Below are 56,386 nucleotides of genomic sequence, written 5' to 3'. Positions count from 1 at the left end.
CGGTGGTGGACCAGAACTCCACCAACGGCACCACGGTCAACGGCGGCGAGGAGCCGATCCAGCCGTACGTCCCGGTCCAGCTCCAGGACGGCGACCGGGTGCACGTCGGCGCCTGGACGACGATCACCGTCCGGCGCGGCTGAGCCCAGGAGGACCGGAGGTCCTAGACCTCCGGTCCTCCGCCGGTCCGTCTGAGACGATGGAACGGTGAACGAGCAGAGCTTCTACGAGCAGGTCGGCGGCGAGGAGACGTTTCGCCGCCTCGTCCGGCGCTTCTACGAGGGCGTCGCCGGGGACCCGCTGCTCCGCCCGATGTACCCCGAGGAGGACCTCGGCCCCGCCGAGGAGCGCTTCGCCCTCTTCCTGATGCAGTACTGGGGCGGTCCCGGCACCTACAGCGAGCGCCGCGGCCACCCGCGGCTGCGGATGCGGCACGCGCCCTTCGCGGTCGACCGGGCCGCGCACGACGCCTGGCTGCGGCACATGCGCGACGCGATCGACAGCCTGGAGCTGACGCCGGAGCACGACGCGCAGTTGTGGCGGTACATGACGTACGCGGCGGCCTCGATGGTGAACACCGACGGCTGAGCCCGCCCCGCCCCGTACCGGCCCCCGCCCCTCCGGTACAGACCACTCCATGCCACCGGATGAACACCTTCCGGGGATCGGTGACCGATTAACGGTCACGATCGCATCAAGGTCGGTGCACAAGCGGTTTCCATCGACCCGTGGCCGATGAAAGCATTCCCGGAACGTTTCGAAGCTCAAGGCTTCGGGGGTTCGAGGGCGGCCAGGGGGATGGGTGACGGGGTTCGTACTTCTGCGCGTCAGGGCTCACCGGCTGCTGCTCGGCGCGGCCCTGCTCGCCGTCGTCCTGACGACGACCGTGCTCGCCACCCTCGCCGGCTTCTCCTCCTCCATCGGGAACGCCGCGCTCCAGGCCGGCCTGCGTGACCGCTCGGCCGCCGCCGCGACCCTCCGCGTCTCCGGGCAGGTCCCGGCCGAGCGGCGTACCGCCGCCGACGCGGCCGTGGCCGACAGCGCCCGGCGCGCCTTCGACGGACTGCCCGTCACCGTGCGGCGCCTGGAGTTCTCGGGGTCGTACGCGCTGCCCCGCTCCCTCCAGGCGCCCGCGGCCCGGGCCGGCGACCCGGACCTGACCCTCTTCGCGACGCTCGACCGCGCGCGGCTCACCCTCGTCCGCGGCGCCTGGCCGTCGGCCGCCCGCCCCGGCGGCGTGATCGAGACGGCGCTGCCGGAGGAGGCGGCGAAGCGGCTGCGGACCGACCCCGGCACCGTCCTCGAACTCACCGACCGGCTCACCGGGAAGAAGGTGCGGGCCAGGATCGTCGGCGTCTACCGGGCGACCGATCCGGGCGACCCGTACTGGCTGCTCGACCAGGCCGGCGGCCGCGGCGTGCGGACCGTCTCCTTCACCACCTACGGGCCGCTGCTCGCCGACCCGGCCGTCCTCGCCTCCGGCGCCGTCGCCCCCGGCGAGACCTCCTGGCTCGCCGAGGCCGACTTCTCCCGCCTCGACACCGGCGACATCGCGCCGCTGCGCGAGGCGGCGACCCGGGAGCCGGCCCGGCTGCTCGCCGACACCACGGCCTTCGGGACGACGATCAGCGCCGCCACCGGCCTGCCGACCGTCCTGGCGGAGACCGAACGCGCCCTCGCCGTCTCCCGCTCCACCCTCCTCATCGTCGCCGTGCAGCTGGTGCTGCTCGCCGCCTACGCGCTGCTGCTCGTCGCCCGGCTGCTGAGCACCGAACGCGCCGGCGAGACCGCGCTGCTGCGGGCCCGAGGCGGCTCCCGGCGCCGCATCGCCGGACTCGCCGCCGCCGAGGCCCTCCTCCTGGCCCTGCCCGCCGCGCTCCTCGCGCCGCTGCTCACCGGCCCGCTGACCCGGCTCTTCGCCGAGCGGTCCGCGCTGTCCTCGCTCGGGGTACGGCTCGACTCCTCGCCCGGCGCGACGGTCTGGCTGGTCTCCGCCGGCGTGGCGCTCGCCTGCGCGGCGGCGGTCGTCGCCCCCGCGCTCGCCACCCGCGACGGCGACGCCGTCTCCCTCCGCAAGGCGCGCGCCGGAACGCTCCCCTGGCCGGTGCGGGCGGGCGCGGACCTCGGGCTGCTGCTCATCGCCGGCATCGCGCTCTGGCAGCTCCGGCGCACCCCGGAGGCCGCCGCCGACGGCTCCGGCATCGACCCGGTACTCGTCGCCGCGCCCGCGCTCGCCCTGCTCGCCGGCACCGTCCTGACGCTGCGTCTGCTGCCACCGGCCGCGAAGCTGGCCGAGCGGCGCGCGGCCGGCGGCCGGGGCCTGTCGGCCGCGCTGGCCGGCTGGCAGTTCAGCCGCCGCCCGCTGCGCGGCGCGGGCCCGGTGCTGCTGCTCGTCCTCGCGGTGGCGATGGGCATGCTGGCGATCGGTCAGAGCCGCTCGTGGGAACGGTCGCAGCACGACCAGGCCGACTTCCGGGCCGGCACGGCGGTACGCGTCCTCGGCGTCGGCCCGGGCGACCCGGACCGGACGGCGCGGCTCGCCCGCGTCCCCGGGGTCCGCGAGGTCGCCCCCGTCTACCGGACGGGCGTGGACGTCGCCGGCCGCAGGACGACCGTGCTCGCCGCCGCCACCGACCGGCTCTCCGGCGGCCTCCTGATGCGCGAGGACCTGGCGGGCGGCACACCGGCCGAGCTGCTCGCCCCGCTCGCACCCCGAGGGGGCGCGAGCCAGGGGTTCGCCCTGCCGGAGGACAGCCGCTCGCTCGCCGTCGATCTGCGCAGCGAGGCACCGCGCGGCACCGACGCCGCCCGGATCATCCTCACCCTGGAGGACGCGTACGGGGTGCCGTACCGGCAGCCGGTGGGCGCCCTGCCCGCCGACGGCCGGACCCACCGGCTGACCCTCGACCTCGCCCGGCTCACCTCCGGTGGTGCCCGTTTCACCCTCACCGGTATCGAGCTCACCGCCGACTTCACCGAAGGCACCCGGCGCGCCCAGACCCTCCACGTCGAACGGCTCGCCACGACGGGAGCCGACGGGACGCCGCGCGCCGTCGAGCCGGCTCGCGCACTCGCCCCCTGGAGCGCCGTCGCCGAGCAGACCGTCCGCGGCCAGCCCTCCGATCCGAAGCGGCTGACCCGCACTGCCGGAAGCCCGGCGGGCGACGGCACGGTGGCCCCGTACTCCGTCCCGTACACGCTGACCGGCTCCTTCGGCGACCCCTACGGGCCGCTGTCGGAGGACTACACGGTGCGGCTGACCGCGCCCGTGGGCGCGCGGCCCGAGCGCCTGCCGGCGATCGCGTCGGAGGCGTTCATGACGGCGTCCGAGGCGAAGCCGGGCGACACCGTCCGGCTCTCGCTCGACGGCCGGGCGGTCGACGTGGTCGTCATCCGCGTCGTGGCGCACCTGCCGACGACCGGGGTCGCGGACCGGACCACCGAGGCGGACGGCGGAGGCGTGCTCGTCGACCTGAAGGCGGTCAACCGGTTCCTGGCCACCTCCGACCCGACGGCGCCGGTGCCGCCCACCGAATGGTGGCTGACCCCCGAGCCCGGCCGGGCGGACGCCGTCGCGCGGGCGCTGCGCGTCGACCGCGACGCCACCGAGGTCGTCTCCCGCGACGCGATCGCCGACGAACTGCTCGGCGACCCGCTCGGCGCTGGTCCCCACACCGCCCTGATGGCGGTCGCGGCCGCCGCCGCGGCGCTCGCCGCCCTCGGCTTCGCCGTCGGCTCGGCCGGATCCGTACGGGAGCGGGCCGCCGAGTTCGCGATCCTGCGGGCCCTCGGCACGCCGCGCCGCCGGCTCGCCCGGCTCCTCGCCGCCGAGCAGGGCGCCCTGATCGGGATGGGCCTCCTGACGGGTGTCGCACTCGGCACCCTGCTGGCCCGGATCGTCGTCCCGCTCGTGGTCCTCACCGGCCGGGCCACCCGGCCGGTGCCGCCCGTCCTGGTCGAACTCCCCCTCGGCGAGGTGGCGCTGCTCCTCGCCGGAGTCGCCGCCCTGCCGCTCGCGGTCGTCGCGGCCGTCGCCCTGCGCCGCAACGACCCGGCGGTGTCCCTGCGCCACCATGGAGACAACTGATGTCCGACGTCCCGCGCGAGGAGTCCCACCCGGCCCACCCGGCACGGCCCGCGGGCGGGTCCCGGAAGGCAGGCGCCCGGGCCGGCGCGCCGTGGGTGCGCACCCGGCTGCGGGCCGCGCCGGGCGCCGCGGCCGGGCTCGCGCTGCTGGTGTTCGTCACCGCGCTGCTCGCCTCCGCGCTGCCGCGGGTGGTGGACGCGTACGAGACCGAGGCGCTGCGGCACGCCATCCGCACCGCCCCGGCCCGGCTCTCCCAGGTGGAGGTCACCACCCCGTTGGAGCTCGGCACCACGGTCTCGCCGGAGTCCCTGCGGGAGGATCAGGAGAAGCTGCGGGCTCTGCTGCCGGCACCGCTGCGCACCGACCCCGAACAGACGGTACGCGGCGTCCGGACCATGGCCCGGGTCCCGGGGCTCGACCCGTGGCTGCCCAAGCCGAGCAACGCACCGGTGGAGTTCACCCTCGCCACGCCCTCGGACCTCGGCGCGCACGCGGCCCTGAAGCAGGGCCGGATGCCCTCCGGCAGCGCGGCGCGACCGGAGGCCGCGGTGACGGTGGCGACCGCCGAGGCCCTCGGGATCAAGCTCGGATCCGTGCTGCACGTCCCCGGCGTCACCGCCGAGCCGGTCGCCTTCACCATCACCGGCATCGTGCGGCCGCGCGACGCCGAGCGGCCCTACTGGTCCGTGGAACCTCTGCTGGGGACCCCCGCGCTGACCACCAAGCCGAACCCGAGGGAGACCACCTACTACTGGCAGGCAGCCCTCCTCGTCTCCCCGCGGGCGGCAGGCGCCCTCGCCTCCACCAGGAGCACTCTGGAGGCCTACTGGCGTTTTCCGACGGATGCCGGCCGCCTCACCGCGCGGGACGCCGGACCGCTCGCCGACTCCGTCGACTCGCTGACCGACGGCCCCCTCTCGGTGAAGGCGCTGGAGATCACCGGCCCCACCGGCCGGGTCGCCACCGACCTCGACGGCATCATCGCAGCCCACCGCGCCTACGAAGCCGCGATCTCCCCCGTCGTCGCCGTCGCCGTCTTCGGCATCGGCGCGGTCGCCGTCGTGGTCGTGGCCATGACCGGCGGGCTCTTCCTCTCCCGCCGGGACGGCGAGCTGACCCTGCTGCGCGCCCGGGGCGCCTCCCTGCCCGGCATCGGCCTCCGGCTGCTCGGCGAGACCGCCGTGATCGCCGTCCCCGCGGCCGTGTCCGGTCTGGCGGCCGCGGTCGTCCTGGTCCGGGGCCCGGACACGCCCGGCGCCCCGGTCCTTGCCGGCTCCCCGCCGCTCCTCCCCTCCGTCCTCGGTGCGGCCCTGGTGGCACTGGTCGCCGCCCTCGTCCTGCCCGTCCGGGCCGTACTGCGGCACCGGGTGCCCCGGCTGCACGGGGCCCGCGAGGACCTGGCGGACGCCCGGCCGTCCCGGCGCCGCACCGTCGTCGAGCTGACTCTGCTCGTCCTGGCGGCCGGTGCGATCGGCTCGCTGCGGCTGCGTGGCACCTCCGACTCCGGCGACCACCTGGTGAGCGCCGCCCCGGTACTCGTCGGCGTGACCGTCGCCCTCGTCCTCGGACGGCTCCAGCCGCTGCCGCTGCGCTGGCTGGCCCGCCCGGCCCGCCGGATGCGGGGCGCCGTCGTCCCGCTGGCCATCGCCCGGGCCGGGCGCTCCTCGGCCGAGGGCGTGCTGCCTCTCCTCGCACTCGTCCTCGCGCTGACCACGGCGGCCTTCGGCGGCTCGGTCCTCGCCGGGGTCGCCGACGCCCGCGACCGGGCCGCGCTGTTCGCCACCGGCGCCGACGCCAGGATCGAGGCCGGAACCACACGCGTGACGCTGCCGACCGGGCTCACCGAGGCGGTGCGCGGCACGCGGGGCGTCCGCGAGGCGCAGCCCGTACAGATCGAATACGGGGTGGAGCTGCCCTCCAGCGTCTCCACCGACCCGCCGATGAAGGCTCCGCTCGTCGCCGTCGACCCGGCGGCCTACGCGGGGCTCGCCCGGCGGACCGACAACGGCACCTTCCCCGCGGCGCTGCTCGCCTCGACCGGTAGGGGCGGCCCGGAGGCGGCTGACGAGACCGAGCGGGTACTGCCCGCGCTCGCCTCCCCCGAGGTCGCCGCCCACCTCGGCGACGAGCCGCTGACGCTGATCGCCGACGCCGGGATCTTCCGCGTCCGGGTGGTCGCGGTACGGAGCTCCACCCCGGCGGTGAGCGGCGGGAACTTCCTCGTGGTCAACGCCGCCGACATCACCGGCCGGCGGCCGAACACCCTCCTCGTGAGCGGCACGCCCGAGGGCCCGGCGCTGCGGAAGGCCGTCGCCTCGACGTCCCGGGACTTCGAGGTCACGCTGCGCGCGGAGGCGCGCGGCACGTTCGTGGACTCGCCGCTCCAGTCCGGCGCCGAGCGGCTGTACGCGGCGGCCATCGGGGCGGGCGCGGCCTACGCCGTGGTCGCCGTGCTGCTGTCGCTGACCCGGAGCGGGCCCGAGCGGGCGACGCTCCTCGCCCGGCTGCGGACCATGGGCCTCACCCGCGCGCAGGGGCGGCGGCTGCTCGGCCTGGAGGCGCTGCCGCCCGCCGTCTTCGCCGCGCTCGGCGGGGCGCTCGCCGGATGGGCGACGGTGCCGCTGCTCGCGCCGGGCGTCGACCTGCACAGGCTGGCACTGGCCATGGCGGACGGCGGCGCGGGCCTCGGCGATACGCCGCTGCGGGCCGACCCGTGGTCGCTGGTCCTGCCGGCCGTGGCCGTGGTCCTGCTGACCGGGGCGGCGGCGGGCGTACAGGCGTGGTGGACGGGGCGCAGGAGCTCGGTGAAGGAACTCAGGGCAGGAGACGCACGATGACGACGACCGCGAACACGACCCTGGAGGAGCTGGAGCGGCGGGCCACCGCGCACCGCGACCGGCCCTCGTACGGCCACGACGCGCTGATCGCCTGCGACCGCCTGGTGCGGATCTTCACCACCGACGGGGTGGAGGTGCAGGCGCTCCAGGGGCTCGATCTCCTCGTCAAGGAGGGCGAGTTGATGGCCCTCGTCGGGGCGTCCGGCTCCGGCAAGTCGACCCTGATGAACGTCCTCGCGGGCCTGGACGTGCCCACCGCCGGCGCCGCCCGGGTCGCGGGCTGCGACCTGCTCGCGATGACCGGCAAGGATCGGCTGCGCTACCGCCGCGAGGTCGTCGGCTTCGTCTGGCAGCAGACCGCCCGCAACCTCCTCCCCTATCTGACGGCCGTCCAGAACGTGGCGCTGCCCATGCAGTTGGCGGGCAGCAGGCGGAAGCGGGCCGAGCGGGCCGAGGAGCTGCTCGCGATGATGGACATCGCGCACTGCCGGGACCGGCGGCCCCACCAGCTCTCCGGCGGCCAGCAGCAGCGGGTCGCGATCGCCGTCGCCCTCGCCAACGACCCGAAGGTCCTGCTCGCCGACGAGCCGACCGGCGAGCTGGACTCGGCCACCGGCGAGCAGGTCTTCGCCTCCTTCCGCCGGGCCAACGAGGAACTGGGCACCACGATCGTCATCGTCACCCACGACCAGGCGGTCGCCACCGAGGTGCGCCGCACGGTCGCCATCCGCGACGGCCGCACCTCCTCCGAGGTGCTGCGCCGCACCGAGGTCGACGCGGAGGGCCAGGAGTCGCTGGTGGCGCGGGAGTACGCGATGCTCGACCGGGCGGGCCGGCTCCAGCTCCCGGCGGACTACACGGCGGCGCTCGGCATGGAGCACCGGGTCGCGCTCGAACTGGAGCAGGACCACATCGGGGTGTGGCCGGACGACGCGGAGCGCTGAGGAACCGGCACCGGTCCCGGCCCGTCCCAGTCGGGGGGTGGTCGGGATGGGACGCGTTCTCGCGTACGCCGGGGCGGTGGCCGTGCCGCTCGGCGCCGGCGCGCTGCTGCACCTGTGGGGAAGCTGGTCGATGCGGTCGCCGCTGGGCACGCCGACCGCGCTCGCGGTCCTCGTCGGCCTGGTCCTCGCCGGGCTGGCGGTGGCGGCGCACAACGCCCTCTTCCGCGAGGGCGGCAGCGTCCTGGCGCTGGTCCTGCTGCTCGCGGGCCTGGGCGCGGTGTGGATCGAGGCCCGGGACTCGCGGGTGCGCGGGGCGACGGTGGAGTGCGTGGTGGTGGGGAAGGTCCGGGTCACCGACCACCCCACCTTCGGCGAGGGCGGCCCCGAGCCGAAGCGCCTGTACCACCACACGCTGGACTGCCCGGGCGGCTACCCGGATCGGTTCGCCTGGGAGGAGAAACTCGGCGAGGCGGGCAAGCGGCTCACGATCGCCTACGACCCGGCCCACCGGATGGACCCGATCCCGGCCGACGAGAACGTCGCCCGGGGGTCCCTGGTGATCCCGTCGGTGCTGCTGGTCCTCACGTCGGCCCTGTCGGTGACGGCGATCGCCCTGGAGGGCACGGGCGAACGGGTCTGGTGACGGCGGCGGGGGGGCGGGGATACGGGGGGTGCGGGGTACACCGGGGTGGGGGGTACGCCGGGTGCGGGGGTACGCCGGGGTGCGGCGCGGGGTCCATGGGGCTCACGGCGCGGACGGTGCGCGGCCTACCCGCGGGTGCCGGTGCGGGTGCCGTGCGGTCTACGGCGCCGGGGTGACCGTCAGCGACGGCGGGGCCGTGCGCAGGGCGACGGAGCCGTACGGGGTGCGCAGCCGCAGCCAGGGGCCGGCGGACATCAGGGCGACCGGTACGTCCCCCGGCGGCAGGAAGCCCAGGGACTGGGCGGCGTGCACGGCCCGCAGCGGCAGGCCGGTGGGGCCGAGGACGCGGGACCAGATCTCCCGGCCGACGCGGTCGCGCTCGGCGCGGGTGCGCCGCTCCTCGGGCAGCTCCGCGTCCCGGCGGCGGAACTCGGCGACGGCCGCCGCGACCGCCCCGCGCAGCTCGGCCGCGCCCGGCAGGCCCTCGACGGGCCGCCAGCCGGTGCGCGGCGGGAGGACTCCGGCCCACGGCGGGCCGGTGACGGCGGCGGGGACGACGGCCTTGCCGGACGACTCCTCGACGCCGTCGAGGAGCTCGCCGGCGGAGACGGTGACGTCGAGGTCGACCGCGTCCTCCAGGCGGGCCGTGCGGATCGCGAGGACCTCGAAGGACGGCGGGCGTCCGAAGACGGCGAGCGCGCCGCCGGCGGCCTGGAGGCGGACAGCGGCGGCGCGGTCGTAGTGCACCAGCCGGCCCAGGAAGGCGGCGAGGGCCGCCGCCTCCCTGGAGTCGGCGAAGTGCAACGGGGCGAGCACGGTCATGCGGCGGACGTCATCCCGTCGTCGACGTACTCCTGGAGGAAGCTGCGCTCCTCCTCGGAGATCCGGCGCGGTCGCTGTGCCTCCAGGTCGAAGGGCACGACGACCGTCGAGGCCCGTACGTAGGTGACCTCGGGGTCCTTGATCTCGTACGCGATCGTCAGCGACGCCGCGCCGATCTTCGTGACCCACGACTCGATGGTCACCGGCTCGTGCCGGTGGACCAGCGGGCGGAGGTAGTCGATCTCGTGGCGGGCCACGACGGACCCGCCGGAGAAGGACGGGCTGCCGTCCCCGGGTGCCAGCCGGAACATGAAGTCGATCCGGGCCTCCTCCAGGTAGCGGAGGAAGACCACGTTGTTGACGTGCCCGAAGGCGTCCATGTCCGACCAGCGGAGGGGGCAGCTGTAGATGTGTCTCGCCACGACGACCTCAGCCCCGGGTGAGCTTCTTGTGCGTGGCGCGGTGCGGACGGGTGGCGTCCGGGCCGAGCCGCTCGACCTTGTTCTTCTCGTACGACTCGAAGTTGCCCTCGAACCAGAACCACTTGGAGTCGCCCTCGTACGCCAGGATGTGCGTGGCCACTCGGTCGAGGAACCAGCGGTCGTGGGAGACGACCACGGCGCAGCCGGGGAAGTCGAGGAGCGCGTTCTCCAGCGAGGAGAGGGTCTCGACGTCGAGGTCGTTGGTGGGCTCGTCGAGGAGCAGCAGGTTGCCGCCCTGCTTGAGGGTGAGCGCGAGGTTGAGGCGGTTGCGCTCACCGCCGGAGAGCACGCCGGCCGGCTTCTGCTGGTCCGGGCCCTTGAAGCCGAACGCGGAGACGTAGGCGCGGGACGGCATCTCGACCTGGCCGACGTTGATGTAGTCGAGCTCGTCGGAGACGACGGCCCACAGCGTCTTCTTCGGGTCGATGTTGGCGCGGCCCTGGTCGACGTAGGAGATCTTGACCGTCTCGCCGATCTTGATCTCGCCGGCGTCGGGGGTCTCCAGGCCCTGGATCATCTTGAACAGCGTGGTCTTGCCGGCGCCGTTCGGGCCGATGATGCCGACGATGCCGTTACGGGGCAGGGTGAAGGAGAGGTCGTCGATGAGGACCTTCTCGCCGAACGCCTTCGAGAGGTTGTTGACCTCGACGACGACGGAGCCCAGGCGCGGGCCCGGCGGGATCTGGATCTCCTCGAAGTCCAGCTTCCGCATCTTGTCGGCCTCGGCGGCCATCTCCTCGTAGCGCGCGAGACGCGCCTTGGACTTGGCCTGACGCCCCTTGGCGTTCGACCGCACCCACTCGAGCTCTTCCTTGAGGCGCTTGGCGCGCTTCTCGTCCTTCTTGCCCTCGACCTTGAGGCGCTCGGCCTTCTTCTGGAGGTAGGTCGAGTAGTTGCCCTCGTACGGGATGGCACGGCCGCGGTCGAGCTCCAGGATCCACTCGGCCACGTTGTCGAGGAAGTACCGGTCGTGGGTGATGGCCACGACGGTGCCCTTGTACTTGGCGAGGTGCTGCTCCAGCCAGTTCACCGACTCGGCGTCGAGGTGGTTGGTGGGCTCGTCGAGGAGCAGCAGGTCGGGGGCCTCCAGGAGGAGCTTGCAGAGCGCCACGCGGCGCTTCTCGCCACCGGAGAGGTTGTTGACCGGCCAGTCGCCGGGCGGGCAGCCCAGGGCGTCCATGGCCTGCTCCAGCTGGGTGTCGAGGTCCCACGCCTCGGCGTGGTCCAGGTCCTCCTGGAGCTTGCCCATCTCGTCCATGAGCTCGTCCGTGTAGTTCGTGGCCATCTCCTCGGCGATGGCGTTGAACCGGTCGAGCTTGCCCTTGATCTCCGCGACGCCGTCCTCGACGTTCTCCAGGACGGTCTTGGACTCGTCGAGCTTCGGCTCCTGCATGAGGATGCCGACCGAGTAGCCCGGGGAGAGGAAGGCGTCGCCGTTGGACGGCTGCTCCAGCCCGGCCATGATCTTCAGAACGGTGGACTTACCGGCACCGTTCGGGCCGACCACACCGATCTTCGCACCGGGCAGGAAGCTCAGCGTCACGTCATCGAGGATGACCTTGTCGCCGTGCGCCTTGCGCGTCTTGCGCATCGTGTAGATGTACTCAGCCAAGAGAAACCGTCCGGCAAGAGAGTGAGTGGGCAGATACACCCATCTTGCCGCACCGGCACCCCCAGGCGGAAACCCGTACGCGCCCGGCGCCCGTCGAGGCCCCCCGCGGACGGGCGACGGCCCCGGGCGCGGGTGCGTCCGGGGCCGTCGGGGTCACGGGGTGCGGTCACCCCGTGACGTCATGCGCTGCCGTGGCTACTGACCGGCGGCGGCCTTCTTCTTGCGGAGGAAGAACACCGCGCCGCCGCCGACCAGGACGAGCGCGACGGCGATGCCGGCGATCATCGGGGTGGCGTTGGAGCTGCCGGTCTCGGCCAGGTCACCGCCGGTGGTGCCGGTGGTGCCGGTGGAGGCGTCCGTGGAGGTGCTGGGCGCCGGGGTGGACGGGCTCGCCGAGGGGGTCTCGGAGGTGCCGGTCGACGGGGTCGCCGACGGGGTGCCGGTGGACGGCTCCGGGCTCGGGGCGGTCTTGCAGTCGAGGACGCCCTGGAAGGACTTCGAGAAGCCGTTCGGACCCGTGATGGTGAAGTCGTACGCGGTGTCCTCGGCGACCGGGACCGTGACGGTCTTGGACTCGCCGGCCTTGATCGTGTAGGAGATGCCCTTCACGTCGAAGGTCCAGTCCTCGTCGCCCTCGTTGGAGGCGGTGATGTCGAGGCCGCCCTTGGCGCAGTTCTCGGTGACGGTGACGGCCGGGACCGCACCCTTCTTCGCCCAGGCGGCGGTGACCTCGGCGTTGACCGTGGACTTGCTGCTGCCGGCCAGGATCAGGGTCTGCTCGTGGCCCTCGACGCTGCCGAAGACACGGCCGATCGCGACCTCGGTCTCGGTCTGCAGACCGATCTTGGTCGTGCCGTCGGGGGTGCCGGCCGGGACGTCCAGGAAGAGCTCGGTGTTGTTGCCCGCGGAGGTGACGGCCTTGCCGTCCTTGTCCACGACCTTGACGTTCGCCGGGGCGTCGGCGGGCAGGGAGACCTTGACGGCGCCGTCGGCGGCCGTGGTGGTGACCTTGACCGGGCCGAGCTTGTCGCCGGCCTTGCCCGCGATGGACGCCGGGGCGGCGGCCAGGGAGACCTTCGGCTCCTCCTGGTCGGGCGCCTTGGCGGCCTCGGCGACCAGGTAGCCGGCGAGCGCCTTGGCCTCCGGGTCGACCGGGGTGGCCGTGACGTTGTCCGAGTACTTCCAGATCGCGGCCTGGGTCGCGGTGGCGGCCTCGTCGCCCGTGAGGGCGTCGACGCCCGCCTTGTCGGCCAGCGCGCCGAGGTCGTTCACCTCGGGGTAGGAGTTCTGCAGGATCCAGCGGATCTTGCCGGCGTTCGGGTTGTCGTGGAGGGTCGACTTGTCCCAGTCGGTCTCCTTGTACTTCGTCCCCGGGTCGGTCGGCGTCAGCAGGTCGATGCAGTACGCCTGCAGCGAGCCGCCGCCGTCCACGGTGAGCTCGAAGAGACCGCCCCGGATCGGGTCGCCCTCCTCGTCACCGATCCAGATCTTGCCGGACTCCTTGAGTCCGCCCAGCGTCGCGTCGGCGCCGCCGTCGGCCATCGCCGGTCCCGCGAGGGCTATCGCACTGGAGGCGACCAGGCCCGAGACCAGGGTCGCCGCGGCCAGGCGGGCAGCACCGCGCCCACGTACTGAAAACATTGCATTCCCCTCCGGGCGAGTCGCTCCGCGAACTTGGTCGATTCGCGTGGGGGGAGCGCCCGCCAGCAGACTCAGTGACTCCATGGGCTCACGTGCCGCATGAGTACTCGGGAATCCTAGGGAGGCGGAAGCGCCCGGTCCCCGGTCATACAGCGAGATAACCATTCCGTCTCGGAATCGTTATGTCCTCTGCGAGTTGGTCGACAAATCCCCACAACTCAAGGTCAGGGAGCGGTTACCAGCTGGTGCGCGGCCGCCGTCCAGGGGTCCTTCCCGTCCGCCGGAGCGAGCCTCGGCGCGGCCCCCGGCGCCTCCTCGTTCTCCGTCAGGTCGCCCTCCCCCGGGGCCCGGGGCTCCGCCCGCGAGGTCCTCCTGAACGCAGAGGTCCCCCGTGTCAGGTCGTGCCCGACGGCGAGCGCGTCCACGTCGACGAAGGTCTTGCGCTGCCCGTCCCGCTCGTCCTCACGGACCCTCAGCCGCCCGTGCACCACGAGCGGTTCCCCCACCGAGACGGAGGCCATCAGATTGGCCCCGAGCGCCCGCCACGCCGAGACCGTGTAGAAGCTGGTGGCGCCGTCCGTCCAGACCGCCCGCCCACGGTCCCACCGCCGGGCGGTCACCGCGAACCGGAAGCGGGTCACGGGCCCGGCCGGCGTGTCCCGGAAGTCCAGCGCCGTCGCCACGTTCCCCACCAGCGTCACCGTCGTGTCGTTCATGTCCGTCCCTCTCCCCGCGACGCCCTGTCGGCCGCCGTGAGGACCATGCTGGCGGGGCGGCGAAAAGCCCGCCGGCACCTGTGGACGACCGACGGGCTGTGGACAACTCACCCACCCGGAAGGGGGATCGACACCGAGACGACGACCGGACTCCGGACGACCGGACTTCCGGGCTTCCGGGCTTCCGGGCTTCCGGGCTTCCGGGCTTCCGGGCTTCCGGGCTCCCGGACCACCGGACCACCGGGCTTCCGGGCTCCCGGGCTCCCGGGCTCCCGGACTTCCGGACCACCGGGCTTCCGGGCTCCCGGACTTCCGGACCACCGGCCTCCCGGACCACCGGACCACCGGGCCACGGGGCTTCCGGGCTCCCGGACTTCCGGACTACCGGACTACCGGACTACCGGATGCGGGCCCCCGTCCGGGTCGCTCCCAGCCGCAGGGCGCCGCCCCCGCCGCCGCCCCGGCCGCCGCCCCGGCCGCCCGCGCGGCCGCCCGCTCCGACGATCCTCGGCGAGGGCCGGGGGCCGGCCGCCTTCGCGTACTGCTCGCGCACCTCGCGGTAGCGCAGCAGTTCGGCGGAGACGGGGTCGAGGACCCGGGCCCGGCCGCAGGCGGCGGCCGCCTCCGCGAGCTTGCGTTCGGCCTCCTGCCCGTACCGCCGGGCCGGTCCCTTCACCGCGCTCTCGCAGGCCCATTCGATCAGCGGGCCGCCGACGATCCCGCCCAGCATCACCAGGACCGGCGGCAGCAGTCCGGGTTCCACGACGCCCACGATCTGGCCGACGAGCCACAGCGCGCCGAAGAGCTGAAGGAGCGTCATCAGGGCCTGCGCGAGGACGGCGGCCGGCCACCAGGCGGGGCGCGGCGGCCGGGCGGCCGGGTCGCCGAGGGTGACGGTCAGCTCGTCGAGCGCCTCGGGCAGCCCCTCCGCTCCCCGCGCGGCGGCCTCCCGCACGGCGTGGGCCCAGGGCGCCGGCAGCCCCCGCGAGGCCTCGTCGGCGACGATCCGCACCGCCTGCTCGACGCGCTGCCGGGCGGCCAGTTCGTCCTCGACGGGCGCGGCGAGCCGGGGGTCGGTGGAACCGTGCCAGCGCTTGCGCTCGTACCAGCGGTGGAGCCGCAGCCACGGCGAGCCGCAGGCGCGGATGGCGCCGCGCCGCCAGACCCGCTCGGCGGCCTCGCCGGCCGCCTGCGCGCCGACGGCGACGGCGAGCCGGCCGGCGAACTCCTCGCGGCTGCGCTCCCCGAGGCCCGCCCGCGCGTCGGCGGCGACGTACGCGGGCCGCAGCCTGGCCGCGGCGGCGTCGATGTCGGCGGCGATGCGCCGCTCGGAGGCGGTGCGTTCCTGGACGAACCGGGCGAGGAGTTCGCGGAGTTCGGACACGCCCTCGCCGGTGAGGGCGGAGACGGGCAGCACGGTGGCGCCGGGTTCGCCGTGCTCGCCGAGGGCCATGCCGTCCTCGTCGAGGAGGCGGCGCAGGTCGTCGAGGACGAGTTCGGTGGCCTCGGCGCCGAGCCGGTCGATCTGGTTGAGCACGACGAAGGTGACCTCGGCGTGCCCGGCGAGCGGCCGCAGGTACCGCTCGTGGAGGGCGGCGTCGGCGTACTTCTCCGGGTCGACGACCCAGATGACGGCGTCGACGAGGCCGAGCGCCCGGTCGACCTGGTCGCGGTGGGCGGTGACGGCCGAGTCGTGGTCGGGCAGGTCGATGAGGACGAGCGGCTGGAGTTCGGCGTCGGCGGCGCCGCCCGCGAGGGGGCGGCGGCGCAGCCGACCGGGCACGCCGAGCCGGTCGAGGAGTCCGGCGGCCCCCTCCGACCAGGTGAGCGCGAGCGGCGCGGAGGTGGTCGGCCGGCGCAGCCCGGTCTCGGAGACGGAGACGCCGGCGAGGGCGTTGAAGAGGGTGGACTTGCCGCTGCCGGTGGCGCCGGCGAGGGCGACGACGGTGTGCCGGGAGGAGAGCCGCTGGCGGGCGGCGGCCTCGTCCAGGACCCGCCCGGCCTCGGCGAGCGCGTCGCCGTCGACGCGGGTGCGGGAGAGCCCGACGAGTTCGTGGAGGGCGTCGAGCCGCGTCCGCAGCCCGCCGCCGTACGTCCCCCCGAACCCCCGCGCGTCCTCGGCGTCGGCCTCCGCCTCGGCGTCGGGGACCTCGCCGCCGGGGGCGAGGCGCGCGGCGGCCCGCCGGGCGATCAGCCCGTCGTCCCACCGCTCGCGCTCTTCGGCCTCCGTCGCCTTCTCCGTCGCCTTCTCCGTCATTTTCTCCGTCGTTTTCTCCGTCGCCTTCTCGGCCACGTCACTTCTCCTTCTGCAGTACGGAGAGCGCGGCGATCAGCTCCGCCTGCGGCTCGGGGGTGACGTCGAGGGCGTCGAGCGGGGCGAGGCACCGGTCGCGCTCGGCGTGCAGGACGCGGTCGACGTGGGTGAGGACGAGGTCGCCGCCCTTGTCGCGCAGGCGCAGGGCGGCCTGGGCGCCGAGGAGTTCGGCGAGCCGTTCGCCGGCGGGCCGGGCGCGGCGGCCGCCGAGGAGGGAGGCGGCGAGCAGGGCGGCGACGGTCTCGGCGTCGGGGACGGCGGTGCGGGCGGCGCCGCGCCCGGCGGGCTTCTCCACGCCCCGCACCTCCTCCTCGGCCAGTTCCTCCAGGACCCGCCGCCAGCGCCGTACCTCCAGGCCGATCCGTTCGGCGACGGCCCGATCGCCGCCGCCGGAGACGGCCCCGAGGGCGCCCGCGGCGGGCTCCCGCCGGTGGGCGTCCCTGATCGACTCCTCGGCGGCGGAGACGGCGCAGTGGAGGAGGGCGGCGAGGGACTCGGTGAGGGCGTCGAGGAGTTCGTCCGCGGTGCTGTCGCGCGGGTAGGCGCGCCACCGGGCCCGCGCGTCCCCGGCGAGCACGGCCCCCTTCCCCAGCTCCTTCCTGACCTTCGCCCCCTGCTGCCGGTGGGCGCTCTCGACCGCGTCCCGGAGCCGTACGGCGGCGGCGTACTGCGCGGCGACGGCTCCGGCCAGTTCGGGGAGCCGTTGGTCGAGCGAGTCGATGACGCCGGTGGCGGTACGCGAGACGGCCTGCTGGCGCGCGGCCGGGTCCTCGGCCCGGTGCGCGAGCCAGCCGCGGAGCGCGGCGACGGCGCTCTCGGGCAGCAGCCCGCTGCCGCCGCCGGTCGACTCGGGCAGCTCGGGGATGGTGAAGCGGGGTACGTCCCCGAGCCCGGCCTTGTCGAGCAGCGCCTCGTACTGCCGGGAGACCTCGCCGATGACCTGGTGGGGCACCCGGTCGAGGACGGTGACGAGCATCGCGTCGTACTCCTTGGCGGTACGCAGCAGATGCCAGGGCACGGCGTCGGCGTACCGGGACGCGGTGGTGACCATCACCCAGATGTCGGCGGCGCACATCAACTCGGCGGCGAGCAGCCGGTTCTCGACGACGAGGGAGTCGATGTCGGGAGCGTCCAGCAGAGCGAGCCCCCGCGGCAGCCCGGCGGCGGTCTCGACCCTCAACGCGTTGTCCTCCGCGTCGGGACCCTCCCCCGGATGATCCTCATCGGCCTGCGGCAGCCACACGCGCGTGAGCTGCGGCAGCACCCGGAGCCCCGCGAACCAGTGCTGGTCCTCGGGGTGGCAGACGAGCACCGGCGTCCGCGTCGTCGGTCGCAGCACCCCCGCCTCGCTGACCCGCCGCCCGACGAGCGAGTTCACGAGCGTCGACTTCCCGGCCCCCGTCGACCCGCCCACGACGGCGAGCAGCGGCGCGTCGGGATCCTTGAGCCGCGGCACCAGGTAGTCGTCGAGCTGCGCGAGCAGCTCGGCCCGCGTCTGCCGGGCGCGCGGCACGTCGGGCAGGGGAAGGGGAAGACGCACGGCCGCGACTCGGTCGCGCAGGGCGGAGAGTGCGTCGATCAGCTGAGGCCGTTCGTCCAAGGTCACCACATGCGAAGAATGCCCAATTTATGAGCGTTTTTGAAGCGTATGGCTACCCTGCGCGCCGAAGAAGAGGGGCCTGGCCGGAACCCCGGGCATAACGAGTGCACAACACCCGCCGCACACGGCGCGAAAAGCGCTGCGTAAATCGCACCTGCCTGCGATTATCGGTTCGCTTCACCGAACCTCCACATAGTGCCACGCAGGCGAAGCACCCGGGCCGAGCCGCCAGGACCCCTATCCTTGTCCCGGCAGCCCCACCCCACCCACCCGGGCCACCAGGCCCAGGGCCACCACCGGCCCCCGTAGCTCAGCGGATAGAGCAGGTGCCTTCTAAGCACTTGGCCGCAGGTTCGAGTCCTGCCGGGGGCGCAAGATCGAAGACCCTCCTTCGGGAGGGTCTTTTTGCTGATCGGGGGCAGTTTTCGGCCGGGGGCGAGGGGGTCGGGGAAGACTCCCCCAGTGGCTGGATGTGCCCGACTGAATCCGGTCAGAGGCGGCCCCTGGCAGCAGCCTTACCCGCTCGCAATCCACGCCTGCCGCAGACAAGCGCCGGCGATGCTGTCGCGGTGCCCCGGGCAGTACCTCCGCCCCGACGGCCGGGCGGGCTCGATCGGCTTCAGCTCCAACTCCAGCTGCGCCACCTGCTCCGACGCCAACCGCATCAAGATCACACCTCCGGTGCGGCCCGCCCGTGCAGCCTCCACAACCGTGACATACCCCCGTGGGCGCCGCGCTCTACGGCTGGCACTACCAGCTCGGCCAGGAGCGCCTCTTGGCGCCGACCGACGCGGCCTGGGGCCCGCACCCGGGCACCCTACCCACGGCTGCGGTGCCGCCTGGATACCGCGCCCTGACCGACCCTCGGCCCCGGGCTGGCGCCCACGGTGGCCGCGCTGCTCGCCGAACAACACATCGTCGGCTGGGTGGCAGGGACGACTCGCCTTCGGGCCGCGAGCCCTCGGCCGTCGCTCGATCCTCGCCCACCCCGGCCACGCCGCCACGCGCGACCGGCTCGACGCGATAGAGAAGCGAGCCACGTACCGCCCCTTCGCCCCGGCAGTCCTCGCCGAGCACGCCACGGAGTGGTTCATGTCGGCGGGCGCCCCCTTCATGAACCGCGTCGCCCGTGTCCGCCGGTGCCGAGCCGACCGCGTCGCCGCGGTCACCCACCACGACGGCACCGCCCGAGTCCAGTCCGTCGCCGCCGACCACCAGGGTCTCCACGAACTCCTGGAACTGTTCCATGAGCGCACCGGACTTCCGCTGCTGTTGAACACCTCCTTCAACCGCAAGACACCCCGATCCTGCGGACCGCCGAGCAGGCCGTGGCAGCGACAGCGGACCTGGGCCTCGATGCCCTGGCGGTCGGGGACACCCTGCTGCTCGCCGACCACGTGCCCGACGCCCGTGCCACGGCCCCCCGTACGAGGTGAGGCGGATGAACCCCATCGACCTGGACCACCTCCTGACCGTGCTCGGCGCCGCCGCGTGGGGCACGGACGAGTAGTCCCGTGCCCGCGTTGCCGGCGCCCTCGCGCTCACGGTGTACGACGGCCACACCCGCGACCAGGGCACGCCCTACCTGGAACACCCGCTCGCCATCATCACGCTCTTCGCGACTGAGATTAGGGTCAGCCAGGTCGAGACCCTTCTCGTCGCCCTCCTTCACGACGCCCTGGAGGTGGTCCCCGAGTCGGAGGCGCTACTCGTCCAGCATCTCGGCGGCCGGTTCGCCGACCGCCTGCGTGGGATGACGGCCGACCACCGCCTGGAACAGCGCCCCAAGGGTGCCGGCGACGCAACCCGCTGGCGTTTCAAGCAGGCCGCGCTCCCGCCCGAGGAGCTCCTCGTCCGGCTCGCCGACCGCCTCCACAACCTGCGCGATCTCGCGGCCTCGCTCGACGTCGACAGGCGCCGGTGGTTCCTCCAGAGCCTGCGGGACTTCTACCTCCCGCTCGCCGATGCCGCCCGCGGCCTCAGCCCCCATCTGGCGGCCATGCACGCGCTGCTCCACGCCGAGTACGTCCGCCACCAACAGGAGGTACGTCCGTGAAGCGGATCGTCTACTCGATGGAGCCGGTCGGTCGGACCGGCGGCCGGGTCTACCTACGGATGCTCCACGAGGCGACGGCCGACGACGTGGAATGGCGCACGGTCCCGGACCACAAGCGCACCTACCACGTCCGCCGCTGGCGCAAGCTCCGCCACCTCGCCCGCCTGGCCCCGACCGTCCGGGCTCTCGACGGCACCACCGGCACCTTCGTGTGGGACGACCTGAGCCTGCTGCTCTTCAAGCCCGAGATGCGGGCCCGCACGGTGTTCCTCCTGCCACCACTACGAGCCCCTGCAGCACGACTCCGCCCCGGTCGAGGCCATGCTCTGGGAGCGCCTGTTCCGCGTGCTGCCCCAGTGCGCCGCCGTGGTCTGCGTCGCCCCGTACTGGGCCGACTTCCTCCGGGCCCGAGGCGTGGACAACGTACGGGTGATCTACAACGCCTTCGACATGACGGGGGTCGAGCGGGCCCGCGCCTTCGACCGGACCGAGTGCCGCGCAGAGTTCGGTCTGTCGCCGGACGTGATCGGCGTGCACGCGGGCAAGGCCGTGCACTGAAAGGGAACCGAGGAGGTCTCGGCGGGCCCTGGCCGGCGCGCCCGGGCTACGGGTGGTCACCAGCGGCAGCAACACCATCGGCTTCGACGGTGCCCACTACGACGTCGACCGTGAGCAGTATCTGCGGCTGCTGTGCGCGTGCGACGTCGGCGTCTTCCTCCCTCAGCTGCGGGAGGGCTGGAGCCGCTGCGCGGCCGAGGCGCTGCTGCTCGGCCTGCCCTGCCTGGTCCGCCCGGTGGCCGGGCTGGGCGACCTCGCCGCGCTGACCGGCCACCCGGCCCCGGACCTCGGCCGCCTGTCGGCGCAGGTCCGGGAACGCGCGGCGGTGCGCCAGACCGAGGCCAAGGCCGCGTACGAGGCCCTGGCTCGGTTCGATCTGAACGACTTCGGCAACGCCTGGGCGACCTTCTCGCGAAGGTCGCCTGACCTACGGCTACGCCTGCGCGGCAGCCAGCTTCTTGGCCGCCGCGTCCAGACGGGCCAGCACGCGGTCCCGGCCGAGCAGCTCCATGGACTCGAACAGCGGGAGTCCGATCGTGCGACCGGTGACCGCGACCCGGACGGGCGCCTGGGCCTTGCCCAGCTTCAGCCCATGCTTCTCACCGACGGCGAGCAGAACGGCCTTCAGGCCGTCCGCCTTCCACTCCGCGACGGTGGCCAGCTCGGCACGGGCGTCGGACAGGATGTCGCCGGCGCCCGCCTTCATCGCCTTGTTCCACGACGCCTCGTCCTCGACCGGCTCGTCGAGGAACAGGAAGTCCACGTAGCTGGTGATCTCCGACAGCAGGGCCAGTCGGGTCTGGGCCAGCGGGGCCGCCACCTCGAAGAGGTCCTTGTCGAACGCCTCCGGTGCCCACGGCGCGTACGGGGCGACGAGCCACGGCGCGCAGGCGTTGGCGAACTGCTCCGGCGAGAGAGCGCGGATGTAGTCGCCGTTGAACGCCGTCAGCTTCTTCACGTCGAAGAAGGCCGGCGCGGTGTTGACATCCTCGATCCGGAAGAGCCGCTCCAGCGACTCGTACGGCATGATCTCCCGGTCGTCGCCGGGACCCCAGCCCAGGAGCATGAGGTAGTTCACCATCGCCTCGGGCAGGAAGCCCTCGGCGAGGTAGTCCTCCAGCGCGACCTTGTCGCGGCGCTTGGACAGCTTCTGCCGCTTCTCGTTCACGATCACCGGCAGGTGCGCCCACACCGGCGGCTTGGCACCGAGCGCCTCCCACAGCAGCTGCTGCTTCGGCGTGTTCGACAGGTGCTCCTCGCCGCGGATGACCTGCGTGATGCCCTCGTCCAGGTCGTCGACGACGTTGGCGATCAGGAAGACCGGGGACCCGTCACCGCGAGCGATCACGAAGTCCTCGATCGCGCTGTTCGGGAACGCCGGCTCCCCGCGGATCAGGTCGACCACGACGGTCTCGCCCTCGTCCGGCGTCCGGAACCGCAGCGCCCGGCCCTCCTCGAAGGCCAGCCCCCGCTCCCGGCAGAACCCGTCGTACCCGAGGTGATCCGACCCCGTGCGCTCCTTCAGCTGCTCCCGGGTGCAGTCGCAGTAGTACGCCCGGCCGGCCGCGAAGAGCTGCTGAGCCGCTTTCCGGTGCCGGTCGGCGTTGTGCGACTGGAAGTACGGCCCCTCGAAAGCCGCGTCCTCGCCATGAATGCCGATCGCCGCGAGCGCGTTGATGATCCCGTCGATCCACTCCGGCTGGTTCCGGGCCGCGTCGGTGTCCTCGATCCGCAGGACGAACGTGCCGCCGGACTGTCGCGCCACCGCCCAGTTGTAGAGAGCGGACCGTGCACCACCGACATGGAACATGCCGGTCGGGGACGGGGCGAAACGAACGCGAACCGGGGCAGTAGACATGCGCTCCAGGGTACCGACGCAGGGCGGCCGCCCCGGACCACTCCGCCTACCCCCGCACCATCGTCTTTCCGGCCGTCCTCGCCTTCTACTCGTACGCCTCCTTCCACCGCTCCCGGTGCCGCCGGCGGCCTCCTTGCCCCAGGCCGTTCACCGCACCGAGCGACAGCAGCGAGGCCCCCTTTTCCACAGCCTGAGATAATCACGGTGGACGGAGATTCGTTCTCCGTGGCGAACCTCTCAGCTCAGAAACCCATCCTCCTCCTCTGATCGACCCGCCGGTTTCACGCCTCTTTCGCGTGGATTGACACCCAGTCGGCGCGGCTGACTCTCGAGATCCGCCATTGGAAGGCCGCCCCCGCATCTCGCGGATCCCCAGATCCAAGCCATGCTCTGTCGAGTTCTCCACTCTGTGCTGTCGAAACCGTCACGCATCTTCATGGGGGAATTACTCGTGAGCGATGCGCTCGATGTTGTGCAGCTGGCTACGGGCGCGTCAGGCTGTCAAACGCTTCTTCGGTCTCGGTGGTGAGGAGAACGTGGAAGAGGAGCTCCGTCTGGTCGACGCCGCGCGGGCACGTCTGCTGGAGAGCCCGGAGGTCGAGCGGGACTCCGTGACGCAGCCGCTGCAGCAGCAGCTGCTGATCCAGCTGGCCGCGTTTCTGCAGAAGCACCCGGAGGCGGCGCCGGAGCTCCAGGCCCTGGTGAACCGGTCGGAGGAGTCCGGCGCCGGGGCGGGGACCCGGGTGACCGTGCACCACACCAAGGGCAGCCAGGTGCTCATCGCCGGCCACGACGTCAAGGCCGGCAATTTCACCTACCGGGCCCCCGAAGGACGAGAAGTGAGCGACCAGAGCACGCCCGACCCCGTACCACCGCTGGCACCACCAGCTCCTGCGGGCGCTGCAGAGCCTGCGGAGCACACGGGTATGAGCGTCGACGTGCACAGCGTCGACCGGTCGCAGATCATCATCGCGGGCCGTGATGTGAATCTGACCGGGACACCGCCGCTGCCCGTGGACGACATCCCCGAGGCCGAGCTCGATGTAGTGCGCCGCGCATGGGTGAGCATGGGACTCGGGGAAGGAGCCGTGACGACTGCAGCTGATGCCGTCAGCCTTCTCGCCTCGGACGGACCCGCGCTCGCGGTGATCGCCGGGCCGTCCGGTTACGGCAAGCGAACCGCTGGGATCCGGGCGCTGTGGGAGGTGTCCCAGGCCGAGCGGACCGGCGGCGGAGCGCCGCTGGCGCTCGCGGAGATCCGTCCTGACGGGGACAAGCCCGAAGCCCCGGACATCTCCTCGCTGCCGAAACAGCCCGGCACCGGCTACCTGTTGGACGCCGCCGCGGAGATCAATGGCTGGGAGAAGCCGACCAGGTCGCCGGGGCACTGGTGACCCACGCGGAGACGCTGCGCCGCGTCGGCTCGTACCTGGTCGTCATCGCCGATGAGCACGGATGGCCGGAGGAGCTGTCCGGGACCCTGGGCCGAGTCGTGGTCCGGGCAAAAGTCCGGCCCTCCGCCCACCGGGTTGCTGTGAAGCACCTCGAATACCTGTACCGGAAGCCGGAGCGGATCCGCTGGCTCAACACCGCGGTCAGCACCACTGGTTCAGGCTTGGTCGGCGGGGCCTCACATCTGCTCACCGAAGAGTCCACTCCCTCCGACGCCGCCCGGCTGGCGACCACGCTCGCCCGGACCGAGGACTCGGCCGACGTCGTCCCTTGTACGCGTCCGGCGGACGGAGCGCCTCGGCGATCGGGTACGGGAACGGGCTCGCGCTGACGTGCGTCAGGTACTGCTCGGCGGTGCGGACGGCGGCGACGGAGCGGGCAGGCACGCCCGCCCTCAACGTCTCGGTATATACACCTGGCTCACCCACCGAGGGGTCTGGACCACTTACCTAGGACAGCAGTCTTCATCACCGCTGCCTCGACAACTTCGTGAGCGGGTCTCCATAGGCCGCGGAGGTTCAGGCGAATCTTGTTTGAGAAGGGTTGGCCGCCGCTGCTGAATCCACGCCAAGTACCGTCCTCTCTGCGACCCCTTGGCCTCATGATGTTGATAAGTCGGTATGCCTCAAGGGCCTGCATGGCGTCATACACGTCGCGCGACAGCCCGAAAAGGCCGGCCCGCTCCTTCCATGAAATGGATCGATACTCCTCTTCGGAGGCCATCTGGAGGCACATCAAGAAAGCAGCGATCTCACTCTTCGTCAGCGCATGCACCCACCCCCTCGTGAAGAACTGAAAGGGAATGTTCAGAGTGTCTTCGTCGCCACGGGGGACGCGATACTCGACTGCGCCCGCCGATGAGCTACTGGCATCCTCCGACAGGAGCCGGAACCCTTCGTACCTATTCACCGACCTGAGCTTTCCCAGGTCGACAACATGATTCCGGGCCAGTAGACCGAGAGCCGATCGGAACTGGCGGAGTTTATTTCGCGTATAGGCCGATGCCTGGGCGGAACTCCCGCTGGATTTGGCAGAAACAGTCACGAGGTCCAACCAATTCACCGAATCAGGAGTGCGCCTACCGAGGGGAATCTGGTTGTCCCACGCCCGACCCGGGCGGGATTGACAGTGTGCGACAAATAGTGCAGTCAAATGAAACTGAAGCGCCACTCCTTGCGACACAATAAGGCGCGCCATGGGGGGAATTATGTGGGACGCAGGGCGCTTGCGTTCGTCTGCTTCGGGTCCGAATCCGAGCTGCGCAGGGACGGGAATCGGGGCCCAAAGGTCAACGTCCGGAATCTTAGGATTGCGAACATAAAGGGTTCGAATGCGAATCTCGTCGGGTGCGTGGCCGTTGGACCACAGCCTCTTCGTCGCAGCGAGAACCTCTGGGAGCCCCCGCTCCCGGACGAGGACTCTGAGCGTCTCGGCGCGCTTCCTGGCCCTCTGCTGATTCTGCGTCGTCCCCGTCAAAGTCGCCCCCTATCGCAGACGATGACGTCTTGGTCCGACCCATGTCGCTCCGCGCGGGCGCACGCGCGCGGATAGGTCGGACCAAGGCGTCATCGCTCTCCATGCCTGTCCTCCGATGGGCCGCTCAGAATGGTTCCCAGCGAGCACCGCCCGGTGCTCGGAGGCGAGGACGGCAGCGCCGCCAAGCATCCACCGCCCTCGCGCCCAACCACAGCGTTCTGGAGGAACACTGATGCCCACCCAGCCTACGCAACTCAGCGCTGACGCCGCAGCGTTCATCGGCGTTCTCGCGGTCGGTGTAGTGCTCATCATGAGTCGGTCGGTCGACGCCGAGGGGATGTCGGTTCTCGCATCGGCTCTCGGCGGCTTGTACGCCGTCTGGACTGGCCGTTCATCCCGCAACCGCAAGTAGGTCAGAGGGGGCCGGTCGGGGCGCGGCCTCGCTGTCGGAACCCCTGGACGACTGCCCGAAGGGCCCGTTCGGTGAGCGACGCGTGAGCGGATGCGCCGGCCTTGCCGAGGGGACGCGCCACCATGACGTGGTCTTTCTGGGTTCCGTTGATTGGAGGTTCGAGTCCCACAGGGCTTCGTGTCCGAGGGTCTTGCGTGAAGGTCTCGGGACAGATCGGCGTCGAAGGCACCGTCGTCGCCCATCGTCGAGCTCCGTTGCGGCCCCTTGCCCGTTGCGCGCTTGATCGCGCACCGCTCAAGTTGCCTGCTTTCGCCAGCGCGGTGACGGCCAGTGTCATGGGAGCAGCGAGCTGGTTGCGCTGAAAGGCGGTCAGGGTGTGCTCCGCAAGCGGAGCACACCCTCGTCCGTGCGCGCCCTCGTCCCGTGCGCGCACTCAAGACGCCACGCTTCGGTCAGGCGACCACGCTCGCCGTTACGTCGGACCTGGGTTCCTCCCGTAACTACCCAGGGTCGAGGGCGCAAAGTGCCGTCGGGCGCGCGTGATCGAAAACTGTTGTTCCTCCTATGGGGCGCAGTGGGCGGAAGCACTGAGGCACGCCCACCGGGAGCCGGACATGACGCTCGACAGGGATGTCGCCGGACTCGCACGCCGTATCCGACGCGAGTCCGGGGACGCCATCCCCTTCCGACAGGCACGGTTGACCGCCGCGCACGAGCTGGGCGGGCTGCCCGTCCACACCATGGCGCCCGCGGAGCGGATCCGGCTCCGCGTCCAGTACACCGGCGAGAGCAAAGCCGCCGCCCGATCAGCGATCAGCGATCAGCGATCAGCAGCGACACTCACGGACTGGGCCTGGATCACTGCTCGGACGACCAGCGCGCTTTCCGGGCTCTACTGGCGCTCGCGCTTTTCAACGGCAAGGTGTACACCGGTCCGACGGCGAGGTGGAACTACTCGGTTGTCGCCTCGTACGACCCGGTGATGTCGCCCCGCAGGGATCAGTTGGTGATGGTGGCGGAGCGCGCCCCGGAGAACGTGGCCACCCGGCTGCTGGCCACCGAGGGGGCCGGCTCACGCGGCGTCCCCCGGACTACGGCACGAGGCCACCTACACGTGTCATGGGCGGCGCTCCGTTTGTCTGCGCCATCTGCCCACCGGTGCACTGCTGACCATCACCGGTGACCCCGCCGGGTGCCGGCGCGGCAACAGGCGCAGTCACGTGCCCCGGCGCCCCTATCTCACGTTGGACAACGATCCCACCGCGCACGAGCGCCGCGCACTGGCAGCGGTCCCCCCGATCTCGGGGGAAGCGACCACTCTGCTGGCAGGTCTGGTTTCCCGTTACAACCTGGTTGACCGGCGTGGCCACTGGGCGACCAGTCTGTCCTGGGACCCTCTGGAGCGCCCCGGAGTCGAACGCCGGAAGGAACCGGAAGTGGTCCGGCACGGTACCGTACGTCGGCTCTGGGGGGGGCGAGGACTCATGGGAGTTCCGCTGGACTGGAGTCCTCCGCTTCGTGTTGCCGAAGGATTCTCGCCATCGTCTGGAGTTGTGGAAGGCCGTCCTCGAACACCGACGTCAGCGATGGCAGGTGACGGAGCGCCGCCGCAAGATGGGCAGGTTCGGCTCGACGGGCCAACCGGATCTTGCTGCTGAAGCGGAGCGAGGCGGCGGTCACCGATCAGCTCAGCGAGGGCGATTACGGAACTGAGGGCCGGGAACGAGGCTGACGCCGCGGCCCTGTCGCACGAGCTATGTGCCGGTCTGCAGACAGCGCGCACCCTTAGCGACCAGCCTGGCACTTCTGCCACCCCGCCGTGGGGTCGGCTGAGGTTCACAAAACAGCAGACCGCCCGGTGTCGATCACGACCGGACCTCGTTCGGGACGAAGTGGTCGTGGGTTCCCGTGCCACCCCGACAGCGAAGCGCCAGGCCAGGGAGTCGCACTGGCCCTCAGGCCCAAGCCGTCGCGTCGTACACGCCGTCGCAGTGGGAGTCGATGGCACCAGGGACGCGCAGGGCCTCCAGACTCTCCGGCGCGTCGGGGTTGAGGAGCGCGATGAGCTTGGTGGAGGCCCACCAACCCACGGGGCGGCTTTCCCCGGACTCGGAGTCGGTCGTACCGACGTCGATGCCGATCGTGCCCCGCTCGGGCAACGCGAGGTAGAGGCGGACCACCCCTCGGTCCCGCGTGTCGAAGCCGACAAGGCGGTAGAGGTCCGGGGCGACGGTGGCAGCGGGGTCGTGCCAGTACGGGTCGCCGACGAGGTCGGCCACCACGTAGTCCAGGGCGTCGTCCGAGGTGACCTCCACGTCGACGGGAAGGACAGCGGCCGCCGTCAGCGTGTCGAGGTCCAGTACGCCCGCCTCGGTGCTGTCGGTCGCCCAGCGGGCCGCGTCGCGCAGCGCTCCCACGTACCACCAGGAGCCGAGCGACGCCGGCGCGGCTCCTGGGCGGTGGGGCAGTTCGATCAGTACGGTCCTGGGCGTGTCGTCTTCCAGCCGGACGCGGATGAGACCGGAGGAAGGCAGGAAGGCGCGAAGGCGCCAGGCTGTGCCGGGGATCGGCGCGGCGATGAACCGACGCAGCGCCAGCAGAACCGCTTCCGCGTCGCGCTCCATGGCCTCGTGTCCCCTTCCGGGCAGGCGGCGTGGACGCCGCGTGGATCAGAGCTGGTTGACCCAGTCCGGGCAGAGGGTCTGCCCACGGCAGAACGCGGTGACCGTACCGATGGGGCGACCGTCCGGCGTGTCCTGACCATGGGGCCCCCGTTCACCGCGCTCGGCGGCGCTGGTGATGGTCATCCGCACGGTTCCCCCGCTTGTGATGACGCCGTCGTACTCGGCACGGCTTCCTCGGACACGGTCGGCCTTGCCGTTGTACGGCGCGTTGATCGCCTTCTGCGTGCACATGTTGTGCTTCGAGCAGGTGTGCTTGAGGCCGAAGTCGTTGGTCCCCCTGCGCGTGGGGATGTCGTAGCGGTCCCAGTCCAAGGCCGACCAGTAGATGTGGTGCCACGGGATGCTGGGGTCTGCCTCGGACGGCAGGGCAGTAGTCGGGGTGCTGTCCGGCGGAAGCGGGACCTGCTCCGCGAGCGCCTGCTCGGTGCCGTAACGCGCCACGTACTCGTCGTTGGACATGACCTCGGCGTCGGCCGGAGTCTGCCCTCCATCGGCACGGGCCTGGACCGCCTGCACGCCGGTCCCCGCGCCGAGAAGGGCGATCGCAGCGGCGGCAGGAAGCACTACGAGCGATACGCTCGTCAAGCGCATGGGGGCGCCCTCTCGTCGATGATGTGCCGAGCTACTGCAAGAGACAACCAGGTGGGAGCCCTTCCATCCGGCAACCTCCACGGGAGTCGACCCGGATGGGGTAGCTACTGACGGGCACCCTGAAGGCGGTCGAGGCCGGGGCCGCGCCGCCTTCCTCGCGATCCCCGCCATCGGGCGTTCGTCGTCCAGGAGTCCTGGGTCTCATTCGACCCGGCCTTTGGGCGTCGAGCCGGTGGCGAGGACGGCGGCGGCGCCCGCCGAGGTCGCCAGCATCAGGAACAGGGGCGGGTAGCCGCCGAAGGTCGGTGCGAGGGCGGCCGCCGCGAAGGGGGCCAGGGCGGAGGCGGTCATGGCCGGGGCGCCGAGGAGGCCGGAGAGGCGGCCGTAGTGGCGGGCGCCCCAGCGGTCGGTGACGGCGGTGGCCTGGAGGAGGGTGAGGTTGCCCCGGACCATGCCGGCGGCGACCGAGACGGCGATCAGCAGGCCGTACGGGCCGGGTGTGACGGCCAGGGCGGCGGTGGTCAGGCTGCCGAGGGCGATGAGGACGACCGTGCGCGTGGTCGTGCCGGTGCGGCGGGCCAGTGAGGCGTAAAGGGTGCGGCCGAGGGTCTGGCCGGCGCCGCCGAGGCCGAGGACCCAGGCGGCCTGGGCGGTGGTGTAGCCGCGTTCGACGAGGAGCGGGACGAGGGTGACGACCGCCGCGTACGTCGCGAACGCGGAGAGGGTGAGGGCGAGTCCGAGGAGGAGGAAGGGGCGGCTGCGGATGATCGCGCGGGGGGTGTGGCCGGTGGCGGTCGGTGCGGGTGGGGCCGGTGGCCAGGGGGCGCGGAGGGCGAGGGCGTGGGCCGGGATCGTGAGGGCCGCCAGGATCGTGGCGAGGACGAGGTAGGCCGTCCGCCAGGTGAAGTGGTCCGCGAGGACGGCCGCGAGCGGGGCGAAGACGGTGGAGGCCAGGCCTCCGGCGAGGGTGACGATCGTGAGGGCGCGGACGTGGTCGGGGGCGTACCAGCGGGTGAGTGCGGCGAACGCGGGCTGGTAGAAGGTGGCGGACATGGAGAGTCCGGCCAGGACCCAACCGGCGGAGAACACGGCCGGGTTCGGGGCGAGGGCGATCACGACCAGGGCCACGGCTCCGGTCACCGAGCCCGCCGTCATGATCGTGCGGGGGCCGTGCCGGTCGATGATCCGGCCGACCCTGATGCCCGCGATGCCCGAGACGACCAGGGCGAGCGAGAACGCCGCCATGGTCGTCGTGGCGGACCAGCCGGTCGCCGCCGTGATCTGCGGGTTCAGGACCGGGAAGGCGTAGTAGACGATCCCCCAGCCGGTGATCTGGGTGACGCAGAGAGCGGGCAGGACGGCACCGGGCCGGGACCGGTCCTCGGGGGCGGTCCCGGCCTCGCGCGCGCCGGCGTCGGTGTCGGCTTCGGCGTCAGCGGCGGCGGTTTCGGCTTCGGCTTCGGCTTCGGTGTCGGCTTCGGCTTCGGCTTCGGTGTCGGTCACGAGCCGCAGCAGCCGCCGGTGGACTGCTCGGTGACGAGGGGCAGCGCGGACGGGGCACCGAGCTGGACGAGCTGGGGCGCCGGCGGTGCGCAGCAGCCGCCGCCGGCATCGCTGGATGCGGCTTCGGGGGCGTCGTACAGGCCCGAGCCGCCGCAGACCCCGGTCTCGGGGAGGGTGAGTTCGACGCGGTCGGCGGAGTCGAGGTCGCCGGCGAGGGCGGCGGCGACGGAGCGGACCTGCTCGTAGCCGGTGAGGGCGAGGAAGGTCGGGGCGCGGCCGTAGGACTTCATGCCGACCAGGTACACGCCCTGTTCGGGGTGGGAGAGCTCGCGGTGGCCGTGGGGGTAGACGGTGCCGCAGGAGTGCTGGTTGGGGTCGATGAGCGGGGCGAGGGCGGTGGGGGCCTGGAGGCGGTCGTCGAGGCCGAGGCGGAGTTCGCCGAGGAAGGAGTGGTCGGGGCGGAGGCCGGTGAGGACGATCAGCTCGTCGACCGGGTCGAGGCGGCGGCCGTCCTCCGCGATCAGGATCAGGCGGGCGTCGCCGTCGCGCTCGATCGCCTGCGTACGGAAACCGGTGACCGCGTCGGCGTGGCCTTCGTCGACGGCGGCCTTGGCGGCGAGGCCCAGGGCGCCGCGGGCGGGGAGCTGGTCGGCGCTGCCGCCGCCGAAGGTGGCGCCGGACAGGCCCCGGCGGAGGATCCAGAGCGCCTTCGTGCCCTCCTCGTCGCGGGCGAGGGAGGCGAGGGAGGCGAGCGCGGTGAAGGCGGAGGCGCCGGAGCCGATGACGGCGGTGCGCCTGCCCGCGTACCGGGCGCGGACGGCGGGGTCGTCGAGGTCGGGCACGCGGTACGCGATCCGGTCGGCGGCCGCGCGTTCGCCGAGCGCCGGGAGTCCGTCGGCGCCGGCGGGGCTCGGGACCGCCCAGGTGCCGGAGGCGTCGACGACGGCGCGGGCGGGGATCCGCTCCTCGCGTCCGTCGGCGTACGTGACGTACACGGTGAACGGCTGGGCGTCGCGGTCCGCGTCGACGATCCGGTCGCGCCCGGCGCGGGAGACGCCGGTGACGCGGGCGCCGGTGCGGACTCGGTCGCCGAGGGCGTCGGCGAGGGGCTGGAGGTAGCCGTCCGCCCAGTCGCCGCCGGTGGGGTAGGTCTTCGCGTCGGGCTTGGTCCAGCCGGTGGGGGCGAGGAGCTTCTCGGCGGCGGGGTCGGTGAGCTCGCCCCAGGTGGAGAACAGCCGGACGTGCGACCACTCGCGTACCGCCGCGGCTGCCGTGGGTCCGGCCTCCAGGACCAGCGGCACGATGCCGCGCTCGACGAGGTGGGCGGCGGCGGCCAGGCCGGTGGGACCGGCTCCGATGACCACGACGGGCAGCTGCTCAGTGGCGGCGTTCATGACGGGGGTCCCCTTATGTTTCGACGTCCGTCGATCTCTTGCGCTCCCAGCATGCACGGGATATCGATGGACGTCAACATAGATGTCTGTCGAATTGAGTGATGGTCGCGGACCGCGCCTATACGGCCACCCCTCGGTACGCCCGGCCGAGGAGGGTTTCCGGGCTCGATACCGCGCCCCGGACCCGTTCGCGGGGCAGCGGGTCGTGGTGGTCGGCGCGGGGAATTCGGCGGTGCAGGTAGCGGGTGAGCCTGGTGAGCCGGGCGCCTCGTGCGTCGGCTGCCTCAGCGGCCGCTCGGGCGGGGCCCGCGCTTCTGGCTCACGGTCACCGGCGCGAATGCGGACGCGGCGCCGCTCGGTCGCATCCAGCGGCGTCCGGCGACGATGGCGGTCGTCGGCGACGGCCGCCGCTACCGGGCCGGTCGCCCTCGCCGCCGGCCGGCCGGACCGGCGGCCCACGTTCGCCGGTCTCGACGGCTCGACCGTGACGTGGGCCGACGGCACGCGGGAAGAGGTGGACACGATTCGTCCTGGACACCGGCTACCTGCCCGGCACCGGCACCGGGACAGCGCTTCGCTCGCCCGGCCCGCCTGGCCCCAGGTGGGGCTGGAGTGGCAGCGCGGCCGGGCGCGCCGCCCGACGCCCGACGCCCGACCCTGGCCCTAGCCCTGCCCCTGCGCCTGCGCCTGCGCCTGCGCCTGCGCCGACAGCGAGCCCCTGGGCACTTGTTTAGACGTGTGTCAACATAGGCGTATGTCGAACGTGAAGGCGCTCCCGCTGCTCCAGCCCGCCGTCGAGCCGTGCTGCCCGCCGCTCACGGAACGCCCGCTGACGGCCGAGGAGGCGGAGCGGACCGCGCTCATGTTCAAGGCTCTGGGCGATCCGGTGCGGCTGCGGCTGTTCTCCTCCGTGGCCTCACACGAGGGCGGCGAGGCGTGCGTCTGCGACATCTCCGACGTGGGTGTTTCCCAGCCCACCGTCTCCCACCACCTGAAGAAGCTGAAGGAGGCCGGGCTGCTCACCTCCGAGCGGCGCGGGACCTGGGTGTACTACCGGGTGGAGCCGGGCGTCCTCGCGGCGATGGGGCAGTTGCTGAGCCCTACGGCGGCCACGGCCTGAGTGAAGCCCACTCCCTTGTCAGTGGCCGGTCGCATGACGGCGGTATGGCCGTCGATGTCGACTCGACCATGCACCCGTGGGCACGGGAAGGGGCCCGAGCCCTCTGGCAGAGCGGTCACTTCCGGCGGGCGGTCACCGCGGCCGCGCGCAAGGTGAACGCCGAGACCCGGAACAAGCCGGGACGGCGGGATGCCGGCGAGACGGCTCTCTTCGTGAACACCTTCTCCAGGGACGCCCCCAAGCCCGGGCAGCCAGCCCCGCCTTCGCCTGATGCCGGACGACGGCAGCGAGACCTTCAAGAGCATCCATCACGCCGGATGGACTCCGCCGTCGTCGGACGGTGTGCGCGAAAGGGGCGTCGGCCGGTGCGGCCGACGCCCGTTCACGGTCGCGGGCGGGGTGGCTCCGGCCGTCAGGACAGCCCGTTCACGAACCGCGCCAGGCGTTCGAGCGCCTCGTCGAGTTGCTCGGGTGGGACCGTGTACGAGATGCGGACGTGGTCCGGGGCGGCGAAGTCGGCGCCGGGGACGACCGCCACCTGGGCTTCGGCCAGGAGGAGTTCGGCGAAGTCGGCGGCCGAGGTGATGGTGCGGCCGGCGCGGGTCTTCCCGTACAGGCCGGAGACGTCGGCGAGGAGGAAGAAGGCGCCTTCGGGGTTGCCGTCGACCCGCAGGCCGGGGATGTCGGCGATCGCCTTGACGGTCGCGAGGCGGCGGGTGTCGAGCGCGGAGCGGCGGCGCTCCAGTTCGGCGCCGAGGTCGGCGGTCAGCGCGCCGAGGGCGGCCCGCTGGGCGATGGAGGACGGCGCGGAGGCGGTGTGGCTCTGCAGGGCCGTGACGGTGGAGGCCAGTTCGGCCGGGGCGGCGAGCCAGCCGATGCGCCAGCCGGTCATGGCGAAGGTCTTGGAGACGCCGCCGATCGTGACGGTGCGGGCGGCGATCCCGGCGCCCAGCGCCGCCACGGAGGCGAAGCGCGCGTCACCGAAGACCCAGTGGTCGCAGATCTCGTCGCTGATGACGACGAGGTCGCGCTCGACGGCCACTTCGGCCAGGGCGGCCAGTTCGTGGCGGCTATAGACGACGCCGGACGGGTTGGCGGGGCTGTTGAGGAGCAGGATCCTCGTGCGGTCGGTGATCGCCTCCCGTACCTGCTCGGGTGTGACCTTCAGGCCGGCGCCGGGAGCGGGGCGGACGGGGACCAGGGTTCCGCCGGCCAGGGCGATGAGGTGGGGGTAGCTGACCCAGTACGGGGCGGGGACGAGCACCTCGTCGCCCGGGTCGAGCAGGGCCGTGAAGGCGTGGTGCAGGGCCTGCTTGGCGCCCGCCGTCACGACGACCTGTGCGGCCTCGTACGTCGTGCCGTGGCGGTTGAGGTGTGCGGATATCGCCGTACGCAGGGCGGGGACGCCGGCCGCCGGGGTGTAGCGGGTGAAGTCCTCGGCGATGGCCTGCTCCGCCGCGTGGGCGGCGGGTCCGACGGTCGGGAACGCCGGTTCGCCGCTGGTCAGGTTGACGACGTCGACGCCCTCGGCGACGAGGGCCTTGGCCTGGGCGTCGAGCGCGGCGGTGGCCGAGGGCGGGACGGCGGCGGCGCGCGCGGCGGGGCGGAGCGGGTTCACGGGGTTCCTCACGGGTCAGAGGCGGACGGCGAAGTGGGTGAGCGCGGCTTCGTGGCCCCGGCGGAGGGCCGCGGCGCGGGCACCGCGGTCGACGATCTCCACGCAGCCGTCGCAGAACCGCACGTCGGCGGCGCGCGCGGACCGTCGGGTGCTGCGGAGCCGGCGGAGCGAGGCGAGGAGGGACGGCATGACACGACCTCGATTCATAGATGCTTATCTATGAGAAGAGTGTGGCGCGATCCATAGACGACTGTCAATGGGTTGGTCGAGGGCGGCCCGGAAGGCGGGCAACCCTGGACGCGGCGCGCCGCCATCGGCCACATTGGGCCGCATGATCGAGCCCTTGACCACCGAACCCCCGTCCGGATCCTGCTGCTCCGCCCCCATGACGCCGGATCAGGCGGAGGAGCTGTCGGCCGCGTTCAAGGCACTGGCGGACCCGGTGCGCCTGCGGATCGCCAGCATCGTGGCCTGCTGCCCGGCGGGCGAGGTCTGCATGGGCGAGATCGCCGCCGAGTTCGACCTGACCGGCCCGACCATCAGCCACCACCTGCGCAAGCTGCGCGAGGCCGGCATCCTCGCCTCGGAACGGCGCGCGAACGAGGTCTACTACTTCGTCCGCCCGGACCGGATCGAGCACCTGATCGGCCCGCTCGCGGGGATGCGGAGCGCAGCCTGCTCGCCTTCGCGCTGCTGAACACACGCGGAAACGGCTGCGGCCCGCCCCCGAAGCCAGGGGGGCGGGCCGTTGCCGTCTTACGTGGTGCTGGTGCTGGTGCTGATGCTGATGCTGGTGATCGTGGTGCGGTTCGCGGTGCCGGGCGTCGGCCCGTGGGGACTCAGAGCCAGATCGGGGCCGAGTAGCCCAGGACGATCGCGCCGGTGAAGAGGATGCCGACGACCAGGGTGACGACGCGCCAGCGGGCGATGAGCAGCATGCCGCTGATGGCGCCGATGCTGGTGCCCGCGCCGGTCACGAGGAAGGCGAGCGCGGCGCCGGGGCCCATCCCGCCCTGCATCAGGGTGGCGACGAGCGGGAGCGAGCCGTCGGAGTTCAGGTAGACCGGGACGCCGATGAGGGCGGCGATCGGGACGGAGAAGATGTTGCCGTCGCCGAGGAACTCGGTGAGGAAGCTGGTCGGGATCGAGTTGATGAGCAGGAAGCCGAGGGTCGCGAAGCCCAGGAAGTAGAGGGCGAGACGCTTGGCGTTGACCTTCAGCTCCTCGCCGAACTCCTTCAGCTTCAGACGCTCCGCGACACCGGCCGGGGCGGGCGCGGGGGCCGGCTCCGGGGCGACGGGGCGGGTGAGCAGGGCCGTACGGGCGAGACCACCGCCACCGGCGAGACCACCGCCACTGACGAGACCACCACCACCGGCGGGAACACCGCCGCCGGCCGAGACGCCGCCACCGCCGAAGCCCTCGGTCTCGCCCTCGTCGCCGCAGCAGCTCTCGGACGCCTTCTCCTCCGCCTGGTTGGCACTGAGGCGCGCCTGGCCCGCCAGCCAGCCGGTCTTCTCGATGAGCCAGGTGACGAAACCGGCGAAGACGCCGAGGATCATCGCGGCCACGAAGAAGGTGGTCGCGAAGTCGAAGCCGAAGAGGCCGGTGGAGTACACGTACTCCTCGGGGCTGGTCAGCGGCGAGGACACCATGAAGGTGACGACCGGGGCCCACGGCACGCTGGCGGCGAGCGCCCCGAGGACCACCGCGGTCGTGCCGCAGGAACAGAACGGGGTGAGGGTCGCCAGGACGATCGCACCGAGCACCGCGACCGCGGTCTTGCGGCGCATCCAGGCCGACAGGCGCTCCGCCCCGATGTAGACGGGGATGGCCGAGGCCAGGACCACGCTGATGAGCAGGAACGGCCAGTTGGCGGCGAGGGAGTGGCCGACGTCCTGGGCGGTGCGCCACAGGACGTCGAGGACGGTGTCGATCACGGGGGGCTCCAGCAATTCATAGACGGCTGTCGATGGGTCAGACTCTGCCGGAACCCATAGATGACTGTCAATGGATCGCGGGAACAATTCATAGATGGCCATCGTTGAATCCGGTATGCCCACGTCGATCTCGGAGCTGTGCTGCTCCCCCGTGCTCGCCGGCCCGCTCACCCCCGAGGCCGCCGACGACCTCGCGACCGCCCTGAAGGTCGTCGCGGACGCCACCCGCCTGCGCCTGCTCGGCCTGATCCGCTCCCAGCCCACCGGCGAGGCGTGCACCTGCGACCTCACCGAACCCCTGGGCCTCACCCAGCCGACCGTCACCCACCACCTGCGGGTGCTGTACGAGGCCGGGTTCCTGGAGCGCGAGAAGCGCGGGCGCCAGACCTACTACCGGATCGCCCCGGAGAGCATGAGCGTGCTCTGCCAGGCGCTGGACCCGTCGCCCCAGCTCCTCACGGCGAGCTGACCAGGCACGACAACTCCCTCTCACCAAGGGCCGGTTCACCCCCGCGTCACGCGCGGAGGACCGGCCCTTCGGCGTCTCCAGGCAGGTGGATGCCGGACGCGTTTCCTGCCACCTGCGGTCCCTTCCACACCCTGGGTGAGCTCGGACAGACTCATGAACACCGGAAGGGCGACAAGCCCCCGGGACACCGGGAACGGCCGCCGAGGCCGCCGGCCGCCGAAAAGCCACCGCCATCGCCCAGGGGAGAGCCATGTCTGCTTCGCGTACCTCGATGCGTCTTGCCACCGCCGCGCTCGTCGCCGTGATCGGACTCGGTGCCACCTCGACCCTGGGCGCGACCGCCCTCCCCGCCCTCGCCGGGGCCGGCTGGGACACCGCACCCACCACGCCCACCGACTCCACGGACGGTGCCGGCTGGGACGTGGCCCCCGTCGTCCTCGCCTCCTCCCTCGACGGCGCGGGCTGGGACGTGGCTCCCGCGACGACCGAGGGCTCGACCGACGGCTCGACCGACGGCTCGACCGACGGCGCCGGCTGGGACGTGGCCCCCGCGACGGCCGGCTCCACGGACGGTGCCGGCTGGGACTCGGCCCCCACCGACCCCTCCACCGACGGCGCCGGCTGGGACTGACCAGCCCCCTGCCCTTCCCGCCGGGCACCCCACCCCGCACCCCGCGCACCGCCGACCCCACGAGGAGAGCACCCATGAGCACCACCTGCTGCAGCACCACCGCCGAGGAGCCCGCCCCGGTCCTCCCGGTCGTCGAGACCGCCTCCACCGGCTGCTGCGACGCCCCGGCCTCCGAGCCCGAGCCCGCCGAGGCGTCCGGCTGCTGCGGCCCCGCCGAGCCCGAGCCCGTCGCGGCGTCCGGCTGCTGCGGACCGCAGGAGGAGCAGGCCGACCCCGCCCAGGTGCGGACCGGACTCTCCCTGGACGACGCGGTCGCGGCCCTCGGCGGCGGCATCCCGCAGGCCACCGACCCCACCCCGTACACGCAGACGGACTGGCTGCGGGCGACCGAGGAGAGCCTGAAGGGCGCCAAGCCCTGGCACACCGTCGCCGACCGCGGCGAGGGCGACATCGCCTTCCTCCCCGGGTACGCCTTCGACGTCGACCCGATCGTGGACGCCGACCCCCGTACGCTCCTGGGCTGGCAGCCGAAGGACGGCACCGCCGCGTGCTGCTCGGCCACCACCTCCTGCTGCGAGTCCGCCACCGACACCGTCGAGGCCCTCGGCGCCGACGCGTTCTTCCCGGCCCTGCTGCTCGGCTCGCCGCTCGGCTACCGCTCCGAGGCGAACGCCTCCGTCGAGGACCCGCTGCTCGTCGCCGACCTCGTCGACCGCATCGTCCCGGCCGCGATCGAGGCCGGGTTCCGCTCGATCACCGCACCCTGGCTGCACGACAGCGCGTACAGCGACACCCTCGCCCTGGCGCTCCAGGCGTACGGCGGCGACCTCGCCTTCCACGGCGAGAACAACCTGCTCGACCTCCAGCACGACAGCTACGACGCCTACCTGGCCTCGCTGCCCGCCAGGAAGCGGCGCCGCGTGAAGGAGGACCGCGACCGCGCGGACAACTCCGGCACCCGCATCGAGCGCAAGGACCGCGAGGAGCTGCGCCCGCTGATCGGCCGGATCACCGAGCTCGTCACGCACAACCGCCAGAAGTACGAGGGCGGCGAGGACGAGGTCCACATCGGCGCCCTGCTGACGGCGCTGGTCGAGGGCGGCGCCGACATCCGCGCGTACCTGGTCCACAAGGGCGACGCGGTGGTCGCCGCCTCGGTGACGGTCAGGCAGGGGAAGCGGCTGTTCGTGAAGTGGGCGGGCTTCGACTACGAGGCGCTGGGCGAGCGCAGCGGCGTCTACTTCGAGATCGCGCTCGACCGCCCGCTGCGCGACGCCTACGCCGAGGGGATCACCGCGATCGAGGCGGGCCCGGGCGCGGACGAGGCGAAGCGGCTGCGCGGCTTCCGCCCGGGGCGGATCCGCTCCGTGGTCCTGGTCGCCGACGCCGCGCTCCGCCCGAAGGTCGCCGAGCTGCACGCCGCCTACGGCCGGGCCCGCCGCGAGACGCTCGGCTCGACCGCCGAGGAAGCGGCGCCGACCACGGCGATCGGCCGTCTGAGGGCGAAGCTGCTCGGCAGCACGGCCTACGAGCCGATCAAGCCCCTGCAGCCCGAGGGCGGCTGCTGCGGCTGAGCCGCGGACCGGGCCCTCTCCCCTTCTTCATCACCACTCCATACCGCCCCCGTAGAGCCGGTCCGGTGCCTCGCGCACCGGGCCGGCCGGGCGTGTTCCCGGCAGAGGCGCCGCCGAAGGGCCGGTCAGTCCGTCCAGCCGGCCTTGGCCGCGAGGACCCCGGCCTCGAAGCGGCTGCGGGCGCCGAGCCGTGCCATCAGCTCGGACATGATCCGGCGCTCCGTGCGCAGGCCGATGCCGAGCTTCTTCGCGGCGATCTCATCGGTGGCGCCCTGCGTGAGCTGGCGCAGCAGTTCCCGCTCCTGTGCGGTCAGGCCGGCCGCGTCCCGGTCACGGACGCTGCCGAGGGGTGCCGCGCGCTCCCAGACCTGATCGAACAGGGAGACGAGGGCGGTCATGACGCCGGGGCCGGTCAGCTGCACGGCGCCCTTCTTGGTGTTGTCCGGGTCGACGGGCAGCAGGGCGACCTCGCGGTCGAAGAGGACCATCCGCAGCGGGAGGGCCGGGACGGTGCGCACCTCGCCGCCGTTGTCGTGCAGCCAGTGCGCGTAATCGACGGTGGGCGTGTCGTTGCGGACGCTGTCCAGGTAGGCGGTCAGGACGCGCACCCCGCGCCGCATCAGCTGCTCGTCGAGGGGGCGGCTCGCCTCCAGGCTGGCCGCGGACTGCGCGCCGCCGGGCATGAAGGACAGGCACTCGTGGGTGCTGCGGTGGGCCAGCTCTTCGAGCCGGGCCTGGATGGCGTCGATCCCCTGGAGGTACTCCACGCCGTGCCGTTCACCGGTGCGCAGCTCGGCGTACTCGGCGAGCAGGGTGCTGATGGCGGCCTGCGACTCGGCGAACTGCTGCTGTTGCGCGAGGAGTTCCGCCTGCTGTCGCTGGAGCAGGAGCTGGAAGCCCAGGTTGGGGCTGACGGGTCGGACACCGCCGGGGGCCTGGAGGGAGCGGCGCAGCAGGTTGAGCTCCGCGAGCCGGTCCAGGGCCGCGCGTATCTCCGGCTCGGGGCGGCCCAGATGGCCGGCGAGCTCCGCGACGCCCCAGTCCTGGTGCGTGAGCATCAGGCGGTAGACCGTCTCGGCGTCCGCATCCAGTCCCAAACTCGCCAGCACAGCGACCCCCCGGCCACGTCTCAAGATGCGAGACATTCTCGTCAGTCCATCGGCGAGCGCCGATCTTTGCAGCTCAGGTCGGCCGCAGACAAGACGTCTTCACCTTTCGACCAGACCCCCGAGGCACCGGTCCCGGCCACCCCGTGCGGCCGGAATTACCCCTCACAGGCAGGTCGTTGCCGGACGCAGTTCATGCCAGCCGATATCCCTTCCGCCGCCGCCGGGGCCTCAGCAGACTTGTGGTCACAAAGGTTCGGCAGGCCGGCACGACGGAATCCGCACCTCACTTCACGCCCCTTTTCGCGGGGCATTCCATCCACCACACACGGAGGACAGCCATGTCCGCTGCGCGGAGTCTGCTGCGCCTGGCCAACAGGGCCGCCGCCGTCGCCCTGGGCTTCTCGCCCGCCGGCGGGCACGGCTGCGGCCCCAAGTGCCGCCACGCCGAGCTGTACGGCGAGATCGCTCCGGCCGAGGCCGACCAGCACGTGTGGTCCGTACCTGGGCTCGCCGCCCGGCCGGGAGGCCCCATGCTCATGGCCACCGCCACCCTCGTCGCCACCGACGCCGCCGCGCACCGGACCCTGAAGGCGGCGGCGGTGACGGACATCGTCTGGGCGTCCGCAAGGGGTGAGGACGACCTTGAGCATGTCCACGCCAGTTCCACTCCGGGTCGAATCGAGCTGACCTTCTTCCATCGGACGCGCAACCCCGCCGAGGCGATTTCCGCCGCGTGGGAAATCTGCGTGCGGGCACTGAATTCCAGCCCCTCTCTGGCCCATTGGCGGATCATCACCGCCCCCCGACTTCCCGACGCCCTCCCCGGCTCGGGCCCCCTTCCCGCGTGATCCAGATCACACACCCCTGCGAGGAGTACCACCCATGAGCGGCATCAACGACCCCCGTCTCAAGGCCGAAGAGCTCACCGTCGAGCCGCTGGCCGCCATCGACCACGACGTGAAGGTGCTCGGCTCGAAGAGCTACACCAACCGGCAGATCGCCGTCGCTGCCCTCGCCGCCCTGTCCGGCAAGGAAGGCGTGATCGACGGGGCGCTCATCTCCGACGACACCGTCTACTTCACCCGGGCCGTCGAGTCCTTCGGGCACGTCACCGCCGAGATCGACCACGCGGCCCACCGGATCGCCTTCACCCCCACGGGCAAGCCGATGACGGCCCCGCGGGAGGAGATCTTCGTCGGCGGCGCCGGCACCCCGCTGCGCTTCCTCATCTCCATGGCGGGCCTCGCCGAGGGCACCACCACCCTCACCGGCAACGCCCGCATGCAGGAGCGTCCGTTCGGCGACCTGCTCGCCGCCCTCCCGGGCCTCGGCGTCGAGGCGGTCGCGGTGCGCGGCAACGGCTCCCCGCCGATCCGCGTCACCGGCGGCAACTTCACCGGCGGGAAGACGAAGATCTCCGGCGCCGTCTCCAGCCAGTACACCTCCTCGCTCCTCATCAGCTCCGTGCTCGCGAAGCAGGACACCGAGATCGAGATCGTCGACGGGCTGGTCTCCAAGCCGTACGTCGAGATGACCCTCGCCACGCTCGCCGAGCACGGCATCACCGTCGAGCGCGACGGCTACCGCTGGTTCAAGGTGCCCGCCGGCCAGTCCTTCAAGGGCGGCCACGCCGTCGTCGAGCCGGACGCCTCGGGCCTGTCGTACTTCATCGCCGCCGCCGCGATCCTCGGCGGCCGGGTCACCGTCCCGGGCATCGGCTCCACCTCCCACCAGGGCGACGTCGGCCTGGTCGAGGTCCTCGGCCGGATGGGCGCGCACACCGAGGTCACCGAGAACTCGGTCACCGTCGAGGGCGGGCGGCTGCGGGGCATCGAGGTCGACATGGACGCCATGCCCGACGTCGTCCCCTCGCTCGCCGCCGTCGCCGCCTTCGCCGAGGGCCCGACCCACATCACCAACATCGCCAGCCTCCGGGTCAAGGAGTGCGACCGCATCGCGGCCGTCACCACCGAGCTGCGCAAGATGGGCGTGAAGGTCGACGAGTACGACGACGCCATGACCGTCCACGGCGGCCCCTCGCACGGCGCGGTCATCGACACCTACGACGACCACCGCATCGCCATGACCTTCGCCGTCATGGGCCTGCGCACCCCCGGCGTCGTCATCAAGGACCCCGGCTGCGTCGCCAAGTCCTTCCCCGCCTTCTGGCAGACCCTGGACACCCTGCGATGACCGGGTCCACCGACACCCGTCCCGGCATCCTGCTCGTCCTCGACGGCTGGGGCCACGCCGAACCGGGGACCGGGAACGCCCTCGCGGTCGCGGAGACCCCCGTCCTGGACGGCATCCGCACCAAGTACCCCGCCACGCTCGTCGAGGCGTCCGGGGAGTACGTCGGCCTGCTGCCCGGTACGGTCGGCAACTCCGAGATCGGCCACATGGTCATCGGCGCCGGCCGCCCGCTGGACTACGACAGCGTGCTCGTCCAGCGGCAGATCGACTCCGGCGGCCTGCGCGACAACCCGCGCCTGACCGAGGCGCTCGACGCGCTCGCGGCCGGCGGCGGCGCCCTGCACCTGATCGGACTGGTCTCCGACGGGCAGATCCACGCCCACGTCGACCACCTGCGCGAGCTGCTCTCCATCGCCTCCGCCCGGGGCGTGCGGCGGGTCTGGGTGCACGCCGTCACCGACGGCCGGGACGTCGCCGACCGCACGGCCGGTCACTACCTGGGCCGGGTCGAGGAGTTCTTCGCGACGACCGGCGTCGGCCGCCTGGCCACGGTCTCCGGCCGCGGCTACGCCCTCGACAAGAGCGGCGACCTGGAGCTGACCGCCAAGGTCACCCAGGCGGTCGCGGACGGTCGCGGAGCCCGCGCCCGCGACTACGCCCAGGTCCTGGCCGGGGCCGGCGACGGCGACGTCTGGGTCACGCCGACCGTCCTCACCGACGCCGCCGGCGAACCGCAGGCGACCATACGGGACGGCGACGCGGTCCTGTTCGCCAACTTCCGCAGCGACCGCATCCAGCAGCTCGCCGACGACCTGGTCAAGCACCTGGCCGAGAGCGACGTGCGGATCCTCTCCCTGACCCGGTACGACACCGAGGCGGACATCCCCGCCCTGGTCGGCCGCGCCGACGCCTCGGGCGGTCTCGCGGACCAGCTGGAGGCACACGGGCTGCGGTCCGTGCGGGTCGCGGAGCAGGAGAAGTTCGAGCACGTCACCTACTACCTGAACGGGCGCGACGAGCGGCGCCGGGAGGTCGAGGAGCACGTCCGGATCACCTCGGACGAGGCGCCCGAGTACACCGCCCGGCCCGAGATGAACCTCGACCGGGTCGCCGACGCGGTGATCGAGGCCGCCGGCCGGTCCGACGTCGCCCTGGTGGCGGCCAACCTCGCCAACATCGACGTCGTCGGCCACACCGGCGACCACGACGCCACCGTGAGGGCCGCCGAGTACACCGACGGGCAGGTCGACCGGATCCTGACCGCCGCCGCGGCGACCGGCCGCTGGGTGGTCCTGGTCGGCGACCACGGGAACGCCGAGCGGATGTCCACGCCCGGCCCGGACGGCACCCCGCTCCCGTACGGCGGGCACACCACCAACCCGGTCCCCGCGGTCGTCGTCCCGGCCCCCGGACAGCTCCTGCCCGACGCCCTCCGCGACGGCGGCAGCCTCGCCGACATCGCGCCCACCGTGCTCGCCCTGCTGGGTCGCCCGAACGGCCCGGCCATGACCGGACGGAGTCTGCTGTGACCCTCGCGCCCCCGCTCGCCCAGACCCTCACCCCGCTCGCCCCGACCCTCACCCCGGGCGGCCCCCGCTTCGCCGGCGCCTACGCCGACGGCGCCGTCCGCCACGAGCCGGACGCGGGCCCCTCGCTGGCCGCCGAGGTCCTCGCCAGCGCCGACGGCTCCGCCCACGTGCTGACCGTCACCAACCTCACCTCCGAGGCGCAGGAGCTGCTTCCCGAACCGCTGCTGCCGCCCGGCGACGGACCGCTGCTGTTCCTCGGCGGCGCCTCCACCACCGCCGAGCGCGACGGACGGCTCGTCGCCCGCCTCGCCCCCCACGGGTTCGTCCGCCTCGGGCGCGCCCTCGACACCGACCAGGAGACCGCCTCATGACCACCGTCACCGGACCCCGCCCCCGCGTGGCGCTGATCGGCGACCACGGCAAGTCCCCCGCCCACGCCCGCCTCGACGGCTTCCGCGCCGAGCTGGAGGTGGACACCGAGTGGGTGCCCACCGAGACGATCACCGGCCCGGAGTCCTTCGACGGCTTCGACGGCCTCTGGGTCGTCCCCGGCTCCCCGTACGAGAACAAGGACGGCGTCCTCGCCGCCGTCCGGCACGCCCGCGAGTACGGCGTCCCGTACCTGGGCACCTGCGGCGGCTTCCAGCACGCGCTGATCGAGTACGCCCGCAGCGTCGCCGGCCTCACCGACGCCGACGACGTCCAGTACGACCCCGAGGCCGCCACCCCGCTGATCGTGCCGCTCACCTGCTGCCTCGCCGGCGAGCAGGCGCCGCTGCTGCTGACGGCCGGCAGCCGGCTGGCGGCCGTCTACGACGGTGCCGAGCGCTCGACGGAGACGTACCACTGCAAGTACGGCCTGAACGCGGAGTTCGTGGAACTGCTCACCGGCGCGGGCGTGCTGTTCAGCGGATGGGACGAGGAAGGCGCCCCGCGGGCCGCCGAGGTGCCCGGGCACCCGTTCTTCATCGGCACCCTGTTCCAGCCCGAGCTGGTCTCCGGACCGGGCCGGATCCACCGGCTGATCACGGCCTTCACGGCCGAGGTGAGCGCGCGGGCGGCCGTCGCCGTCTGAGGCGGTACGCCCCTGGGAACGGCCTCGCCCGTCCGAGGCGGTACGCCCGGCGTGGGCGGTTCACGCCTCCGCCGGGCCCTCGCCCTCGCCCTCGCCCCAGATCAGCGCGTCGAGCACCGCACGCTGCTCGGGCCGGACCGCGTACCAGGCCCAGGTGCCGCGCTTCCTGCGGCTCACCAGGCCGGTGCTCACCAGGATCTTCATGTGGTAGCTGACGGTCGGCTGGGCGAGGTCGAGCAGCGGCGTCATGTCGCACACGCATGCCTCGCCGTCCGGGGCCGCGAGCAGCACGCTGAGGATCTGCAGCCGGGTGGGATCGGCGATGCCCTTCACGCTCCGGGCCAGCGCCTCCGCCCGCTCTCTGGGCAGCGGGTCCACTTCGAGAGGCGGCCCGCAGGTCGGATCCTCGTCGACGAAGGGCAGCAACCCCGAGCGATGGTCGGTCGCTTGTTCTGCTGGCATAACGATCACCCTATGACCGCACGGCCGGCCGACCGCGTCCCGTCAGTCGAGTTCATCCACTGTTCGCCTGTCATTCAATGCCCGTCCGAACAGCCCCCGCACGTCCTCCCCTTCCCTTCCCCACCACCGCAAAGGCACCGCCATGTCTGTCATCTCCACCGAACTCCGAAGCACCGCTGCGGTCTTCACCGCGCGCCGGATGCGGCAGGGCGCCGCCGCCTCCGCCGGACTCGTCCTCGCCGCCGTCCTCACCGGCTGCGCCGGCTCCGCGAAGGCCGACACCGGGGCCCTCCAGGCCAGCGGCTCCACCACGGTCGCCCCGGTCGCCTCCGACGCCGCCGAGGCGCTCAAGTCCAAGGGCCTGAACATCACCGTCGCCACCCAGGGCGGCTCCGCCGGCGGCATCTCCCAGCTCGGCACCGGCCAGATCGAGATCGCCCTCAGCTCCAAGCCGCTGTCCGACAAGGACCACAAGGCGTACCCGGACGCCGACTTCGTGACCACGCAGATCGGCGCGGACGCCGTGGGCGTCATCATCACCAAGGAGGTCGCCGACGGCGGGGTGAAGAGCCTCTCCAAGGCGCAGGTGCAGGGCCTGTTCGAGGGCAGGATCACCAACTGGAAGGAGGTCGGCGGCCCCGACCTCCAGGTCTTCGTCTACGACAAGGAGCCCGGCCGCGGCACCCGCGAGGTCCTCGACAAGTTCGTCTACGGCAAGGGCGAGCCGCCGGCCCCGCCGCAGTCCGCGAACTACGCCGTCGTCGGCGGCAACACCGAGACCCGCAACAAGCTGAAGTCCACCCGCGGTTCGGTCGCCCCGCTGTCGACCGGCTTCATCGACGGCCACCCCGACCTGGTCGCCGTCCCCCTGGAGGGCATCGCCCCCACCCTGGAGAACGTGGCCACCGGCACGTACCCGATGACCCGCCCGCTGTACATGATCACCAACGGGCAGCCGAAGGGCCACGCCAAGCAGTACATCGACTACATCCTGTCGGCCGAGGGCCAGAAGCTGCTGCCCAAGCACGGCTACCTCACCCGCGAGCAGATGGGGCTCTGACCGATGAGCCTCACCCTGGAGCGCCCCGCCGAGGCGCCCGTGACCGCCGCGACGCGGCCGCCCGTGGAGGGCGGCCGCCCCGGCCGGGCGAGATGGGTCTGGGGCTGGGCCTACAGCGGCGTCCTGTCCGTCGTCCTGGCCCTCGTGGTCCTGGTCGGGTACCTGGCCGACGGCATCGCGAGCGGCACGGTCGACTGGGGGGCCCTGCTCACCGACTCCGTCTGGAGCCCGGGGAACCTCGCCTTCGGCGGCCTGGCCATGATCTACGGCTCGGCGGTCGTCTGCGTCCTCGCCCTGGTCCTCGCGGTCCCCGTCGGCTGGGCGGCGGCCGTCGCGCTCTCCGAGTACCTGCCGCCCCGCCTCGCCAAGCCCCTCCGCCTGAGCATCGAGCTCCTCGCCGCGGTCCCCTCCATCGTCTACGGCCTGATCGGCATCATGGTGATCCGGCCGTTCGTCGCCGGTCTCGGCGACGTGCCGGGCGGCGACAGCATCCTCGCCGCCGGCATCGTCCTCGCGGTGATGATCATGCCGACGATCGTGGCGGTCAGCGTCGACGCCCTCGCCGCCGTGCCCGGCCGCTACCGGGAGGCCGCGTACTCCCTCGGCCTGACGCGGCGCGAGGTCGTCCGCTCCGCCGTACTCCCCCAGGCCCGCTCGGGCATGCGCGCCGGCGTCCTGCTCGGCCTGGCCCGGGCACTCGGCGAGGCCATCGCGGTCTTCATGGTCATCGGCCGCGCCGACGGACGGCTCCCGCAGTCGTTCGGGGACTTCTTCTCCTCGCTCGTCCGCCCCGGCCAGACCCTGACCACCAAGCTGGCCGGCCCCGAGCCGATGCTCGCGGGCACCTCCGGCCCGTACTTCGCAGCCCTGTGCGGGCTCGGCGTCATCCTGCTCGCCCTGGTCGCCGCCGCCACCGTGTGGGGCACCCGCGGCTCTTCGGCCCGGGTGCGACGCGGTCCGCGCGTCCGGCGGACCTCCGCGTGGATGCGCGGCCCCAAGGACCGGCTGACGACGGCCGTCCGGTACGGCGCCCTGCTCCTGCCGACCGCCCTCCTCCTGGGCATGCTCGGCATCCTGCTGGCCCGCGGTGGCGCGGCGCTCAACCCGGCCTTCTGGTTCACGCCGTCCGCCGGCGCGGCCGACGGGGGCATCCGCGACCAGATCGTCGGCACGCTCCTGCTCCTCGCCACCACGGCGCTGATCGCGCTGCCGCTCGGCTACGGAGCGGGCATCGTGATCGGCACCCGCGCCTCGGCGAAGACCTCCCGGATCCTGGAGACGCTGACGGTGGCGGTCGGCGGGACGCCCACCATCCTGCTCGGCCTGGCGGGCTACGTCCTGCTCTGCACGACGATGGGCTGGGGCAGGTCCTGGCTGGCCGGTGCGGTCGTCCTGGTCCCGGTCGTGGTCCCGGTCGTCGCGCTCACCACTGCCGGACGCGTCCGCGGGATGCCGGGCGAACTCACCGAGGCCGCGCTCGCGCTTGGCCTGACCCGGTCGCAGTACATCCGCTCCGTGGTCATCCCCTACACGTGGCCGGCGACGCTCACCGGCCTGCTGCTCGGTCTGGCCCGGGCCGCGGGCGAGACGGCCCCCCTGATCTTCACCGCGACGGTGTTCTTCGGGGCCCCCGCCCTCCCGGCCGGCATCGTCGACGCCCCCATCCAGGCCCTGCCCACGCACATCTTCACCCTGTCGCAGGACTCCGGCGCCCCCGAGGCGATCGCCCAGGCGTGGGGCAGCGCCCTCGTCCTGGTCCTGATCACCGCGGGACTCCTCACCCTGGCCGTCTTCCTGCGCAACCGATTCGAAGGAGCACGACGTTGGACAACGTGACGACGGGGAACGCGACCCCGGAGAACGTGATCTCCGTCCGCGACCTGCGGGTCCTCGACGGAAAGAAGACGCTGGTCGGCCCGGTCTCCTTCGAGCTGCCCGCCGGCTCCACCACCGGTCTGTGCGGCCCCTCCGGCGCCGGCAAGTCGACGGTGCTGCGCGCCCTGGTCGACCTCCTGCCGCACGGGCTGCGGCGGGTCGGCGAGGTGGACGTGCAGGGGCGCGCGATCTGCTGCGGCAAGGGGGACGCGACCCTGCGGAGCACGGTCGTCCTGGTGCCGCAGACGCCGGTGGTCTTCGGCGGAAGCATCATGGACAACGCCCTGTTCGGCCTCCGCCACCTGGTCCGCGCCTCCCGTACGGAGATGCGCGACCGGATGGAGAAGGCGCTGCGGGAGTCGGGCCTGTGGAACGAGGTCCGCGACCGGCTCGACACCCCGGCGCAGTCGCTCTCCAACGGCCAGCGCCAGCGGTTGTGCCTGGCCCGGGCCCTCGCCCTGGAGCCGGCGGCGCTCCTGCTCGACGAGCCGACCAGCGCCCTGGACGAGCGCAGCCGTGACACGGTCGAGGAGTCGGTGGCGGCGCTGCGCGGCAACCGTACGGTCCTGCTCGTGTCGCACGACCCGGGCCAGGTGGACCGGCTCTGCGACCGTACGGTCAAGCTGGAACTGCCGGAGGCGGCCGCGCTGGTGACCGCTTCCTGAACCCCGCATCGCGGGGTCCCCGGTGATCGGGCCCGGTCCGTCGTGAGGAAAGCACGACGGGCCGGGCCCGACGCTTTTCAGCCGGCGGTGACGAGCCCGGCCTCGGCGGCCGGCTCCGCGTCGCGGCGGGCCGCGAGGTACCGCTCGGCGTCGAGGGCGGCGGCGCAGCCGGAGCCCGCGGCCGTGATGGCCTGGCGGTAGATGTGGTCGACGACGTCACCGGCGCCGAAGACGCCCGGGAGGCTCGTACGGGTCGTCGGGGACTGCGTCTTCAGGTAGCCCTCGCCGTCGAGTTCGAGCTGGTCGGCGAAGAGTTCGGTGCGCGGGTCGTGGCCGATGGCGATGAACAGGCCGGTCGCGTCCAGCTCGCGGGTCTCGCCGGAGAGGACGTCCCGGAGGACGACGCCGGACAGCATGCCGTTCTCGGACCTGATCTCGGCGACCTCGCTGTCGAAGGCGAAGGAGATCTTGTCGTCGGCGAAGGCCCGGTTCTGCATGGTCTTGGACGCGCGCAGGGTGGAGCGGCGGTGGACGACGGTGACCGAGCGGGCGAAGCGGGTGAGGAAGGTGGCCTCCTCCATGGCGGTGTCGCCGCCGCCGACCACGACGATGTCGCGGTCGCGGAAGAAGAAGCCGTCGCAGGTGGCGCACCAGGAGACGCCGCGACCGGACAGCTCGTCCTCCTGGGGGAGGCCGAGCTTGCGGTAGCCGGAGCCGGTGGCGATGATCACCGTCTTCGCGCGGTGGACGGTGCCGGCGGAGTCGGTGAGGAGCTTGATGTCGCCGGCGAGGTCGACGGAGACGATGTCGTCGTCGATCATCTCGGCGCCGAACTTCTCGGCCTGGGCCCGCATGTCGTCCATGAGGTCCGGGCCGTCGATGCCGGTGGGGAAGCCGGGGAAGTTCTCGACCTCGGTGGTGGTGGTGAGCGAGCCGCCGACGAATATGGAGCTGCCGAACAGCAGCGGCTTCAGCTGGGCGCGGGCCGTGTAGAGCGCGGCGGTGTACCCGGCGGGGCCGGAGCCGATGATGACGACCTCGCGGACGTCGTCCTGGGCACCGGTCGGGGTCGTGGCAGTCGTCATGGTGAGGTCAGCTCTCCTGCTTCTCGGCGTTCTTGGAGTCGATCTCCGCGATGAGGCCCTCGATGAGCCCCTTGATCTCGTCCCGGATGGGACGGACGGCCTCGACCCCCTGGCCGGCCGGGTCCTCCAGGACCCAGTCGAGGTAGGTCTTGCCGGGGAAGTAGGGGCAGGCGTCGCCGCAGCCCATGGTGATGATGTAGTCCGACGCCTGCGCGGCCTCGGCGGTGAGGACCTTCGGCTTCTGGTCGGAGATGTCGATGCCGAGCTCGGTCATGGCGGCCACGGCGGCCGGGTTGACCTGGTCGCCCGGGAGGGAGCCGGCCGAGCGGACCTCGACGCGGTCGCCCGCCAGGTGGCGGAGGAAGCCGGCGGCCATCTGGGAGCGCCCCGCGTTGTGGACGCAGACGAACAGTACGGACGCGAGCGGGGTCTCGGACATCGGTTCTTCCTTCACAGCAGGCAGGTATCAGCCCGGGCTGGCATCAGCCCTCAATGATGTGACAGTATCAGTCCATGCTGACGTCAGTCGACACTGAGCTGTTGAAGGTCCTCGCCGACCCGCTGCGGCTCCAGATCGTGACCCTGCTCGCCCGCGAGACCCTGTGCACCACGCACCTGGTGGAGGAGACGGGGGCCAGACAGACCAACCTCTCCAACCACCTGCGCGTGCTCCGCGAGGCCGGCGTCGTGGACACCGAGCCCTGCGGCCGGTTCACGTACTACCGACTGCAGCCCGAGGTCCTGGACTCGCTCGCCGAGCAGTTCGCCGGCCTCGCCGCCACCGCCCGCGCCAACGCCGACACCAAGAGGTCCTGCCCGTGACCCCCGCCGCCCCCACGACCACGAGTCCCGAGAAGTCCGTGGTCGCGAAGCTGTCGACACTCGACCGCTTCCTCGCCGTCTGGATCCTCCTGGCCATGGGCCTCGGCCTCGGCCTCGGGCGGCTGGTCCCCGGCCTGGACGACGCCCTCGCGAAGGTCGAGATCGGCGGGATCTCGCTCCCCATCGCCGTCGGACTGCTGATCATGATGTATCCGGTCCTGGCCAAGGTCCGCTACGACAGGCTCGACGCCGTCACCGGCGACCGCAAGCTGATGATCTCCTCGCTGGTCATCAACTGGATCCTGGGCCCGGCGATCATGTTCGCCCTGGCCTGGATCTTCCTGCCGGACCTGCCCGAGTACCGCACCGGCCTGATCATCGTCGGCCTGGCCCGCTGCATCGCCATGGTCATCATCTGGAACGACCTCGCCTGCGGCGACCGCGAGGCCGCCGCCGTCCTGGTCGCCCTGAACTCGGTCTTCCAGGTCCTGGCCTTCGGCGTCCTCGGCTGGTTCTACCTCGACCTGCTGCCCGGCTGGCTGGGCCTGGGCGAGGGCGAGACGCTCGACATCTCCATGTGGAAGATCGCGCTGAACGTCGTCATCTTCCTCGGCGTCCCGCTCGTCGCGGGCTTCCTGACCCGCCGCATCGGCGAGAAGAAGCTGGGCCGCGAGTCGTACGAGGCGAAGTTCCTGCCGAGGATCGGCCCGTGGGCCCTCTACGGCCTGCTCTTCACCATCGTGATCCTCTTCGCCCTCCAGGGGAAGACGATCACCTCGCAGCCGCTCGACGTCGCCCGCATCGCGCTCCCCCTCCTCGTCTACTTCGCGATCATGTGGTTCGGCACCTTCGCGCTCGGCAAGGCGATCGGCCTGCACTACGACCGCACGGCGACCCTCGCCTTCACCGCGGCCGGCAACAACTTCGAGCTCGCCATCGCCGTCGCCATCGCCACCTTCGGCGTCACCAGCGGCCAGGCCCTCTCCGGCGTCGTCGGCCCGCTGATCGAGGTCCCCGTCCTCGTCGCCCTGGTGTACGTGTCGCTGGCCTGGCGCAGGAAGTTCGCCCCCGCCCAGCGGTAGGCACGCTCCGCGTCACCACCAGGTGCCCCGCCCCGCCGCGCGGGCCGGGGCACCGTCGTCGAGAAGGGAATCCCGGGCATGCCCCAGCACCAGACCGTCGACGTCGTCGTGATCGGCGGAGGCCAGGCGGGCCTCGCCGCCGGCTACCACCTGCGCCGTGCCGCACTGGACTTCGTCGTCCTGGACGCCGATACGTCCCCTGGCGGCGCCTGGAAGCACACCTGGGACTCCCTCCACCTCTTCTCCCCCGCCGCGTACTCGTCCCTCCCCGGCCGCCTGATGCCCCCGCAGCCGGGCGAGACGTACCCGGACGCGGCCCACGTCGTCGCGTACCTCTCCGACTACGAGCAGCGCTACGACCTCCCAGTCCACCGCCCCGTACGCGTCTCGGGCGTCCACCGCGACGGCGAACTCCTCCGCGTCGAAACCGACTCGGGTACGTGGCGGGCCCGGGCGGTCATCAGCGCGACGGGCACCTGGTCCCGCCCCTTCGTCCCGGCCGTCCCCGGCCGTACGGAGTTCCAGGGCGCCCAGCTCCACACCGTGGAGTACCAGCGGCCCTCCGACTTCGCCGGCCGGAAGGTGATCGTGGTCGGCGGCGGCAACTCCGGCGCGCAGATCGCCGCCGACCTCGCGTACGACTCCGACCTGACCTGGGTCACCCTCCGCGAACCCCGCTACCTCGCCGACGACATCGACGGCCGCGCCCTCTTCGACCACGCCACCGCACGCCGCAAGGCCCTCGACGAGGGCCGCACCGACACCGGCGGCGTCGCCTCCCTCGGCGACATCGTCGCCGTCCCCCCGGTCCGCACCGCCCGCGACGCCGGACTCCTCAAGGCGCAGCCGATGTTCACCCGGCTCACCGCGACCGGCGTGGAATGGCCCGACGGCACGACGGCCGAAGCCGACGCGATCATCTGGTGCACCGGCTTCCGCCCCGCCCTCTCCCACCTCGCCCCGCTGGGCCTGCGCGGCCCCCGAGGCCACATCCCCACCACCGGCACCCAGGCGATCGGCGAACCCCGCCTCCACCTCCTCGGCTACGGCGACTGGACCGGCCCCGCCTCCGCCACCCTCATCGGCGTCGGCCGCCCGGCCCGCGACGCGGCCCGCGCCGTCGCCGAGCTCCTGCGCTAGCCGACGACCCGGCTGCGGCGCTCCAGCAGCACCGTGTCCCGCCACCGGCCGTGGTGCCGGCCGACGCGCTCGCGCCGGCCGATGAGGCGGAAGCCCGCGCGCTCGTGCACGGCGAGGCTCGCCGTGTTCTCCGGGAAGATCCCGGACTGGATCGTCCAGATCCCGGCCGCCTCCGTGGAGTCGATCAGGGCCCGCAGGAGGGCGCCGGCGACCCCGCGTCCACGGGCCTCGGGATGGACGTACACCGAGTGCTCGACCACCCCCGCGTACACGCGGCGGTCGGAGACGGCGGAGGCGGCGACCCAGCCGAGGACGCGGTCGGCCTCGCCGAGGGCGACGAAGCGGTGCCCGGGCAGTCTGCCCGCGTCGAAGACCTCCCACGTCGGCGCGGTGGTCTCGAAGGTGGCGTCGCCCTCGTCGATCCCGGCCCGGTAGATCGCCAGGACCTGCTCGGCGTGGTCGGCGGTCATCGGGGCCGACGCGTACTCAGCACCCATCGGGCACCTCCTCCCCCATGATCGACCGCACCGCGCGGGGGAAGACCGACAGGCAGGTGCGGTTCACGGCGTACAGGGTCGAGGTCCCCTGCTTCTCGGCGAGGACGAAGCGGACCTCGGCCAGGATCTTCAGGTGGTGGGAGACGGTCGACTGGCCGACGTCCACCCGGGCGACCAGTTCGCCCACCGTCATCGCCCGCCCGGCCCCGGCGAGCAGGTGCAGCAGCCGGACGCGGGTGGGGTCGCCGAGGGCCCGGAACCACGTGGCGTACGTACGGGCCTCGTCCTCGGTGATCGCCTCTGAGGTATTCATCGATCATCGACGATATTCGATGAATCGGGTTCTGGCCAGGGCGCCGGCTTCCTGCGAAGATCGCCCGCCATGGACTACACCCTGCACCGCGTACAGGCGGAGGACTGGCCCGCGTACCGGGCGATACGCCTGGACATGATCCGCGACACCCCGCTCGCCTACCTGGAGACGCTCGACGACGCCCTCGCCCACCCCGATTCCGAGTGGCGGTTCCGCACGACGCGGTCCGCGAGCCCGGGCAACATCGGTGTGGCGGCCGTCGAGCCCGAGGGAGCGTGGGTCGGGGTCATGAACGGATTCCTGCCGGCGCAGGACACGGCCAAGCTCGTCGGCGTCTGGCTGCACCCGGACCACCGGGGCCCGGCCGGGGGCGTGGCGGCGCTCATGCTGGACGAGATCGTGCGCTGGGCGCGCGAGGAGACGGCCGCCGAGCGCCTCGTCCTCCTCGTCCACGAGGAGAACCGCCGGGCCATCGGCTTCTACCGGCGCAGCGGCTTCGTCCCGACCGGCCACGAGGAGCCGTACCCGCTGAACGCGAACCAGCGTGAACGGGAGATGGAACTCCTCCTGCGCGACTGAGGCGCCGACCGGCAGCCGGCTCCGGGGCTACACCGCGCCGCTCAGTGCCTCTTCACGTAGGCCCGTGCCACCCGCACCGCCCGTGCCGCACGAGCCGCAGGCGGCGTTCCGCTCGTACTCCTCCGTCTGGACGCCGTACTCGATGGAGTCGAGGAGCAGCTTCGTGCCCAGGGACCTGGCCGGCAGGCCGAGGAGGAAGCGCAGGGTGTCGTTGACGGCGGCGGCCGAGACCATGGCGTTGAGCGGGCCGTAGCTCGGGGCCTGGTAGGCCTGGTTGTAGTCGGTGAAGTCGGTGGTCTCCAGGTCGCCGCCGTTGAACGAGGCCAGGCCGGTGTCGGCGAAGTGGCACTCCAGGCAGGCCGTGCGCCCGGGGACGACGAGCGGGCCGACGATGCCCATCGTGTCGAGGTAGCCGGCGCAGGTGTAGGGGACGCCGGTCCGGACCGACGCCTCGTTCAGCCAGCGGTGGACGTCCTGCGGGGTGTCGGCGGAGAGGATGACGAGGTCGCAGTCGGCGAAGTGCCGGACGGCGAAGTCGGGGCCGTCGAAGACGTCGTTGACGACGTCGACGCGCACCTCGGTGTTGCGTTCGGCGACGCGGCGGGCCAGGGCCTCGACCTTCGGGGTGCCGACGTCGCCCTCGGTGTACAGGAACTGGCGGGTGAGGTTCGTGGTCTCCACGACGTCCGCGTCGGCGACGACCAGCCGGCCGACACCCGCCGCGGCCAGCATCATCGCCACGTTGCTGCCGATGCCGCCGGTGCCGATGAGCCCGACGGTGCTGTTCCGGATGACGGCCATCGGGTCGCCCTCGAAGCCCGCGACGCCGAAGTAGAGGCGGTGGCGGCTGTAGCGCTCCTCCCGGTCGACCCAGTGCGTGGTGAGCACCCCGGCGCAGCGGAGCTCAGAGAGAAGCCGGCCGGCTTCCTCGACGCCCAGGTCGGAGTGGGCGGTCACGGTGGCGAGCGCCTCCGCCTCGGGGACGGGCCGGGAGAAGGCGGACAGGACGTGCCGCAGGTAGTCGGGGGCGTCCTCGACGGCCAGTGCCGCGGGCGGCATGAGGCCGATCATGAGGTCCTTGCCCGGCTGCAGGACGGAGAGGCCCTGCCGCAGGTTGATCGAAGTCATCGGGTACCTCCGTGGGCCGCCGCGGAGGCGGTCGCGTTCAGGGTGGACGGGGTGCGGGAGGTGGTCGGGGCCACGGTCTCGGTACGGGGTGCAAGGAGCCGCCCGCCGCCGAGGACGAGCAGGGCCGCGACGACCGAGAAGGCGGTGAGGAAGACGGCCGCTCCGGGCGGTCCGGCCAGGGCGAGCACGGCGCTCACGACGGCGACGGAGACCGGCTGGACGGCGGACTCCAGGGACTGCACGGCGGTCATCGTCTGGCCCAGGTGCTCCATCGGGACGCGCTCCTGGATGAGGTTGGAGCGGGAGACCGCGTAGACCATGCCGCAGAGGTTCACGACGAGCATCGCCGCCGCGGCGCCGATCCAGGACGGGACGGCGAAGAGGGCCGCGCCGAAGGCCATCCAGAAGGCGGCCCGCCGCATCACGGGTTCCTTGGGCCGGTCGGCGAGGCGCTGGCAGACCAGGGTGCCGAGGAAGAGGCCCGCGCCGGCGGCGCTCGTCACGATGCCGGCCTCGGTGGGCCCGTCGCCGTACACGTCCCGTACGGCGAAGACGGCCAGGGTGCCGAGGGGCGCGTACACGACGGCCACGGCGGCGATCGAGCTCATGAACCGCCCGGCGCCCTCGGCCCTGCGGAACCAGGTGAGGCCTTCGACGAGGCTCTTCCGGATGGGGGCGGTGGAGGCGTTCCCGGGCGTGGTGGGGACGCCGATGGTGAGGACGACGGCGGCGATGGCC

At 72.6% G+C, this 56,386-nt stretch carries 51 protein-coding genes, 1 tRNA gene and 1 pseudogene (2 of these 53 only partly in view); 29 read left to right on the top strand and 24 right to left on the bottom strand.

Annotation, left to right across the window (positions count from 1 at the left end):
* From HHL19_RS38395 to HHL19_RS01490, 6 genes are all read left to right on the top strand, one after another.
* A protein-coding gene (locus HHL19_RS38395; RefSeq protein WP_346768223.1) for an FHA domain-containing protein crosses the window boundary here: on the top strand, positions 1 to 143 show its 3' end. Its footprint begins 583 nt before the window's first position; the window shows 143 of its 726 coding nt (coding positions 584-726); its start codon lies off the left edge, out of view; it ends in the stop codon at positions 141 to 143.
* A gap of 64 nt (positions 144 to 207) precedes the next feature.
* A complete protein-coding gene (locus HHL19_RS01510; RefSeq protein WP_169084725.1) occupies positions 208 to 588 on the top strand; it encodes a globin in 381 nt (126 codons plus the stop codon).
* A 214-nt stretch (positions 589 to 802) separates the two neighbouring features.
* Entirely contained in the window at positions 803 to 4,087 is a 3,285-nt protein-coding gene (locus HHL19_RS01505) for an FtsX-like permease family protein (protein ID WP_169084723.1), read from the top strand.
* Positions 4,087 to 6,924, top strand: coding sequence for an FtsX-like permease family protein (locus tag HHL19_RS01500; protein ID WP_240981376.1), 2,838 nt, complete (start codon positions 4,087 to 4,089; stop codon positions 6,922 to 6,924). The genes HHL19_RS01505 and HHL19_RS01500 overlap by 1 nt, the downstream gene beginning before the upstream one ends.
* Positions 6,921 to 7,868 (top strand): ABC transporter ATP-binding protein, encoded by a 948-nt coding sequence (locus HHL19_RS01495; RefSeq protein ID WP_169084721.1) that lies wholly within the window; start codon positions 6,921 to 6,923, stop codon positions 7,866 to 7,868. Before HHL19_RS01500 ends, HHL19_RS01495 begins: the two co-directional genes overlap by 4 nt.
* A 46-nt stretch (positions 7,869 to 7,914) precedes the next feature.
* The gene (locus HHL19_RS01490) at positions 7,915 to 8,511 is read left to right on the top strand and encodes a hypothetical protein (RefSeq protein WP_169084719.1); all 597 of its coding nucleotides are present in this window, start codon (positions 7,915 to 7,917) and stop codon (positions 8,509 to 8,511) included.
* Between the two features lie 159 nt (positions 8,512 to 8,670).
* On the opposite strand, the gene HHL19_RS01485 is transcribed toward HHL19_RS01490, so the two are convergent.
* From HHL19_RS01485 to HHL19_RS01455, 7 genes are all read right to left on the bottom strand, one after another.
* A complete protein-coding gene (locus HHL19_RS01485; RefSeq protein ID WP_169084717.1) occupies positions 8,671 to 9,333 on the bottom strand; it encodes a hypothetical protein in 663 nt (220 codons plus the stop codon).
* Positions 9,330 to 9,755: a thioesterase family protein gene (locus HHL19_RS01480; protein ID WP_169084715.1), complete on the bottom strand. Its 426-nt coding sequence runs from the start codon at positions 9,753 to 9,755 to the stop codon at positions 9,330 to 9,332. Before HHL19_RS01480 ends, HHL19_RS01485 begins: the two co-directional genes overlap by 4 nt.
* Before the next feature lie 7 nt (positions 9,756 to 9,762).
* The gene (ettA, locus tag HHL19_RS01475; RefSeq protein ID WP_150228240.1) at positions 9,763 to 11,427 is read right to left on the bottom strand and encodes an energy-dependent translational throttle protein EttA; all 1,665 of its coding nucleotides are present in this window, start codon (positions 11,425 to 11,427) and stop codon (positions 9,763 to 9,765) included.
* A gap of 195 nt (positions 11,428 to 11,622) precedes the next feature.
* The gene (locus HHL19_RS01470) at positions 11,623 to 13,068 is read right to left on the bottom strand and encodes a Cys-Gln thioester bond-forming surface protein (protein WP_169084713.1); all 1,446 of its coding nucleotides are present in this window, start codon (positions 13,066 to 13,068) and stop codon (positions 11,623 to 11,625) included.
* A gap of 224 nt (positions 13,069 to 13,292) precedes the next feature.
* On the bottom strand, positions 13,293 to 13,784 hold the full coding sequence (locus HHL19_RS01465) for a single-stranded DNA-binding protein (protein ID WP_169084711.1): 492 nt from the start codon (positions 13,782 to 13,784) through the stop codon (positions 13,293 to 13,295).
* A gap of 397 nt (positions 13,785 to 14,181) precedes the next feature.
* Positions 14,182 to 16,041, bottom strand: a complete 1,860-nt coding sequence (locus HHL19_RS01460) for a YfjP family GTPase (protein WP_169086194.1) — start codon at positions 16,039 to 16,041, stop codon at positions 14,182 to 14,184.
* 37 nt (positions 16,042 to 16,078) lie between these two features.
* Positions 16,079 to 17,698, bottom strand: a complete 1,620-nt coding sequence (locus HHL19_RS01455; RefSeq protein WP_169084709.1) for a dynamin family protein — start codon at positions 17,696 to 17,698, stop codon at positions 16,079 to 16,081.
* 299 nt (positions 17,699 to 17,997) lie between these two features.
* On the opposite strand from HHL19_RS01455, the gene HHL19_RS01450 reads away from it, so the two are divergent.
* The 4 genes and pseudogenes from HHL19_RS01450 to HHL19_RS36960 all read left to right on the top strand — a co-directional run bounded on the left by HHL19_RS01450 (position 17,998) and on the right by HHL19_RS36960 (position 20,312).
* Positions 17,998 to 18,070 (top strand) — tRNA-Arg (locus tag HHL19_RS01450).
* A gap of 186 nt (positions 18,071 to 18,256) precedes the next feature.
* Positions 18,257 to 18,934 (top strand): annotated as a pseudogene (locus tag HHL19_RS38390) (carbamoyltransferase C-terminal domain-containing protein); the annotation flags it as partial.
* A gap of 310 nt (positions 18,935 to 19,244) precedes the next feature.
* Positions 19,245 to 19,754 (top strand): HD domain-containing protein, encoded by a 510-nt coding sequence (locus HHL19_RS01435; RefSeq protein ID WP_346768222.1) that lies wholly within the window; start codon positions 19,245 to 19,247, stop codon positions 19,752 to 19,754.
* Positions 19,755 to 20,045: 291 nt separating this feature from the next.
* Positions 20,046 to 20,312 carry a glycosyltransferase gene (locus tag HHL19_RS36960; protein ID WP_346768260.1) on the top strand — a complete coding sequence of 89 codons (267 nt, stop codon included), beginning with the start codon at positions 20,046 to 20,048 and terminating at the stop codon, positions 20,310 to 20,312.
* A 433-nt stretch (positions 20,313 to 20,745) separates the two neighbouring features.
* Here HHL19_RS36960 and gltX read toward each other — a convergent pair whose 3' ends face one another.
* Positions 20,746 to 22,122 carry a glutamate--tRNA ligase gene (gene gltX / locus HHL19_RS01425; protein WP_240981406.1) on the bottom strand — a complete coding sequence of 459 codons (1,377 nt, stop codon included), beginning with the start codon at positions 22,120 to 22,122 and terminating at the stop codon, positions 20,746 to 20,748.
* Positions 22,123 to 22,628: 506 nt separating this feature from the next.
* Between gltX and HHL19_RS01420 the strand changes: the two genes are divergently transcribed.
* Together HHL19_RS01420 and HHL19_RS01415 are read left to right on the top strand one after the other, a co-directional pair.
* Positions 22,629 to 23,564, top strand: a complete 936-nt coding sequence (locus HHL19_RS01420; RefSeq protein ID WP_169084705.1) for a hypothetical protein — start codon at positions 22,629 to 22,631, stop codon at positions 23,562 to 23,564.
* Positions 23,561 to 23,953: a hypothetical protein gene (locus HHL19_RS01415; protein WP_169084233.1), complete on the top strand. Its 393-nt coding sequence runs from the start codon at positions 23,561 to 23,563 to the stop codon at positions 23,951 to 23,953. The genes HHL19_RS01420 and HHL19_RS01415 overlap by 4 nt, the downstream gene beginning before the upstream one ends.
* A gap of 89 nt (positions 23,954 to 24,042) precedes the next feature.
* Here HHL19_RS01415 and HHL19_RS01410 read toward each other — a convergent pair whose 3' ends face one another.
* The 5 genes from HHL19_RS01410 to HHL19_RS36725 all read right to left on the bottom strand — a co-directional run bounded on the left by HHL19_RS01410 (position 24,043) and on the right by HHL19_RS36725 (position 31,682).
* Entirely contained in the window at positions 24,043 to 24,675 is a 633-nt protein-coding gene (locus tag HHL19_RS01410) for a hypothetical protein (protein WP_169084703.1), read from the bottom strand.
* Positions 24,676 to 27,465: 2,790 nt separating this feature from the next.
* Entirely contained in the window at positions 27,466 to 28,134 is a 669-nt protein-coding gene (locus HHL19_RS01405; protein WP_169084701.1) for a hypothetical protein, read from the bottom strand.
* A 45-nt stretch (positions 28,135 to 28,179) separates the two neighbouring features.
* A complete protein-coding gene (locus tag HHL19_RS01400; RefSeq protein WP_169084699.1) occupies positions 28,180 to 28,785 on the bottom strand; it encodes a hypothetical protein in 606 nt (201 codons plus the stop codon).
* 201 nt (positions 28,786 to 28,986) lie between these two features.
* Entirely contained in the window at positions 28,987 to 30,141 is a 1,155-nt protein-coding gene (locus HHL19_RS01395) for an MFS transporter (RefSeq protein ID WP_240981405.1), read from the bottom strand.
* Positions 30,142 to 30,284: 143 nt separating this feature from the next.
* Positions 30,285 to 31,682: an NAD(P)-binding domain-containing protein gene (locus tag HHL19_RS36725; RefSeq protein WP_206324469.1), complete on the bottom strand. Its 1,398-nt coding sequence runs from the start codon at positions 31,680 to 31,682 to the stop codon at positions 30,285 to 30,287.
* Between the two features lie 754 nt (positions 31,683 to 32,436).
* On the opposite strand from HHL19_RS36725, the gene HHL19_RS01385 reads away from it, so the two are divergent.
* Positions 32,437 to 32,802 carry a metalloregulator ArsR/SmtB family transcription factor gene (locus tag HHL19_RS01385; RefSeq protein WP_169084693.1) on the top strand — a complete coding sequence of 122 codons (366 nt, stop codon included), beginning with the start codon at positions 32,437 to 32,439 and terminating at the stop codon, positions 32,800 to 32,802.
* A gap of 412 nt (positions 32,803 to 33,214) precedes the next feature.
* Here HHL19_RS01385 and HHL19_RS01375 read toward each other — a convergent pair whose 3' ends face one another.
* Together HHL19_RS01375 and HHL19_RS01370 are read right to left on the bottom strand one after the other, a co-directional pair.
* Positions 33,215 to 34,420 (bottom strand): pyridoxal phosphate-dependent aminotransferase, encoded by a 1,206-nt coding sequence (locus HHL19_RS01375; RefSeq protein WP_169084691.1) that lies wholly within the window; start codon positions 34,418 to 34,420, stop codon positions 33,215 to 33,217.
* Between the two features lie 15 nt (positions 34,421 to 34,435).
* Complete coding sequence (locus HHL19_RS01370) at positions 34,436 to 34,609, bottom strand: hypothetical protein (protein ID WP_169084689.1); 174 nt, start codon at positions 34,607 to 34,609, stop codon at positions 34,436 to 34,438.
* Positions 34,610 to 34,751: 142 nt separating this feature from the next.
* On the opposite strand from HHL19_RS01370, the gene HHL19_RS01365 reads away from it, so the two are divergent.
* Entirely contained in the window at positions 34,752 to 35,117 is a 366-nt protein-coding gene (locus HHL19_RS01365; RefSeq protein WP_169084686.1) for a metalloregulator ArsR/SmtB family transcription factor, read from the top strand.
* Positions 35,118 to 35,259: 142 nt separating this feature from the next.
* Here the strand turns inward: HHL19_RS01365 and HHL19_RS01360 are convergent, their stop codons facing one another.
* Positions 35,260 to 36,360: a permease gene (locus tag HHL19_RS01360; RefSeq protein WP_206324468.1), complete on the bottom strand. Its 1,101-nt coding sequence runs from the start codon at positions 36,358 to 36,360 to the stop codon at positions 35,260 to 35,262.
* A gap of 94 nt (positions 36,361 to 36,454) precedes the next feature.
* On the opposite strand from HHL19_RS01360, the gene HHL19_RS01355 reads away from it, so the two are divergent.
* From HHL19_RS01355 to HHL19_RS01345, 3 genes are all read left to right on the top strand, one after another.
* On the top strand, positions 36,455 to 36,829 hold the full coding sequence (locus HHL19_RS01355; RefSeq protein WP_206324467.1) for a metalloregulator ArsR/SmtB family transcription factor: 375 nt from the start codon (positions 36,455 to 36,457) through the stop codon (positions 36,827 to 36,829).
* 250 nt (positions 36,830 to 37,079) lie between these two features.
* Positions 37,080 to 37,460 (top strand): hypothetical protein, encoded by a 381-nt coding sequence (locus HHL19_RS01350; protein WP_169084683.1) that lies wholly within the window; start codon positions 37,080 to 37,082, stop codon positions 37,458 to 37,460.
* Positions 37,461 to 37,534: 74 nt separating this feature from the next.
* Positions 37,535 to 39,034 carry a GNAT family N-acetyltransferase gene (locus tag HHL19_RS01345; protein ID WP_169084681.1) on the top strand — a complete coding sequence of 500 codons (1,500 nt, stop codon included), beginning with the start codon at positions 37,535 to 37,537 and terminating at the stop codon, positions 39,032 to 39,034.
* Positions 39,035 to 39,159: 125 nt separating this feature from the next.
* Here the strand turns inward: HHL19_RS01345 and HHL19_RS01340 are convergent, their stop codons facing one another.
* Complete coding sequence (locus HHL19_RS01340; protein ID WP_240981373.1) at positions 39,160 to 40,131, bottom strand: helix-turn-helix transcriptional regulator; 972 nt, start codon at positions 40,129 to 40,131, stop codon at positions 39,160 to 39,162.
* A 350-nt stretch (positions 40,132 to 40,481) separates the two neighbouring features.
* Between HHL19_RS01340 and HHL19_RS01335 the strand changes: the two genes are divergently transcribed.
* The 5 genes from HHL19_RS01335 to HHL19_RS01315 are packed head-to-tail and all read left to right on the top strand — an operon-like array spanning position 40,482 to position 44,940.
* Positions 40,482 to 40,991: a hypothetical protein gene (locus tag HHL19_RS01335; protein ID WP_169084677.1), complete on the top strand. Its 510-nt coding sequence runs from the start codon at positions 40,482 to 40,484 to the stop codon at positions 40,989 to 40,991.
* Positions 40,992 to 41,025: 34 nt separating this feature from the next.
* Complete coding sequence (gene aroA / locus HHL19_RS01330; protein ID WP_169084675.1) at positions 41,026 to 42,336, top strand: 3-phosphoshikimate 1-carboxyvinyltransferase; 1,311 nt, start codon at positions 41,026 to 41,028, stop codon at positions 42,334 to 42,336.
* Complete coding sequence (gene gpmI / locus HHL19_RS01325; RefSeq protein ID WP_169084673.1) at positions 42,333 to 43,865, top strand: 2,3-bisphosphoglycerate-independent phosphoglycerate mutase; 1,533 nt, start codon at positions 42,333 to 42,335, stop codon at positions 43,863 to 43,865. The genes aroA and gpmI overlap by 4 nt, the downstream gene beginning before the upstream one ends.
* Positions 43,862 to 44,236 (top strand): hypothetical protein, encoded by a 375-nt coding sequence (locus tag HHL19_RS01320; protein WP_169084671.1) that lies wholly within the window; start codon positions 43,862 to 43,864, stop codon positions 44,234 to 44,236. The genes gpmI and HHL19_RS01320 overlap by 4 nt, the downstream gene beginning before the upstream one ends.
* A complete protein-coding gene (locus HHL19_RS01315; RefSeq protein WP_169084669.1) occupies positions 44,233 to 44,940 on the top strand; it encodes a hypothetical protein in 708 nt (235 codons plus the stop codon). Before HHL19_RS01320 ends, HHL19_RS01315 begins: the two co-directional genes overlap by 4 nt.
* Before the next feature lie 60 nt (positions 44,941 to 45,000).
* Here the strand turns inward: HHL19_RS01315 and HHL19_RS01310 are convergent, their stop codons facing one another.
* Entirely contained in the window at positions 45,001 to 45,402 is a 402-nt protein-coding gene (locus HHL19_RS01310) for a metalloregulator ArsR/SmtB family transcription factor (RefSeq protein ID WP_169084668.1), read from the bottom strand.
* A 142-nt stretch (positions 45,403 to 45,544) separates the two neighbouring features.
* Between HHL19_RS01310 and HHL19_RS01305 the strand changes: the two genes are divergently transcribed.
* From HHL19_RS01305 to HHL19_RS01295, 3 genes are read left to right on the top strand one after another with little or no spacing between them, the layout of a single operon-like run.
* Positions 45,545 to 46,462, top strand: coding sequence for a phosphate ABC transporter substrate-binding protein (locus HHL19_RS01305; protein WP_240981372.1), 918 nt, complete (start codon positions 45,545 to 45,547; stop codon positions 46,460 to 46,462).
* A 3-nt stretch (positions 46,463 to 46,465) separates the two neighbouring features.
* Positions 46,466 to 48,298 (top strand): phosphate ABC transporter permease subunit PstC, encoded by a 1,833-nt coding sequence (gene pstC / locus HHL19_RS01300; protein ID WP_169084666.1) that lies wholly within the window; start codon positions 46,466 to 46,468, stop codon positions 48,296 to 48,298.
* Entirely contained in the window at positions 48,286 to 49,002 is a 717-nt protein-coding gene (locus HHL19_RS01295) for an ATP-binding cassette domain-containing protein (protein ID WP_206324465.1), read from the top strand. The genes pstC and HHL19_RS01295 overlap by 13 nt, the downstream gene beginning before the upstream one ends.
* 77 nt (positions 49,003 to 49,079) lie before the next feature.
* On the opposite strand, the gene trxB is transcribed toward HHL19_RS01295, so the two are convergent.
* Positions 49,080 to 50,087 (bottom strand): thioredoxin-disulfide reductase, encoded by a 1,008-nt coding sequence (gene trxB, locus HHL19_RS01290; RefSeq protein WP_169084664.1) that lies wholly within the window; start codon positions 50,085 to 50,087, stop codon positions 49,080 to 49,082.
* A 7-nt stretch (positions 50,088 to 50,094) separates the two neighbouring features.
* Positions 50,095 to 50,526, bottom strand: a complete 432-nt coding sequence (locus tag HHL19_RS01285) for an arsenate reductase ArsC (RefSeq protein WP_169084662.1) — start codon at positions 50,524 to 50,526, stop codon at positions 50,095 to 50,097.
* Positions 50,527 to 50,600: 74 nt separating this feature from the next.
* On the opposite strand from HHL19_RS01285, the gene HHL19_RS01280 reads away from it, so the two are divergent.
* From HHL19_RS01280 to HHL19_RS01270, 3 genes are all read left to right on the top strand, one after another.
* Positions 50,601 to 50,909 carry a metalloregulator ArsR/SmtB family transcription factor gene (locus HHL19_RS01280; RefSeq protein ID WP_169084660.1) on the top strand — a complete coding sequence of 103 codons (309 nt, stop codon included), beginning with the start codon at positions 50,601 to 50,603 and terminating at the stop codon, positions 50,907 to 50,909.
* The gene (gene arsB / locus HHL19_RS01275; RefSeq protein WP_169084658.1) at positions 50,906 to 51,991 is read left to right on the top strand and encodes an ACR3 family arsenite efflux transporter; all 1,086 of its coding nucleotides are present in this window, start codon (positions 50,906 to 50,908) and stop codon (positions 51,989 to 51,991) included. Before HHL19_RS01280 ends, arsB begins: the two co-directional genes overlap by 4 nt.
* A gap of 78 nt (positions 51,992 to 52,069) precedes the next feature.
* The gene (locus HHL19_RS01270; protein WP_169084656.1) at positions 52,070 to 53,131 is read left to right on the top strand and encodes an ArsO family NAD(P)H-dependent flavin-containing monooxygenase; all 1,062 of its coding nucleotides are present in this window, start codon (positions 52,070 to 52,072) and stop codon (positions 53,129 to 53,131) included.
* Here the strand turns inward: HHL19_RS01270 and HHL19_RS01265 are convergent.
* Entirely contained in the window at positions 53,128 to 53,628 is a 501-nt protein-coding gene (locus tag HHL19_RS01265; protein ID WP_169084654.1) for a GNAT family N-acetyltransferase, read from the bottom strand. The two genes, HHL19_RS01270 and HHL19_RS01265, sit on opposite strands and share 4 nt — an antisense overlap.
* Positions 53,618 to 53,941, bottom strand: coding sequence for a metalloregulator ArsR/SmtB family transcription factor (locus HHL19_RS01260; protein ID WP_169084652.1), 324 nt, complete (start codon positions 53,939 to 53,941; stop codon positions 53,618 to 53,620). The genes HHL19_RS01265 and HHL19_RS01260 overlap by 11 nt, the downstream gene beginning before the upstream one ends.
* Positions 53,942 to 54,010: 69 nt before the next feature.
* Here HHL19_RS01260 and HHL19_RS01255 point away from each other — a divergent pair, with 69 nt between their 5' ends.
* On the top strand, positions 54,011 to 54,520 hold the full coding sequence (locus HHL19_RS01255; protein ID WP_169084650.1) for an N-acetyltransferase: 510 nt from the start codon (positions 54,011 to 54,013) through the stop codon (positions 54,518 to 54,520).
* Positions 54,521 to 54,547: 27 nt separating this feature from the next.
* Here the strand turns inward: HHL19_RS01255 and HHL19_RS01250 are convergent, their stop codons facing one another.
* Together HHL19_RS01250 and HHL19_RS01245 are read right to left on the bottom strand one after the other, a co-directional pair.
* Positions 54,548 to 55,648, bottom strand: coding sequence for a ThiF family adenylyltransferase (locus HHL19_RS01250; protein ID WP_169084648.1), 1,101 nt, complete (start codon positions 55,646 to 55,648; stop codon positions 54,548 to 54,550).
* Positions 55,645 to 56,386 carry the 3' portion of an MFS transporter gene (locus HHL19_RS01245; RefSeq protein ID WP_169084646.1) on the bottom strand. 569 nt of this gene lie beyond the right edge of the window, so 742 of the gene's 1,311 nt are visible here — the last part of the coding sequence; its start codon lies off the right edge, out of view; the stop codon is at positions 55,645 to 55,647. Before HHL19_RS01245 ends, HHL19_RS01250 begins: the two co-directional genes overlap by 4 nt.

The sequence above is a fragment of the Streptomyces sp. R302 genome (genome assembly GCF_012927245.1).
Classification (GTDB): domain Bacteria; phylum Actinomycetota; class Actinomycetes; order Streptomycetales; family Streptomycetaceae; genus Streptomyces.
This window is presented reverse-complemented; position numbering and strand designations above follow the sequence as displayed.

Bases quoted from the DNA above. Each gene is read 5' to 3' on its own strand.
- HHL19_RS01500 (WP_240981376.1), top strand. From the start codon at position 4,087: ATGTCCGACGTCCCGCGCGAGGAGTCCCACCCGGCCCACCCGGCACGG.
- HHL19_RS01495 (WP_169084721.1), top strand. From the start codon at position 6,921: ATGACGACGACCGCGAACACGACCCTGGAGGAGCTGGAGCGGCGGGCC.
- HHL19_RS01490 (WP_169084719.1), top strand. From the start codon at position 7,915: ATGGGACGCGTTCTCGCGTACGCCGGGGCGGTGGCCGTGCCGCTCGGC.
- HHL19_RS01485 (WP_169084717.1), bottom strand. From the start codon at position 9,333: ATGACCGTGCTCGCCCCGTTGCACTTCGCCGACTCCAGGGAGGCGGCG.
- HHL19_RS01470 (WP_169084713.1), bottom strand. From the start codon at position 13,068: ATGTTTTCAGTACGTGGGCGCGGTGCTGCCCGCCTGGCCGCGGCGACC.
- HHL19_RS01465 (WP_169084711.1), bottom strand. From the start codon at position 13,784: ATGAACGACACGACGGTGACGCTGGTGGGGAACGTGGCGACGGCGCTG.
- HHL19_RS01460 (WP_169086194.1), bottom strand. From the start codon at position 16,041: ATGACGGAGAAGGCGACGGAGAAGGCGACGGAGGCCGAAGAGCGCGAG.
- gltX (WP_240981406.1), bottom strand. From the start codon at position 22,122: ATGTTCCATGTCGGTGGTGCACGGTCCGCTCTCTACAACTGGGCGGTG.
- HHL19_RS01420 (WP_169084705.1), top strand. From the start codon at position 22,629: ATGCGCTCGATGTTGTGCAGCTGGCTACGGGCGCGTCAGGCTGTCAAA.
- HHL19_RS01405 (WP_169084701.1), bottom strand. From the start codon at position 28,134: ATGGAGCGCGACGCGGAAGCGGTTCTGCTGGCGCTGCGTCGGTTCATC.
- HHL19_RS01400 (WP_169084699.1), bottom strand. From the start codon at position 28,785: ATGCGCTTGACGAGCGTATCGCTCGTAGTGCTTCCTGCCGCCGCTGCG.
- HHL19_RS36725 (WP_206324469.1), bottom strand. From the start codon at position 31,682: ATGAACGCCGCCACTGAGCAGCTGCCCGTCGTGGTCATCGGAGCCGGT.
- HHL19_RS01385 (WP_169084693.1), top strand. From the start codon at position 32,437: ATGTCGAACGTGAAGGCGCTCCCGCTGCTCCAGCCCGCCGTCGAGCCG.
- HHL19_RS01370 (WP_169084689.1), bottom strand. From the start codon at position 34,609: ATGCCGTCCCTCCTCGCCTCGCTCCGCCGGCTCCGCAGCACCCGACGG.
- HHL19_RS01365 (WP_169084686.1), top strand. From the start codon at position 34,752: ATGATCGAGCCCTTGACCACCGAACCCCCGTCCGGATCCTGCTGCTCC.
- HHL19_RS01355 (WP_206324467.1), top strand. From the start codon at position 36,455: ATGGCCATCGTTGAATCCGGTATGCCCACGTCGATCTCGGAGCTGTGC.
- HHL19_RS01350 (WP_169084683.1), top strand. From the start codon at position 37,080: ATGTCTGCTTCGCGTACCTCGATGCGTCTTGCCACCGCCGCGCTCGTC.
- HHL19_RS01345 (WP_169084681.1), top strand. From the start codon at position 37,535: ATGAGCACCACCTGCTGCAGCACCACCGCCGAGGAGCCCGCCCCGGTC.
- HHL19_RS01335 (WP_169084677.1), top strand. From the start codon at position 40,482: ATGTCCGCTGCGCGGAGTCTGCTGCGCCTGGCCAACAGGGCCGCCGCC.
- aroA (WP_169084675.1), top strand. From the start codon at position 41,026: ATGAGCGGCATCAACGACCCCCGTCTCAAGGCCGAAGAGCTCACCGTC.
- gpmI (WP_169084673.1), top strand. From the start codon at position 42,333: ATGACCGGGTCCACCGACACCCGTCCCGGCATCCTGCTCGTCCTCGAC.
- HHL19_RS01315 (WP_169084669.1), top strand. From the start codon at position 44,233: ATGACCACCGTCACCGGACCCCGCCCCCGCGTGGCGCTGATCGGCGAC.
- HHL19_RS01310 (WP_169084668.1), bottom strand. From the start codon at position 45,402: ATGCCAGCAGAACAAGCGACCGACCATCGCTCGGGGTTGCTGCCCTTC.
- HHL19_RS01305 (WP_240981372.1), top strand. From the start codon at position 45,545: ATGTCTGTCATCTCCACCGAACTCCGAAGCACCGCTGCGGTCTTCACC.
- pstC (WP_169084666.1), top strand. From the start codon at position 46,466: ATGAGCCTCACCCTGGAGCGCCCCGCCGAGGCGCCCGTGACCGCCGCG.
- trxB (WP_169084664.1), bottom strand. From the start codon at position 50,087: ATGACGACTGCCACGACCCCGACCGGTGCCCAGGACGACGTCCGCGAG.
- HHL19_RS01285 (WP_169084662.1), bottom strand. From the start codon at position 50,526: ATGTCCGAGACCCCGCTCGCGTCCGTACTGTTCGTCTGCGTCCACAAC.
- HHL19_RS01280 (WP_169084660.1), top strand. From the start codon at position 50,601: ATGCTGACGTCAGTCGACACTGAGCTGTTGAAGGTCCTCGCCGACCCG.
- HHL19_RS01270 (WP_169084656.1), top strand. From the start codon at position 52,070: ATGCCCCAGCACCAGACCGTCGACGTCGTCGTGATCGGCGGAGGCCAG.
- HHL19_RS01265 (WP_169084654.1), bottom strand. From the start codon at position 53,628: ATGGGTGCTGAGTACGCGTCGGCCCCGATGACCGCCGACCACGCCGAG.
- HHL19_RS01260 (WP_169084652.1), bottom strand. From the start codon at position 53,941: ATGAATACCTCAGAGGCGATCACCGAGGACGAGGCCCGTACGTACGCC.
- HHL19_RS01255 (WP_169084650.1), top strand. From the start codon at position 54,011: ATGGACTACACCCTGCACCGCGTACAGGCGGAGGACTGGCCCGCGTAC.
- HHL19_RS01250 (WP_169084648.1), bottom strand. From the start codon at position 55,648: ATGACTTCGATCAACCTGCGGCAGGGCCTCTCCGTCCTGCAGCCGGGC.